General features: G+C 68.9%; 54 protein-coding genes and 1 tRNA gene (1 of these 55 only partly in view). 17 read left to right on the top strand and 38 right to left on the bottom strand.

From position 1 onward, the window contains the following. The 6 genes from NB3_RS28950 to NB3_RS28925 all read right to left on the bottom strand — a co-directional run. Nucleotides 1–1,095, bottom strand: partial view of a cytochrome P450 family protein gene (locus NB3_RS28950; RefSeq protein WP_067809642.1) — the 5' portion only. It extends 135 nt beyond the left edge of the window; only the first 1,095 of its 1,230 coding nucleotides appear in the window; it begins with the start codon at nucleotides 1,093–1,095; its stop codon lies beyond the left edge, outside the window. Between the two features lie 13 nt (nucleotides 1,096–1,108). Beyond that, nucleotides 1,109–2,380 carry a cytochrome P450 gene (locus tag NB3_RS28945; RefSeq protein WP_067809640.1) on the bottom strand — a complete coding sequence of 424 codons (1,272 nt, stop codon included), beginning with the start codon at nucleotides 2,378–2,380 and terminating at the stop codon, nucleotides 1,109–1,111. Beyond that, nucleotides 2,377–2,982, bottom strand: a complete 606-nt coding sequence (locus NB3_RS28940) for a GTP-binding protein (RefSeq protein ID WP_067809639.1) — start codon at nucleotides 2,980–2,982, stop codon at nucleotides 2,377–2,379. The genes NB3_RS28945 and NB3_RS28940 overlap by 4 nt, the downstream gene beginning before the upstream one ends. Further along, on the bottom strand, nucleotides 2,957–3,307 hold the full coding sequence (locus NB3_RS28935; RefSeq protein WP_039805398.1) for a DUF742 domain-containing protein: 351 nt from the start codon (nucleotides 3,305–3,307) through the stop codon (nucleotides 2,957–2,959). The genes NB3_RS28940 and NB3_RS28935 overlap by 26 nt, the downstream gene beginning before the upstream one ends. A 73-nt stretch (nucleotides 3,308–3,380) precedes the next feature. Then, the gene (locus NB3_RS28930) at nucleotides 3,381–3,806 is read right to left on the bottom strand and encodes a roadblock/LC7 domain-containing protein (protein WP_039805396.1); all 426 of its coding nucleotides are present in this window, start codon (nucleotides 3,804–3,806) and stop codon (nucleotides 3,381–3,383) included. After that, nucleotides 3,806–5,158 carry an ATP-binding protein gene (locus NB3_RS28925; RefSeq protein WP_244892130.1) on the bottom strand — a complete coding sequence of 451 codons (1,353 nt, stop codon included), beginning with the start codon at nucleotides 5,156–5,158 and terminating at the stop codon, nucleotides 3,806–3,808. The genes NB3_RS28930 and NB3_RS28925 overlap by 1 nt, the downstream gene beginning before the upstream one ends. A 622-nt stretch (nucleotides 5,159–5,780) precedes the next feature. Between NB3_RS28925 and NB3_RS28920 the strand changes: the two genes are divergently transcribed. Continuing rightward, entirely contained in the window at nucleotides 5,781–6,212 is a 432-nt protein-coding gene (locus NB3_RS28920) for a type II toxin-antitoxin system Rv0910 family toxin (RefSeq protein WP_067809684.1), read from the top strand. A gap of 5 nt (nucleotides 6,213–6,217) precedes the next feature. Here the strand turns inward: NB3_RS28920 and NB3_RS28915 are convergent, their stop codons facing one another. Then, a complete protein-coding gene (locus NB3_RS28915) occupies nucleotides 6,218–6,523 on the bottom strand; it encodes a hypothetical protein (RefSeq protein ID WP_174553257.1) in 306 nt (101 codons plus the stop codon). Between NB3_RS28915 and NB3_RS28910 the strand changes: the two genes are divergently transcribed. After that, complete coding sequence (locus NB3_RS28910) at nucleotides 6,492–7,004, top strand: TetR/AcrR family transcriptional regulator (protein WP_067809636.1); 513 nt, start codon at nucleotides 6,492–6,494, stop codon at nucleotides 7,002–7,004. The two genes, NB3_RS28915 and NB3_RS28910, sit on opposite strands and share 32 nt — an antisense overlap. 19 nt (nucleotides 7,005–7,023) lie before the next feature. Continuing rightward, the gene (locus NB3_RS28905; RefSeq protein WP_067809635.1) at nucleotides 7,024–7,842 is read left to right on the top strand and encodes an alpha/beta fold hydrolase; all 819 of its coding nucleotides are present in this window, start codon (nucleotides 7,024–7,026) and stop codon (nucleotides 7,840–7,842) included. A 76-nt stretch (nucleotides 7,843–7,918) separates the two neighbouring features. Here the strand turns inward: NB3_RS28905 and NB3_RS28900 are convergent, their stop codons facing one another. Continuing rightward, nucleotides 7,919–9,457, bottom strand: a complete 1,539-nt coding sequence (locus NB3_RS28900; RefSeq protein ID WP_067809632.1) for a DHA2 family efflux MFS transporter permease subunit — start codon at nucleotides 9,455–9,457, stop codon at nucleotides 7,919–7,921. After that, nucleotides 9,454–10,389, bottom strand: a complete 936-nt coding sequence (gene dapA, locus NB3_RS28895; protein WP_067809630.1) for a 4-hydroxy-tetrahydrodipicolinate synthase — start codon at nucleotides 10,387–10,389, stop codon at nucleotides 9,454–9,456. The genes NB3_RS28900 and dapA overlap by 4 nt, the downstream gene beginning before the upstream one ends. 71 nt (nucleotides 10,390–10,460) lie before the next feature. Between dapA and NB3_RS28890 the strand changes: the two genes are divergently transcribed. Next, the gene (locus tag NB3_RS28890; RefSeq protein ID WP_067809629.1) at nucleotides 10,461–11,336 is read left to right on the top strand and encodes a LysR family transcriptional regulator; all 876 of its coding nucleotides are present in this window, start codon (nucleotides 10,461–10,463) and stop codon (nucleotides 11,334–11,336) included. A gap of 5 nt (nucleotides 11,337–11,341) precedes the next feature. Here the strand turns inward: NB3_RS28890 and NB3_RS28885 are convergent, their stop codons facing one another. Next, nucleotides 11,342–11,998 carry an EthD domain-containing protein gene (locus NB3_RS28885; protein WP_067809627.1) on the bottom strand — a complete coding sequence of 219 codons (657 nt, stop codon included), beginning with the start codon at nucleotides 11,996–11,998 and terminating at the stop codon, nucleotides 11,342–11,344. A gap of 116 nt (nucleotides 11,999–12,114) precedes the next feature. Between NB3_RS28885 and NB3_RS28880 the strand changes: the two genes are divergently transcribed. Then, nucleotides 12,115–13,590, top strand: a complete 1,476-nt coding sequence (locus NB3_RS28880; RefSeq protein ID WP_067809626.1) for an MFS transporter — start codon at nucleotides 12,115–12,117, stop codon at nucleotides 13,588–13,590. Here the strand turns inward: NB3_RS28880 and NB3_RS28875 are convergent. Both NB3_RS28875 and NB3_RS35350 read right to left on the bottom strand, forming a co-directional pair. Next, nucleotides 13,569–16,328, bottom strand: coding sequence for a type 1 periplasmic-binding domain-containing protein (locus NB3_RS28875; RefSeq protein ID WP_157112069.1), 2,760 nt, complete (start codon nucleotides 16,326–16,328; stop codon nucleotides 13,569–13,571). The genes NB3_RS28880 and NB3_RS28875 overlap by 22 nt on opposite strands. A gap of 480 nt (nucleotides 16,329–16,808) precedes the next feature. Further along, nucleotides 16,809–16,967 (bottom strand): hypothetical protein, encoded by a 159-nt coding sequence (locus NB3_RS35350; protein ID WP_157112068.1) that lies wholly within the window; start codon nucleotides 16,965–16,967, stop codon nucleotides 16,809–16,811. Nucleotides 16,968–17,665: 698 nt separating this feature from the next. Between NB3_RS35350 and NB3_RS28870 the strand changes: the two genes are divergently transcribed. Continuing rightward, entirely contained in the window at nucleotides 17,666–18,742 is a 1,077-nt protein-coding gene (locus tag NB3_RS28870; RefSeq protein WP_067809682.1) for a baeRF2 domain-containing protein, read from the top strand. 23 nt (nucleotides 18,743–18,765) lie between these two features. Here the strand turns inward: NB3_RS28870 and NB3_RS28865 are convergent, their stop codons facing one another. The 6 genes from NB3_RS28865 to NB3_RS28840 form a co-directional block, all read right to left on the bottom strand. After that, nucleotides 18,766–19,452: a PAS and ANTAR domain-containing protein gene (locus NB3_RS28865; RefSeq protein WP_067809624.1), complete on the bottom strand. Its 687-nt coding sequence runs from the start codon at nucleotides 19,450–19,452 to the stop codon at nucleotides 18,766–18,768. Between the two features lie 213 nt (nucleotides 19,453–19,665). Continuing rightward, complete coding sequence (locus NB3_RS28860; RefSeq protein ID WP_067809623.1) at nucleotides 19,666–19,917, bottom strand: S1 RNA-binding domain-containing protein; 252 nt, start codon at nucleotides 19,915–19,917, stop codon at nucleotides 19,666–19,668. A 416-nt stretch (nucleotides 19,918–20,333) separates the two neighbouring features. Further along, complete coding sequence (locus tag NB3_RS28855) at nucleotides 20,334–21,938, bottom strand: carboxylesterase/lipase family protein (protein ID WP_067809622.1); 1,605 nt, start codon at nucleotides 21,936–21,938, stop codon at nucleotides 20,334–20,336. Nucleotides 21,939–22,325: 387 nt separating this feature from the next. Then, nucleotides 22,326–26,597 (bottom strand): type I polyketide synthase, encoded by a 4,272-nt coding sequence (locus NB3_RS28850; RefSeq protein ID WP_067809620.1) that lies wholly within the window; start codon nucleotides 26,595–26,597, stop codon nucleotides 22,326–22,328. Next, nucleotides 26,594–26,860, bottom strand: a complete 267-nt coding sequence (locus tag NB3_RS28845; RefSeq protein ID WP_067809619.1) for an acyl carrier protein — start codon at nucleotides 26,858–26,860, stop codon at nucleotides 26,594–26,596. Before NB3_RS28845 ends, NB3_RS28850 begins: the two co-directional genes overlap by 4 nt. Before the next feature lie 31 nt (nucleotides 26,861–26,891). After that, the gene (locus tag NB3_RS28840; RefSeq protein ID WP_244892129.1) at nucleotides 26,892–28,535 is read right to left on the bottom strand and encodes a fatty acyl-AMP ligase; all 1,644 of its coding nucleotides are present in this window, start codon (nucleotides 28,533–28,535) and stop codon (nucleotides 26,892–26,894) included. Nucleotides 28,536–28,854: 319 nt separating this feature from the next. On the opposite strand from NB3_RS28840, the gene NB3_RS28835 reads away from it, so the two are divergent. Then, the gene (locus tag NB3_RS28835; protein WP_067809616.1) at nucleotides 28,855–29,352 is read left to right on the top strand and encodes a MarR family winged helix-turn-helix transcriptional regulator; all 498 of its coding nucleotides are present in this window, start codon (nucleotides 28,855–28,857) and stop codon (nucleotides 29,350–29,352) included. Continuing rightward, complete coding sequence (locus tag NB3_RS28830; RefSeq protein WP_067809614.1) at nucleotides 29,345–30,970, top strand: MDR family MFS transporter; 1,626 nt, start codon at nucleotides 29,345–29,347, stop codon at nucleotides 30,968–30,970. Before NB3_RS28835 ends, NB3_RS28830 begins: the two co-directional genes overlap by 8 nt. Nucleotides 30,971–31,032: 62 nt before the next feature. On the opposite strand, the gene NB3_RS28825 is transcribed toward NB3_RS28830, so the two are convergent. From NB3_RS28825 to NB3_RS28815, 3 genes are all read right to left on the bottom strand, one after another. Then, entirely contained in the window at nucleotides 31,033–31,383 is a 351-nt protein-coding gene (locus NB3_RS28825; protein ID WP_067809612.1) for a hypothetical protein, read from the bottom strand. 89 nt (nucleotides 31,384–31,472) lie between these two features. Next, nucleotides 31,473–31,877 carry a PIN domain-containing protein gene (locus NB3_RS28820; RefSeq protein ID WP_067809610.1) on the bottom strand — a complete coding sequence of 135 codons (405 nt, stop codon included), beginning with the start codon at nucleotides 31,875–31,877 and terminating at the stop codon, nucleotides 31,473–31,475. A 4-nt stretch (nucleotides 31,878–31,881) separates the two neighbouring features. Next, on the bottom strand, nucleotides 31,882–33,558 hold the full coding sequence (locus tag NB3_RS28815) for a S8 family peptidase (protein WP_067809680.1): 1,677 nt from the start codon (nucleotides 33,556–33,558) through the stop codon (nucleotides 31,882–31,884). A gap of 320 nt (nucleotides 33,559–33,878) precedes the next feature. On the opposite strand from NB3_RS28815, the gene NB3_RS28810 reads away from it, so the two are divergent. Together NB3_RS28810 and NB3_RS28805 are read left to right on the top strand one after the other, a co-directional pair. Beyond that, on the top strand, nucleotides 33,879–35,168 hold the full coding sequence (locus NB3_RS28810; RefSeq protein ID WP_218020655.1) for a cation:proton antiporter: 1,290 nt from the start codon (nucleotides 33,879–33,881) through the stop codon (nucleotides 35,166–35,168). Between the two features lie 297 nt (nucleotides 35,169–35,465). After that, nucleotides 35,466–36,725 carry a KasA/KasB family beta-ketoacyl-ACP synthase gene (locus tag NB3_RS28805; protein WP_067809608.1) on the top strand — a complete coding sequence of 420 codons (1,260 nt, stop codon included), beginning with the start codon at nucleotides 35,466–35,468 and terminating at the stop codon, nucleotides 36,723–36,725. Nucleotides 36,726–36,745: 20 nt separating this feature from the next. On the opposite strand, the gene NB3_RS28800 is transcribed toward NB3_RS28805, so the two are convergent. From NB3_RS28800 to NB3_RS28790, 3 genes are all read right to left on the bottom strand, one after another. Then, entirely contained in the window at nucleotides 36,746–37,147 is a 402-nt protein-coding gene (locus tag NB3_RS28800; RefSeq protein ID WP_067809607.1) for an ArsR/SmtB family transcription factor, read from the bottom strand. Beyond that, nucleotides 37,147–37,803 (bottom strand): SRPBCC family protein, encoded by a 657-nt coding sequence (locus tag NB3_RS28795; RefSeq protein WP_067809605.1) that lies wholly within the window; start codon nucleotides 37,801–37,803, stop codon nucleotides 37,147–37,149. Before NB3_RS28795 ends, NB3_RS28800 begins: the two co-directional genes overlap by 1 nt. Before the next feature lie 78 nt (nucleotides 37,804–37,881). Beyond that, nucleotides 37,882–38,421: a TetR/AcrR family transcriptional regulator gene (locus NB3_RS28790; RefSeq protein ID WP_244892128.1), complete on the bottom strand. Its 540-nt coding sequence runs from the start codon at nucleotides 38,419–38,421 to the stop codon at nucleotides 37,882–37,884. Nucleotides 38,422–38,701: 280 nt separating this feature from the next. Between NB3_RS28790 and NB3_RS28785 the strand changes: the two genes are divergently transcribed. Further along, a complete protein-coding gene (locus tag NB3_RS28785) occupies nucleotides 38,702–39,913 on the top strand; it encodes a lipase family protein (RefSeq protein ID WP_084823766.1) in 1,212 nt (403 codons plus the stop codon). Nucleotides 39,914–40,457: 544 nt separating this feature from the next. Then, nucleotides 40,458–41,705 (top strand): alkane 1-monooxygenase, encoded by a 1,248-nt coding sequence (locus tag NB3_RS28780; RefSeq protein WP_157112067.1) that lies wholly within the window; start codon nucleotides 40,458–40,460, stop codon nucleotides 41,703–41,705. A gap of 25 nt (nucleotides 41,706–41,730) precedes the next feature. Here the strand turns inward: NB3_RS28780 and NB3_RS28775 are convergent, their stop codons facing one another. From NB3_RS28775 to NB3_RS28760, 5 genes are all read right to left on the bottom strand, one after another. After that, the gene (locus NB3_RS28775; protein ID WP_067809600.1) at nucleotides 41,731–42,642 is read right to left on the bottom strand and encodes a class I SAM-dependent methyltransferase; all 912 of its coding nucleotides are present in this window, start codon (nucleotides 42,640–42,642) and stop codon (nucleotides 41,731–41,733) included. Between the two features lie 307 nt (nucleotides 42,643–42,949). After that, nucleotides 42,950–43,084, bottom strand: coding sequence for a hypothetical protein (locus NB3_RS36625; RefSeq protein ID WP_280516609.1), 135 nt, complete (start codon nucleotides 43,082–43,084; stop codon nucleotides 42,950–42,952). Nucleotides 43,085–43,196: 112 nt separating this feature from the next. Then, complete coding sequence (locus tag NB3_RS28770; protein ID WP_067809676.1) at nucleotides 43,197–44,021, bottom strand: MBL fold metallo-hydrolase; 825 nt, start codon at nucleotides 44,019–44,021, stop codon at nucleotides 43,197–43,199. Between the two features lie 147 nt (nucleotides 44,022–44,168). Next, on the bottom strand, nucleotides 44,169–44,957 hold the full coding sequence (locus tag NB3_RS28765; protein ID WP_067809598.1) for an oxidoreductase: 789 nt from the start codon (nucleotides 44,955–44,957) through the stop codon (nucleotides 44,169–44,171). 73 nt (nucleotides 44,958–45,030) lie between these two features. Further along, complete coding sequence (locus NB3_RS28760) at nucleotides 45,031–45,606, bottom strand: TetR/AcrR family transcriptional regulator (RefSeq protein ID WP_067809596.1); 576 nt, start codon at nucleotides 45,604–45,606, stop codon at nucleotides 45,031–45,033. A 320-nt stretch (nucleotides 45,607–45,926) separates the two neighbouring features. On the opposite strand from NB3_RS28760, the gene NB3_RS28755 reads away from it, so the two are divergent. From NB3_RS28755 to NB3_RS28735, 5 genes are all read left to right on the top strand, one after another. Next, entirely contained in the window at nucleotides 45,927–47,393 is a 1,467-nt protein-coding gene (locus NB3_RS28755) for an MFS transporter (protein WP_084823764.1), read from the top strand. Nucleotides 47,394–47,511: 118 nt separating this feature from the next. Then, nucleotides 47,512–48,246, top strand: coding sequence for a GNAT family N-acetyltransferase (locus tag NB3_RS28750; RefSeq protein WP_067809673.1), 735 nt, complete (start codon nucleotides 47,512–47,514; stop codon nucleotides 48,244–48,246). Between the two features lie 412 nt (nucleotides 48,247–48,658). Further along, the gene (locus tag NB3_RS28745) at nucleotides 48,659–49,279 is read left to right on the top strand and encodes a TetR family transcriptional regulator (RefSeq protein WP_067809595.1); all 621 of its coding nucleotides are present in this window, start codon (nucleotides 48,659–48,661) and stop codon (nucleotides 49,277–49,279) included. Beyond that, complete coding sequence (locus NB3_RS28740; RefSeq protein ID WP_067809593.1) at nucleotides 49,276–50,079, top strand: SDR family oxidoreductase; 804 nt, start codon at nucleotides 49,276–49,278, stop codon at nucleotides 50,077–50,079. Before NB3_RS28745 ends, NB3_RS28740 begins: the two co-directional genes overlap by 4 nt. Before the next feature lie 91 nt (nucleotides 50,080–50,170). After that, a tRNA-Pro gene (locus tag NB3_RS28735) sits at nucleotides 50,171–50,244 on the top strand. Between the two features lie 42 nt (nucleotides 50,245–50,286). Here the strand turns inward: NB3_RS28735 and NB3_RS28730 are convergent. From NB3_RS28730 to NB3_RS35855, 9 genes are all read right to left on the bottom strand, one after another. Continuing rightward, the gene (locus NB3_RS28730; RefSeq protein ID WP_244892126.1) at nucleotides 50,287–51,387 is read right to left on the bottom strand and encodes a tyrosine-type recombinase/integrase; all 1,101 of its coding nucleotides are present in this window, start codon (nucleotides 51,385–51,387) and stop codon (nucleotides 50,287–50,289) included. 110 nt (nucleotides 51,388–51,497) lie between these two features. After that, nucleotides 51,498–51,716: a helix-turn-helix transcriptional regulator gene (locus NB3_RS28725; protein WP_067809589.1), complete on the bottom strand. Its 219-nt coding sequence runs from the start codon at nucleotides 51,714–51,716 to the stop codon at nucleotides 51,498–51,500. A 10-nt stretch (nucleotides 51,717–51,726) separates the two neighbouring features. Continuing rightward, nucleotides 51,727–53,424 (bottom strand): replication initiator, encoded by a 1,698-nt coding sequence (locus NB3_RS28720; protein WP_218020654.1) that lies wholly within the window; start codon nucleotides 53,422–53,424, stop codon nucleotides 51,727–51,729. Then, complete coding sequence (locus tag NB3_RS28715) at nucleotides 53,425–54,051, bottom strand: hypothetical protein (protein WP_067809587.1); 627 nt, start codon at nucleotides 54,049–54,051, stop codon at nucleotides 53,425–53,427. Beyond that, nucleotides 54,048–54,233 (bottom strand): hypothetical protein, encoded by a 186-nt coding sequence (locus tag NB3_RS28710; protein WP_084823770.1) that lies wholly within the window; start codon nucleotides 54,231–54,233, stop codon nucleotides 54,048–54,050. Before NB3_RS28710 ends, NB3_RS28715 begins: the two co-directional genes overlap by 4 nt. Beyond that, nucleotides 54,230–54,445 (bottom strand): hypothetical protein, encoded by a 216-nt coding sequence (locus tag NB3_RS28705; RefSeq protein ID WP_067809584.1) that lies wholly within the window; start codon nucleotides 54,443–54,445, stop codon nucleotides 54,230–54,232. The genes NB3_RS28710 and NB3_RS28705 overlap by 4 nt, the downstream gene beginning before the upstream one ends. A 3-nt stretch (nucleotides 54,446–54,448) precedes the next feature. Then, nucleotides 54,449–54,706, bottom strand: coding sequence for a hypothetical protein (locus NB3_RS28700; RefSeq protein ID WP_157112066.1), 258 nt, complete (start codon nucleotides 54,704–54,706; stop codon nucleotides 54,449–54,451). An 11-nt stretch (nucleotides 54,707–54,717) separates the two neighbouring features. After that, nucleotides 54,718–56,040: an FtsK/SpoIIIE domain-containing protein gene (locus tag NB3_RS28695; protein WP_067809581.1), complete on the bottom strand. Its 1,323-nt coding sequence runs from the start codon at nucleotides 56,038–56,040 to the stop codon at nucleotides 54,718–54,720. 303 nt (nucleotides 56,041–56,343) lie between these two features. Further along, nucleotides 56,344–56,844: an excisionase gene (locus tag NB3_RS35855; protein WP_176579817.1), complete on the bottom strand. Its 501-nt coding sequence runs from the start codon at nucleotides 56,842–56,844 to the stop codon at nucleotides 56,344–56,346. Nucleotides 56,845–56,871 lie beyond the last annotated feature (27 nt).

The raw sequence follows: 56,871 nt of genomic DNA, 5'->3' as shown, positions 1-56,871 counted from the left end.
CTCGGCCTCCAGCCGGGCCAGTGGCGCGCCCAGGCAGTGATGCGCCCCGTAACCGAACGCCAGGTGATCCTTGACCGGCCGGCGCGGATCGAACTCGTCGGCGTTCGGACCGTGCACCTTCGGATCGCGGTTGGCCGCCACATAGGAGGCCAGGATCGCTTCCCCCTTGGGGATGCGGACGTCGGCGATGTCGATGTCCTCCACCGCGTAACGCAGCGGCAGGTGCGCGACCGGCGCCTCGAAACGCAGCGATTCCTCCACCACGTCCGACCAGGGAATCCGTCCGGACACCACGTCGGCACGCTGGTCCTGGCGGGTGAGCAACGCGAAGATGGCCTGGTCCAGCAGGTTCACCGTCGTCTCGTGCCCGGCGTTGATGACCAGCATCAGGGTGTCGACGAGTTCCTTCTCGGTCAGCTGCGAACCGTCCTCCTCGTCGCGGCTGGCGATCAGCACGCTGGTGATGTCGTCGCCGGGGGTTTCCCGCCGGTACGCCACGAGTTCGCTGATGAGCCGGTACATCTCCAGGTAGTTGGCCTGGGCCTGCTCCGGCCCGAACGAGGTGTCGAAGAACCCGTCGACACATTTCCGCACGCCGGGACCGAGGTGCTCGGGCACACCCATCAACTCGGTGATGACCTGGATCGGCACCGGATAGGCGTAGCCCTCGCGCAGATCCACGGCGGTTCCGCGCGGGGTCGCGGCGAGCCGGTCGAGCAGCTCGGCGGTGATCGCTTCGATGCGCGGTCGAAGCGCCACCGTGCGACGGTGCGTGAACGCGGGGGCGACCAGCTTGCGCAGCCGCCGATGCTCGGGGCCGTAGGCGGTGAACATGTTGTCGACCGCCACCCACGGAAGCAGCGGCCATTCCTCGGTGACCTCGCCGTTCATGAACGCGGCCCAGTGCTGCCTGGGATCCTTCGACACGCGCGGGTCGGCCAGAAGGCTCTTGAGCACGACGGCATCGGTGATCGACCACGCCGGCACCCCGCCGGGCAGTTCCACCAGGGCCACCGGCCCACGCTCGCGCAGCCGCGCCGCTTCGCCTTGGATATCGGAACCGGTCAGATCCAAGACTATCGGCTCTTGCGACATCGGACGCTTCTCCTTACACCATGTTCAACGGAGGGGACTTGGGGAAAACGACCGGCAGGGCCGCCAACGCCCGGTGGAATGGGCCTGGCCGCCAGACCACTTCGTCCGCGGGCACGGCCAGCTGCATTTCCGGTAGCGCATCGAGGAGTTGGTCGATGGCTTCTTGGACGACCACGGACGCGACGGACTTCGCGGGGCAGGCGTGCGGTCCGACCGCCCACGCCAGATGCGAGCGGTTGCCGGTGCGGTCACCGCCGCGGATCGCCGGGTCGTTGTTGCACGCGGCCAGGCTGACCAGCACCGGCTGGTGCGCGGGCAGCCAGACGTTGTCGATCAGGATGGGCTGGCGCGGGTAGGTGATGCAGAAGTTCGCCATCGGGGGGTCGTTGAACAACACCTCGTCCAGCGCGTCCCGCGTCGACAGGGCGCCACCGAGCATGTCGCCGCCGAAGCGGTCGTCGGTGAGCATCAGCAGCAGGGTGTTGGTGATCAGGTTCTGCTGCGGTTCGATGCCGGCGCCGTAGAGGCTGATCAGGTTGTACAGCAACTCTTCGTCGTTGAGACCGGACGAGTGATGGACCAACCGCGAGGTCACATCGTCGCCCGGCTCCGCGCGGCGCTGCTGGATCAGCTCCATCAACGCCTCGGAGAGCATCTGCATGCCCTTGGCCGCCTCGACGGTGTCGAACAGCATCGCCATGCCGGTGGCGACGCGCTGCCCCAGTTCCGCTGAACAGCCGACGATCCGGTTGAGCACCTCGAACACGAGCGGGAACGCGTATTGGGTGACCAGATCAGCGGACCCGGTCGTGCAGAAGCTGTTGATCAGCGGGATGGCGATCCGCTCGACCATCGAGTGCACCTCGTGCAGGTCGATGGCGTCGATGCTCGCGACGTACGCGCTGCGGTAGCGGGCGTGCGCGGCGCCGCTGTTGCGCAACGCGTTCGGGTACCACTCCATCATGGGGCGGATGGGCGAGTCCTCGGGGATGTTCTTCTGCCAGATGCGCGGATCGGCGGGGAAGTGCTCGGGATCGTTGAGGATCCGCACGGCTTCCTGATAGCCGATCACCAGGGTGGCGGGCACCCCCGGCGACAGTTCGATCGGGACCAGCGAACCGTGGCGTCTGCGCATTTCCCGGTAGATCCCGTGGGGGTCGGCCGCGAATCCGTCGGTGTAGAGCGGGATTCTGGGACCGTCGGTATCGATCGGCGATCCGTGTGCGACCGGGCAGACGCCGCTGGATAGGTGCGCGGGGCTGGTCGAGGACTGTGGCGTGGTCAAATGCGCGACTCCAAACGGTGGAACAAGAATTCGACGAGCGTGATCAGCGAACGCAGGCAGGTGCCGCGGTCCCTGGCATCCAGCGAGGTCAGCGGGGTGCCGGGTTCCAGGTCGAGGGCATCACGCACCTCCTCGAGTGGATAGGGCCTCGCGCCTTCGAACTGGTTGACGGCCACCGAATACGGCACGCCGCGTTCCTCCAGCACCGAGAGCACCTCGTCGGACTTCTCGATGCGGCGGGTGTCCACCAGCACCAGCGCGCCGAGCGCACCGCGGGCCAGCTCCTCCCACAGGGGGACGAAACGCTGCTGGCCCGGAGTGCCGAACAGGTAGAGCGCCAGTTTGGGACTGAGGGTGATGCGGCCGAAGTCCATCGCGACCGTGGTCTGCGATTTGCCCGGCAGCCCCGCCATGTCGTCGACGCCGACGCTGGCTTCGGTGATGGTCTCCTCGGTGCGCAGCGGTTTGATCTCCGAGACGCTGCTCACGAACGTGGTCTTTCCGACACCGAAGTTGCCGGCCACCAGCAGTTTCACCGAGCGGGTCACGGTCTCCGGCACGTAATCGACGGTGCGATCAGACGGCGAGAGCACGGAGCCCATTGAGTACCTCCTCCAGCAGAGCGATCTCCGGCAGGGACTCGGCCGGGGTGGGGGTGACCAGGTGCCCGCCGTCCATGAGATCGGACGCGACGATCTTCACGACGGACGGCGGAAGGTCGAGGTACGCCGCGATCTCCGCGATCGACAGCGCACCCCGACGGCTGCACAGGGCCATGACCCGGCGCGCATCGGGCGACGCGCCGGGGAGTGGATCTTTGGCGGTCAGGACCAAAGTAACCAGGTCCAGCTCGCGAGTGGGGCGCGTACGCCCTCCGGTGCGCACGTAAGCCCGGACCAGGTCCGGATCGCGCCGCGGCTTGCTCATGACGGCACCTCGCTCTCGCTCGGCTCCGTGCTGCCCAGCGGCGCAGTACCTCTGACTCGCTCGCTGCGCTCGATCATGGCATTTCGCTGCCGTCTACGCGCCTGCGCGGCTGACTGCCGAGCTCGCGTCCGACCCGGCCTGCCAGCTCGTTCATCCGGTGGGCGACGAGGCCCACATCGATGTCGTTGGTGGTGGCGACGCCGAGCAGCGCGCCTTCGCCCGCCGCGGTGATGAGGATCATCCCCTGGTCGTACTCGGTCATGTTCTGCCGCACGCCGTTCGTGGCGTCGCCGCAGAACTCGCCGAGCGCCTTGCCGAGCGAACGCAGGCCGGAGGCCGCGGCGGCGAAGCGTTCCGCCTCGTCGCGGGCGATCCCCGTGGAGTGCGCGATCCGCAGGCCGTCGTCGGACAGCAACACCGAGAACCGCACGCCCGTGATGCTGAGATCTTCGAGTAGCCAGCCCAGTTTGTTGCTGCTGTCGGTCACGGGTGTGGCCATCAGGATGTCATCCCTTCCGTGTCATCAGATGCGGCGGCACGGCCGCTCTTGGAGCCGGTATGCCAAGCTGCGGCGACCTCGGGGCGCGCGAGGCCGGGTTCGGTGCGCGGCCCGACCGGGGCGAGCGCGACCGTTCTGCGTCGCCGCTTGGGTAGCCCGCCGCTGGTGATCTCGCTGACCGACAGCGACGGCTCGTTCTCGCCGGGCAGTTCGCTCGGCGCGTCCTGCGCTGGAACCGTGACCGGCTCCGGTTTTGCCTCGGTCACGGGCGCGACCTCCTGGACGTTCTGCGGGGTGACCAGCAGCGACTCCGGGATGTAGACCATCGCGCGCATGCCGCCGTAGACGTTCGGGCCGTCGATGTAGACGGTGAAACCGTAGCGGCGGGCCAGCGCGGCGATGCCCGGGAAGCCGACCTTCGGCGACGGGCCGAGCTGGTGGATGTCGACGGGCCGCTCGTGCGCGAGCACCTGGCGGGCCTCCTCCATCTGCTCGGCGTTCATCCGCACGCCGGCGTCATCGATGATGACGGTGACGCCGTGGTGGCCCTCCTGGAAGTTGACGTCCACATAGGAAGTCGGCGGCGAATACCGCAACGCGTTGTCCAGCAAGGTCGCCAGCGTGTGCACGAGCGGCTCCACCGCACGGCTGATCACGACGCGGTCGAGCTGGTTGGGCCGCACCCGCAGGTATTCCCTGACCCGGCCGATGGCGCCGCCGACCACGTCGGTCAGCGTCTGCGCGGGCCAGCGGCGGCCGGGCAGACCACCGCAGACGATCACGTAGGACTGCGCCTGACGGATCATCTGCTGCACGGTGTGGTCGATGCGGGTGAGGGTTTCGTACACCGCGTCGTCGCGGTGCTCGCGCAGCGCGGCGCTCACCACCTGGCTGACGTCGGCGCCGAGACTGACCACGGAGGTGCCGAAGGAGCGGACCGCGGCGCTGGTCGCCTGGCGCGACGCGGCGGCGACCTCGTTGCGCGCCGCCTCCTCGGCCGCCTTGATCGCCTGCTGCGCTTCGTTGTTGGTCAGGTCCCTGGTCTCCGAGCGCATCAGGCTCAGGTCGTCGGCGTACCGCTCGGAGATCCACCGCAGGATCTGCGCGAGCCGCGAATTCTCCATGCCCGCCTGGACTTCGACCGGAGGCACCTGCGACTCGAACCGGCGGATCGCGTCGGCCACCGCGGGTAACGTGGTGGCGGCGAACCGCTCGAGCGTGTCCTCGGTCGCGCGCTGTTCCCTGGCCAGAGCCTCGACCTTGGCCCGCTGAGCCCTGGCATACTGCACTGCGTACAACGCCCCCGCTACGGCGATCACCAAAGCGGCGGCGAGGATCCATGAAAGCACCACGGCGATATCTTGATTCATCAGTTCTTTCGTCGTTGACTGGTCTCGAGGAATCGGCCCACTGCCATCCTGCTTCGCTCGCCTTCCCTCGCCTGCCGACCATGAACGGACCGGTCGGTGGAGTCCGCGTCGGAGTACCGGAACCCGCGACGGCACCGGCGCTCACCGAGAGCGCCTACCGCACAGTGCCCGCAGGACAGGCGATTACACGTCAATCGCCGACCGCCCGGATCGTATCCGAACGGTAACCAGAACCCGACCATTCGCACATTAGCAGCATTCCAACGAAGTCTCTGCCGATCCCATCGACACATTCCGGATTCCCGGAACTGGGACGATTGGTGCCGCGGATCGCGACATAGCCGCGCAATAATGTTGGGCTGTCGCGCGACCCGTGCGCCATTCGTCCTGGGTACGGGCCCGCGCGCCGGAAGCGGCCGTGGCGGCGTGCCCTCCGGTGACGTCGGCGGCCGGGCCGAACCGGAGGAAGACGCATTCACTGACGCGTCAACAAATGTATTGGCGGGTGTCCGAATTCGAGGTCGCGAAGTCCCGCTCCCGGAGACCGCCGGGCTCGGCCGCCCTCACGACGGGTCCGGCCGCCGGGGCCGGATACCATGCGCCCATGGCAAAGCTGAAGGTCTCGGTCGACGTTCCGATCTCGCCGGAGGAGGCCTGGACGCACACCTCCAACCTGGCCGAACTCGACAAGTGGCTGACCATGCACGAAGCCTGGCGCGGCGAGGTTCCCGCCGAACTGACCGTCGGCACGCAACTGGTCGGCATCGCCTCGGTGAAGGGCCTGCGCAACCGGGTCACCTGGACCGTGCGCGCCGCCGAGCCGCCGCGCCGCCTGCAACTGACCGGCGCGGGCAAAGGCGGGACCAAGCTGGGATTGCAGCTGCTCGTCGCCCCGAAGGGCTCCGGTTCGGAGGTCACCGTCGACATCGAACTCGGCGGCGCACCGCTGTTCGGTCCGATCGGATCCGGTGTGGCCCGTGCCGTCAAGGGCGATATCGAACGCTCCCTGGACCGCTTCATCGCCCTGTACGGCTGAACTCGTCACCCACCGAAGACGTCGAAGATCGCTTCGGCACGGTCGCGGGCGCGGTACATGCCCCACGCGGTCTCGGCCAACTCGTCCGGATCGAGAGTGTGGCCTTCCGTGCCGCCGAAGCGCGCCGGGTCGGCGGAGACCATCGCGTGGATGTCCCCCCGCTCGACCAGACCGCCGATGGTGAGCGTGCCCGCGTAGAGCCCGCGTTCGGCCAGCGCCGCGTTGAGAGTGAGCGCGTAGTTCCGCAGCGCGGCGGCCGCGAGGGCGAGGTGGCCGAGCATGGGCAAGCGCGCGGCGGCCGAGGTGTTCACCGAGCAGGGCCTCGACGGCTCGCTGGAGGAGATCGCGCGGCGTGCAGGCGTCAGCATCGGGACGCTGTACAACCACTTCCCCACCCGCGACACCCTGATCGATGCCCTCCTGCCGCCCCGGCTGGCGGCGGTGGACGAGATCGCCTCCCGCGCGGCGGCCGAACCGGACGCGTGGACGGCGTTCACCGGATTCGTGGCAGATCTGCTCGGCAGGCTCACCGCCGATCGCGGATTGCTCGAGGCGTTCACCGGGGATCATCCGGCGGCAGTCCAACTGGCGGAGGCCTGCCATCGCGGGATGTCGCAGCTGTCGGCGGTGCTGGCGCGCGTCCGGGACGCGGGCGCGCTACGCGCCGACGCGACTGACGAGGATGTCGTCAACTTGGTCTGGGCGCTGTCGTTGCTCGGCGAGACCACCGGGTCGCCGTCGTGGCGGCGCGGACTGGAGATCGTCTTCGACGGGCTTCGCAGCGATCGCTGAACGAAAGGATCACGCACAGGTGCCCTACGCGACCGCGGCCGACGGGGTTCGCCTCGCCTATCAAGTGGCGGGCGTGGGCAGCCCGCTGGTTCTGCTCGCCGGTCAGGCCAACACCCACCACTGGTGGGACGGTATCCGCGCGGACTTCGAGACCGGGCACCGCACCATCACGCTCGACTGGCGCGGCACCGGCTACAGCGACAAACCCGACGAGGTCTACAGCACCGAGGGATTCGCCGACGACGTGGTCGCCGTCCTCGACGACTTGGGCGTACAGCAGGCCGCTGTCTACGGCACATCCATGGGCGGGCGGGTGGCCCAGTGGCTGGCCGTCCGCCATCCGGGTCGAGTCCACACCCTCGTGCTCGGCTGCACCTCCCCGGGCGGGAAGCATGCTTTCGAACGCGGTCCGGAAGTCAGGAGGGCGCTCGCGCAGCGCGACCCGGCGGCCGCACGAGGGGCCCTGCTGGAATTGATGTACACCCCGGCCTGGCTGGCGAGCACGTCCGGCCCCTACAACACCCTCGGTGACCCGGGGATGCCCGCCTATGCGAAGCGCAGACACCTCTACGCGAGCAACAAGCACGACGCGTGGGATGCGCTGCCGGACATCCGCGTTCCGACTCTGGTGATGCACGGCACCGAGGACCGCTTCAATCCCGCCGCGAACGCTCCGCTGCTGGTCGAACGCATCCCCGGCGCGCGACTGCAGCTGATCGATGGCGCGCGGCACGCGTACTTCGACGAGTTCCGCTCGGTGGCGAGCCCGGCCGTGCTGGCGTTCCTCGACGGGGCGCGGCCTCGGCCCGCCGCAGGTTCTGCCCACGGCGAGCAATAGGGGCCGCGGCGGCATCCGCCCGGCCCCTACGGCGGTGAGGTCCCGGGACCGGTAGGCGATCCCGGGACGAGTACCGCTAGGCGTGCACCACCGTCGCCGCGTCGGTCGCCTGCGGGTCCTTCGGCTTCGTGCGCGGCAGGAACGACGCCGGGATCAAGGTGAGCACGATCAGCACCAGCGCCACCACGTAGGTGTGGCTGAACGCTTCGGCGGCCTGCTGCAAACCGGTTTCGACGGCTCCCGGCGGAAGCTGGGCCGCCAGACTCGGATCGAAGTTCGCCGCGATCGCGGGGCGGGCCAGCGGCTGGTTGTTCAGCAGGTTGGTCAGCACCACCGACATCGTCGCCGTGCCGATGGAGCCCGCGGTCTGGTTGACGATGTTCATCAGCGTCGACCCGCGCGCCACCTGCTGGTGGGTCAGGGTCTGGATCGCCGCGGTCATGATCGGCATCATGGTGCAGCCCATGCCGAGGCCCATCACGAACAGGGCGCCGATCATGGGGAGATACGAGCTGTCCGCGTCGAGCTGGACGAAGTAGGCCGTCCCGATCGAGATCAGCGTGATACCGACCATCACGATCTTGCCAGGGCCGATCTTGTCCACCAAGCGGCCCGCGATCGGCATGCTCAGCATCGCGCCGATGCCCTGCGGAGCGATCAGCAGGCCGGCGTGCAGCGCCGACTCACCGCGCACCTGTTGCAGGTAGGTCGGCAGCAGCAGGCCCGCTCCGAAGAACGCCACGGCGAACAGCACCATCGTGAGCACCGCGAAGGTGAGCGCGCGGTTGCGGAACAGGTGCAGATCGATCAGCGGGTGCTCGGTGCGCAGCGCGTGGAACACGAACGCGCCCATCAGCAGCGCGCCGATCGCGGCCGGGATCAGTACCCGCGCCGCGAGCACGGTGCCCTGCTCGGGGATGGAGGAGACGCCGAACAGGAACAGCGCCAAGCCTGGTGAGGCCAGCAGCATGCCGATGAAGTCGAACGACTCCGACGGCTCCGGCTTGTCGCCGGGCAGCACGATGAACGCCAGCGTCAGGGCGATCACGCCGATCGGCAGGTTGATCAGGAAGATCCAGTGCCAGCTGAAGTTCTCGATCAGCCAGCCGCCCAGGATGGGGCCGCCGATCGGGCCGAGCAGCATCGGCACGCCGAGCACCGCCATCACCCGCCCGACCCGCTGCGGACCGGCCGCGTGGGTCATGATCGTCATGCCCAGCGGCATCAGCATGCCGCCGCCGAGGCCCTGGATCACGCGGAAGGCGATCAGCGACTCGATGTTCCACGCCGTGCTGCACAGCAGGGAGCCGAGTACGAAGAAGGTCAGCGCCATGATGTACAGCCGCTTGGTGCCGAAGCGGTCGGCCGCCCATCCGGTCAGCGGGATCACGGTGGCCAGCGCCAGCGTGTACCCGGTCATCGTCCACGCCGCGATGGCGTAGCTCGTGTCGAACTCGCGCTGGAAGGTGGGGATCGCGACGCTGACGACGGTGATGTCGAGAATCGACATGATCGCGCCGAGCACCACGACGCTCGCGACCTTGAAGACGGCCGCGTCGAGTTTGTCGGTCGCCGGGTCGGGCCCAGCCGCCTGGGTATCCGGAGGTTGTGTCACCGCTTAAGCGTGGCACCTTCGCGGCCGCAATACCAGTGATTACGGGTTCCCGATGCCGGAAATTCCGCCAGCGCGGACAACGCGTCCCGCGTCGCGGCGGCGCTCGCGGGCAGCAACGGCAACCGTACCGCAGGACTCGGAATGCGCCCCTGCGCCGCGAGCACCGCTTTGATCACCGCCGGATTGGGTTCGGCGAACAGCGCGGCCGACAATACCGCCAGCCGGTGACCGAGCGACCGCGCCACGCCGACCGGTCCGGAGCGCCACGCCTCGACCATCGCCGCGAACGACGAGGTGCGCACCGCGGCCGAAGCGGCGATCGCCCCGGACGCGCCGAGGGCCAGCAACGGCGCGGCGAACAGGTCGTCACCGGCCAGCACGGCGAAGTCGTCCGGCCGGGCGGCCATCAGCGCGACCGTGGCGTCGTCGACGGCGCCGACAGCATGCTTCAGGCCGATGACGCCGGGCAGATCGGCCAGCGCCAGAAGGGTATCGACGCTCAGGGCGAGTCCGGTCCGGTAGGGGATGTGGTAGACGATCAGCGGCACCGGAGAGGCGGCCGCGAGTGCGCGGAAATGCGCGAGCACGCCCGCCTCGGAAGGCCGCGTGTAGTACGGGACCACCGTCAGCGCCGCGGTGCTGCCCGGATCGAGACCGGCCATGGCCTCGACGGAAGCGGCCGTCGCGTTCGATCCGGCGCCGACGATCAGCGGCGCGTCGCGTTCGCGGCACACACGCGCGCAGACGGCGATCACCTCCGCCCGCTCGGCGGCGGTCAGGGTGGCCGGTTCCCCGGTGGTGCCGAGCGCGACGAGGCCGGTCGCGCCGTCGTCGAGCACCTCGTGCGCGAGCCGCTCGAGCGCGTCGGCGGCGAGCGCGCCGTCGGCGGTGAACGGGCTGACCAAGGGAACGAAGAGACCTGCGAGCGTCATGACGATCAGCCTGGCCGCTCGAATCCATCAGATCCAGTTCACGTTTCTGACGCAGACCATAAGGTCAACTTATGCTCGACGTCCGGAAGCTACGCCTGCTGCGGGAACTGTCGCACCGCGAAACCATCGCCGCGGTCGCCGAGGCCCTCGCCTACACCCCCTCGGCGGTCTCCCAGCAACTCGCCGCGCTGGAGCGGGAAGCGGGCGTGCCCCTGTTGACGCGAACCGGCAGGCGGGTCACGCTGACGCCGGCGGCCGTCGCCCTCGTCGAGCACACCGAACGGATACTCGCGGAGCTCGAGCAGGCCACCGCCGAACTCGCCGCGATCCGCTGCGAACTCACCGGAATCCTGCGCATCGGCGCGTTTCCCACCGCGGTGCGGACCATCCTCTCCCCCGCGCTCGTCGCGCTGAGCAGTGCGCATCCCCGGCTGGAATTGCGGGTGACGGAGCTGGATCCGGCGCTGGCGCCCGACGCGCTGCGCGCCGAGACCCTGGACGTCGCGCTGATCCAGGAATACGACTACGCGCCGGTCCCCGCCGATCCCGCCTTGGACAGCGAGCCGCTGTTCGAGGAGATCGTCCATCTCGCCGCGCGCACGCCGCGACCGCTCGCCGAACACCGCGAAAGCCCTTGGATCGCAAGCACTCCCGGCACGCTGTGCCACACGATGACCGTGCGCGCCTGCGAGGCGGCGGGCTTCACGCCCAGGATCCGGCATCACGCCGACGACTTCGGCACGGTCCTGGCGCTGGTGGCCGCGGGTCAGGGCGTCGCGCTGGTCCCGGAATTCGGAACGCGGGACTGCCCGCCGGGCGTCACGCTCGGTGCGCTGCCGATGCGACGGCGCACCCACCTCGCCTACCGGCGCGGCGCCGGCGAGCATCCCGCGGTGCGCGCCGCACGCCGCGCGCTGCGCGAATCGGCGGGACGCCGCGGCCGCTGAACCGCTCAGCGCAACCGATACCGGCTGGTGGGCACGACGTCCAGGTTCCGGTCGCCGCCGAAGGTCGCGACGCTGCTCATCAGCCGCTCGATGCGGCGGGCCAGTTCCGCCCCGTCACCGCCGCTGCCGTAGAACGCGTGCGGATCGGTGAGCGCCTCGAGGGGAAACAACTCCTCCACGATGCCGACGATGTCGGGCGCACCGGCCGTCGCGGGCCCGGTCACGACGTTCTGTACATAGCCGAAGGTCGCCTGGGTCTCGATGGCGACGGCGGTGTGGTGGGTGCGCCAGCGATCCAGCCACTCGGCGTGCGACAGGTCGTCCGGCTTGCGCAGGAAGGCGATGTTCGACAGGCCGGGAGCACGCTCGAGCGCGGCGGTGACCGGCGGCGGAATCGGCGTCGCCTCCTCGACGTGCCAGCCTTCCACCTTCTCGGCCACGGCGCCGAGCACCCGCGTGGCGACCTCCGCCCGCGGCGCATCCGCCCACCACACGCTGACGACCGCCTGCACGGGCGCGTCGAACGTGGTGATGCGCAGCATCGCGGTCTGGACCGCCGCGTCGGAGATGTTCGCCTGCACCGCGGCGGCCACGGCCGCCAGCGGCGCGAAGTCCGCCGCGAGCAGGTCGCCAACGCCCCACAGCGCGAAAACGCTTTTCATCGGCAGGTCACTTTCTAGAACACGTTTCACTCGAGGTCCGAGCCTAACCCACCGGCACGGTTGGCCGCCGGGGCTCGGGGTATCCGACCGTCAGACTCGGCGAAGGTGGGTGATCCGTGCGGACCATATCGACCGACATCCCGGCCAGGCTGGATCGGCTGCCCTGGTCGCGGTGGCATTGGATGATCGTGATCGGACTGGGGTCCGTCTGGATTCTCGACGGGCTCGAAGTGACCGTCGTCGGCAGCGTGGCCGCCCGGCTGTCGGAACCGGACAGCGGCCTGACCATCACCGCCGCACAGGTTTCCGGTCTCGCGGCGGCGATGTACGTGGCGGGCGCGGGCTCGGGCGCCCTGTTCTTCGGTTGGCTGACCGACAGATTCGGCCGCAAGAAACTCTTCTTGATCACGCTCGCGGTCTACCTCTTCGCGACCGCCATGACGGCGCTGTCGTTCTCGATGTGGTGGTTCGTCCTGTTCCGCTTCCTCACCGGCTTCGGCATCGGCGGCGAATACGCGGCGATCAACTCCGCGATCGACGAGCTGATCCCCAAGCAGTACCGCGGACGCATCGACATCGTCATCAACGGCACCTATTGGCTCGGAGCGGTCGGCGGCGCGCTGCTGTCCATCGTCGCGCTGAACACGGCGCTGTTCCCGCCGAATGTGGGCTGGCGCTTGACCTTCGCGCTCGGCGCCGTGTTCGGCCTGATCATCCTGCTGGTGCGCAGGCACGTGCCGGAGAGCCCGCGATGGCAGTTCATCCACGGTCACGAGGACGACGCCGAACACACGGTCACCGCCATCGAAGCGCGCGTCCGGGACGACACGGGCGCACGGCTCGCCGACGTCTCCGATCAGCGAATCCGGATCCGGCAGCGGCGGACCATCTCGTTCCGGGAGATCGCGGCGGTGCTGGTGCGACGCTATCCGCAGCGCGCCGTGCTCGGGTTGTCGCTGTTCATCGGTCAGGCGTTCCTCTACAACGCCATCACCTTCAACTACGCGCTCATCCTGTCCAGATCGTTCGGCATTCCGGACGACCGGGTCGGCTACTACTTCGCGGTCCTGTGTTTCGGCAACTTCCTCGGACCGCTCCTGCTGGGCAAGCTGTTCGACACGATCGGGCGCAAGCCGATGATCGCGGGCAGCTATCTCGGTTCGGCCGTGCTCCTGCTCGGCACCGCATGGCTTTTCGCTGCGGGCCACCTGACCGCGACCACGCTCACCGCGTGCTGGACCGCGGTGCTGTTCGTGGCGTCGTGCGGCGCCAGCGCGGCGTACCTGACCGTCAGCGAGATCTTCCCGATGGAGACGCGCGCCATGGCCATCGCGTTCTTCTACGCGATCGGGACCGTCGCGGGCGGCGTCGCGGGACCGTTGGTGTTCGCCGGGCTGACCGCGGACGGGGAGCCGGGAAAGACGGCCCTGGCGTTCACCATCGGCGCGCTCGCCATGTTCGCGGCCGGTCTGGTGGAACTGGCCTACGGGGTGCGCGCCGAAGGGCGGTCGCTGGAGGAACTGGCCGAGCCACTGAGCGCGACGCCGGAGCGGGCGCAGGCCGAAGCCGCTCAGCCGCCGCCGAGCGGATAGGGACGGCACCGCGGATCGTCATTGGCGGTGGCCCGGCCGCAGCCGTAGATCATCACGGGCTCGGTGTCGGCCGACGGGTCCCAGATCTGCTCCACACTCAGCAGGCCGACCCACTTCTCGTGCGCCACCCGGCCCACGTGGGCGCCCTCGCTGACCGAGAAGTCCAGCACGCCACTGCTGGATTCGATCACCGGCTGCCTGGGCAGATCGCGCAGTGCCGCCCACACCGCCGCCGCGCTGACCGGGATCGGCTCGGTCCACGCGCCGGAGGCGGCCGGGGCCAGCGTTTGCACGGCGCGCACGAACAATCCGACGGCGTCGTAGGTCAGCGCGACCCGCTCCCCCAGCGGATGCAACTGCACGCGCTCGCCGAGCGGTTTGTCCGTCTCGGCACAGGCATTCCAGCTCGGGATGTCCGGGTCGACGGTCGTGGCGAGGTGGTAGAACTCGACGCGGCTACGCAATCCCTGCCCCTTGTTGCGGCAGGTCACCAGGCTCGCTTTGGCCACGTAGACCAGCGGACGGGCACTGTTGGCCGCCCTGCGCCGATCCACGCTGGCCATGAACCGGTTGACCGAATCGTCGGCGATCAACAGCACCCGCTTGTCGCCGCACGCCTTGTTCAAGCTCTGCAGGAAGTCGGGGAACTCCGAATCGCGTCCGGCGAAGAACAGCACCTCGTCGCACGCGTCGCCGTGGCCCTGCCCGGTGAAGGCCTCGCGCTGATCCCAGGAACCCTCCCAGATCTTCCTCCCGCTCCTGCCCAGGATGCGCAGGTCCTCGGCCATGTTCGTGGTGTAGAGGTCGGTCGGGTCGGGGCGGTGGTAGATCCGCACGCCGCGCCCGGTCAACCCGGGCACGGAGTCCAGGTACTGCTCGATCATGTCGGCGATCGCGTGGTTCGGCGGGGCGATCTGGAAGTACAGCGGCGATGAGCGCACCATCTCGTCGCCCGACAGGCTCGGCGCCACCATCGGAAGGCCGAGGCCGGTCAGCGAGTTGATCATGCTCAGCGTCGCGGTGCGGCTCTGATCGAGGCCGATCGCCCCGACGATGCCGGGTTCGGCGCGGATCAGCGGCGTCAGCAGGTCGACGACCTGCGGCCCGTGCAGGTTGGCCGGACCGGTGTTCGCGAGCAGCAGCCGGATCAGCGGGACCGTGTCGGGCGTGACGGCGTCGCCCGGGGCGACCGATTCGAGCGCGCTGTACTGCGCCAGCGCCAGGCCCTCGATGTCCTCGCTCTGCGCCGGGTAGTCGCCGGGAACGCCGGTGAGCTGACCGAAATAGACCAGCGTGAACAGCGGGCGGGTCGGCTGCCGCGCGGCCAGCTGTTCGGCGAGCAGATTCTGCTTGTACACCCGCCGCTGGACTTCCACCAGGCGACGGCTGCCCGGTTCGTCGCTCGCGAACAGGAACCCACGGCCCCCGGCAGCGGGGTCGTCCGGGTCGTAGGCGCTGAATCCGACGCAATTGCCGTCCACGGCTCGGACCACGCGCACCCAGTGGTCCGCCACGCTCGCGCCGCATGCGGGTGTGCCGGGCCGCCACGGTCGCCAGGTCGCGAATCCGGCGGCCGCGACGGCAAGCACGACCACCAGGCACACCACGGTCGCCGACAACGCCCGTCGCGCCCACCACGGCGGGGCGGGCGGCCGGATACGGCGGAACGGGTCGGGCTCGTCGTCGTTCGAGCCGGTCGCGGGCACCTCGAACCACAGCTGCCAAGCACGCGGCCGTTGCCGCTGCCGCGCCACGGGAAGCTCGTCCACCCAGATTTCGTACGACCGCCGCCCCCGGGAGGCCGGTCGCGCGGTGACGCCGGTCGGGGGCCTCCGCGTGCCCGCCACCACCAGCAGCGGATCGTCCTTGCCGGTTTCGTTGCGGACGTCGTTGATCAGATCCAGCAGCCGCAGGCCGGCCTCGCCGTCGAGCGCGCGCAGGATCACGACCGGGTAGGTGGTGCGCCGTGCCGCGCCGATGCCCCACCAGCGCCGCTGGTAGGCCACCCGCAGGTCTTCGAGGAAAGCGTGCACCAGCAGCTTGGCCAGATGCTCGGCGTGCTCGTGACGGCGGGCGCCCTCGGTGAGGCGGTGGGCGAATCCGACGAACTGACTGGACTGTTCCGGCGCCAGATACTGCTGGCGCATGAACCAGCGGAACTCCCGTCCGACGCCTGGAATGCGGCCGCCGGTGCGCGCCCGGAACACCGCCGTTGGCAGCACGATGCGCAGCAGTCCCAGCACCACGCGCTGCACCACGCCCACCGTGGCCTCGGCTTCGCCGAGCAACTCCTCGCCCCATCGGCCGAAATCCCTGCGCAGCAGCGACGCCAGCTCGTCGAGTTCGTTGTCGGAGTTGAGCTTGCGTGCCATCAACCATTCGGCCAACCGGTAGCGCCGGAACGGCAACGGGCGCAATCGCCCGAAGCGGTCGGCCGACAGACCCTTGCAGAGGTTGTAGAGCAGCCTGCGCAACGCGGTCAGTCCCGCAGTGGTGTCCTCGACCAGGGAACTGCCTTCGGGCAACGGGTCGAGGGCATCGACGTCGACGGCCACGTGCACCGCGCCCGCGAGTGCCGCGCCGAACATGTCCAGGCATGCCTCGACGTTGGTGACATCGCCGCACAGACCCACCATCGGCAGCATCCGCTCGCCGCGCGGCGGCCGTCGCACCAACCAGCGAAGCAGATCTTCGAGTACATCGACTCCCCGAAAGGAGACAGCTCTGGTGCCGGACATGACGCCCCCGTGTCCTCCGCGAATGTGAACACCCATTGAAGCAGACACCAAAAGGCTTGCCCCTCACGGCTCTTGGCCGAGAACGACAACCGGCGCCGCGGCGCGAACGGCACGTCGGTCATGCGAGCGAGCCGGGCCGGCCCCGGAATTAGTGCGGTTCGTGGATAGGGCGAGTCGTCACCCTCCGGGAACTCGGAGCGAGTGTTCGATTGCGCGCACCGCGAAATGCGAATGCCGCGTGCACACACCATTCGGCGAACCCGCTCACCGCGTGTTCACGCCATGGAAGACATTTGTCGTCACCGCGTCCGCGCGGCGTGTTCCAACCGGTAGCGGAAAACGCTTACCGAAGCGGTATTCCGGGCGCGAGTCGTAGCGCAGCTCACCGCCCGCTATTGCGGTGCAGGTGTCAGGACGCCGGCGGCCGGACCGATGGCACGCCTCCACACGTGGCGGCGGATCCGGCGAACCTGTGGCTGGTCAGTTGTGCCGCGGGTCGGCGGCCGAGGCGTGCGGCCGGGTGATCCGGCGATGCGCCATGACTTCGGCCCACCAGCCGCTCAGCGGGCTCGGGTCGGGCCATACGATCCGATCTCGTTCTTCGTCGTCCGCGACGGGCGCTTCGGGTTTCTCGCTCACGATGACGTTCCTCTGCGCTGGTGCACGTTGCCGTACACATGCTTGCGGAGAGCCCTCGTGTTCGTGCGCGCCGGTGGTTTCGCGCAGAGCGCGTCGAATCGGCTGAACATCGAGCAGCGCGGGTTCCTCGCCCCTTTTGTCGGCCGACCGCGCTGTCGGTCCGACTCATCCAACACTTACCACAGCTCAGGTGTAACAAACCGCTCTTTTCGGTTTACGATCCGGACACCAAGCGGTCGCTTGTTTACATTTTTCCGCGTTGAACAGTGGAAATGGCGGGTTCGACCGGGTTTCTTACACGAAACCGAAAAAGCGCCGGGTGGTGAAACACACCTGCCCTACTCGTCGCCGTCCGCGCGGCTGCGGATGCGCTCGCCGTGCCGGCCTGCGCCGCCCGCGCGAGGCGACGCGCAGCGGTTCTGGTCGCTCCGGCCGGAGCCGCGAATGTGCCCCACACCTGCCATGCGGAGGCTTCGTAAATCCTTCGCAACCGGTCCCGGTGACCCAGCGCCGGAGTCGCGTCCGCTGATTCGGCTCCACCCGCCCGGGTACCCGCCGACTGTGGTTCACCGAACCGAAGCCGTCGGCGCCCCCGGCGAAGTCGTCCGGGCGCGCAGGCCGACGGACCGGGAGCGCTCCGAGGAGTGCCCGCGGCCATCGGCGCGGGCACGCACGGCCGGGGAACTCGGGTGAGACCGATGGCCGACCTCCGCCGGATCATCGGTAAGCACGGGCCCTTCGCCTCGGTCTGTTTCGACAGTTCCCACGACACCGAAGACGCGGCGCGCGACACCGAGCTGCACTGGCGCTCGATCGACGCCGAACTGGACCGCAGCGGAGCCCGGCCGCGCATCCGGCGGCTGCTCGCCCAGGCCATCGAACTGCATCCGCCGGCGCTCGGACGGTGCGGCAGGCTGCTCATCGCCGACGAGACCGAGGTGCTCGCCGACGAACGTCTGCCGCGCCCGCCCGAGAGCGAGACCGTCCGGGTGTCTCCCCTGCCCTACCTGTTGCCGCTGATCGAGGCGCAGGCGGAGAAAGTGCCGCATGTCGTCGCCCTCGTCGGCCGGGTGAGCTCGGAGCTGTACGCGCTAGACGGCCACGGCAGCGAGGAGCGGCAGGCCCTGCGCGGCGCGGGTCATCCGGTGGCCGAGCCACGGCGCGACGACTGGTCGCACCGCACGATCCGGCAGCGGATCGAGGACACGACCCGGCGCACCGTCCGCGAGTTCGCGGGCGAACTGACCCGGCTGGCCGACATCGTGCACGCGGAAGTCGTCGTGCTCGCCGGAGAAGCGCTGGCCCGTGCCGAACTGCGGGCGGTGTTCGACGCGAAGGGCCGGGATGTCGTCGACGCCGAATCCGGCACGCTCACACCGGGTTCGGACCCCACGGCGCTGGACGCGGAAGTCCGCCAGATCCTGCACCGGGTGGCGGCGCAGCGCCGTCGCCGGGTCCTCGACCGCTTCGCCGCCGAGATCGAGCGTCCGGACGGCCTGGCCGTGGCCGGGCTCGCGGCGACCACGAGCGCGCTGCGCGCCGCCACCGTGGAGCGGCTACTGCTCGACCGCGCGGCGCTCGGCGACCGCCTGGTGCTGGCCGGATCCCCGCCCAACCCCCTGATCGGCCCGGCCACGAACGGCTCGGCCGGCGAAATGCGCCGCGCCGACGAGGCCCTTCCGGTCGCCGCTGTGGCGATCGGGGCCGACATCGTGCTGGTCGAGGCCGTGGCCGCCCTGCGCGACGGGGTCGGCGCGGTGCTGAGCGGCCGATAGGAGCACAAGCGCGCCGCTCGCCCTCACGACTTCGGAACGCGCTCGTGCAAGGTGAGCAGCATGTGGTCGAAAGCGGTCTGCACGCCCGGCGGGGCCGCGGGCAAGCGGTCGATTTCGGCGATCAACTGGGCGGCCAGGTCGCGCAACTTGACGTTGGTCTCCTGCGAACGCCACTGCAGAACGTGGAACGCCTGGTCGGCGCTGATCCGGTAGACCCGCATCAGCACGCCTTTGGCCTGCTCGATCCGTGCGCGCGCTTCGACCAGGCGCGGCAGCGTGTCGTCGAGCAGGTCCTGACGTTCCTCGGCGATGGTGGCGGTCAGGTCGACGTAGTAGCCCGCGGTGCCGACCACGGTGCCGTTCTTGTCGGTCATGGTGTCGCCGAGCACGAGCACGTGGTGCGTCGTTCCCGCGGTGTCGATGATGCGATGACGGCTGCAGAACGGCTCGGCGTTGCGCACCGACTTCTCGATGGCCTCGGCGACATGCTCCCGGTCCTCGGGGTGTTTGTGCGCGAGCAGCAACTCGGTGGTCGGCGTCACCGTGTCGGGCCCGTAGCCGTGCATCGCGGCGACCTCGTCCGACCACTCCCATCGCTGATCGGCGAACCAGAACCGGAAACTTCCGGTGGCCTGTGGGGTCCCGGCACCGACCACCCGGGCTACCGCGCCTTCGGCCGTGTCCACGATTCGGTCGCCCGATTCGTTCATCGCGTCAGTATGCTCCTACCTGCGGCGTCGCACCGTGGATCCCGGTGATCGAAGCGGATGTCCCGCACGCGGCGACACCCTCATCTTATTCCGCTCGCCACCCGATCCGGCCCGTCCGCCGCCGCTACCCGGCGCGCGGGAGAGCCGTCCCGGGATAGTCTTGGGATCGTGCCGGGGCAGGTGGAGTCTGCCCCGGCACGCCCGTGCCGAGCCTTACTCAGCGTGCGCCAAGGCGACCCGCTGTTTCTCGGTATCGATATCGAGGATGCGCACCGTCAGAGTGGCGCCGACCTGTGGTTCGGTCGACCACTCGGTGCGGTGCAGCAACCCGTGGATTCCCGGAGCGACCTCCAGGAACGCGCCGAACGGCACGATCTGCACGACGGTGGCGTCGAGGACTCCGCCCCGAGCGTGTGCCGCGACGAACTCCGGCCATCCGCGCTGCGGCGATTCCGAATGGGACATGTGTTCTCACCTCCTTCCAGCGTCCCTGTAGTGCATGGGATTCGCGGAGAAGGCGGGCGGGCCCCTGGCCCGCCGGATGATCACAGCGCGGCCGGGTAACCGTTCTGTGTGCGGCGTGTCGCCGACCCGGCAGTCATGGCGAAGACCATAACCCAGCGTGACGCGATGCGGCAAGATCGGGCGCGGAACGACAGCGAAATCCGCAGTGCTCAGCCAGTTTTCGCACTGTCAGCGGACCCTCGCGCATACCGGACCGCGGGATCGGGTGCGGCAGTCGGGCACATGACCTTCGCCGATCTCGTCTTCGGTGACGAGTCGTGTCGTGCCGCCCGATCCATCAGTGCCCGCGCAGCGGGAAACGGTCGCGTGCAGCGCATTCCGGGCCGGTTCCGGTCGGCAGCCGTGTCGCGCCGGGATCAGCGGTCGATGTCCGCCCAGAACGCGCAGTCGTGCCTGGCGGCGAAATCGTCCGTCATGCCGCTGCCGGTCGCCCGCATGAGCAGCGCGGAGCCATCGGGGCCGTGCCCGGTCGACGCCGGCCAGGCCTGCCATTCGGGTGAACCCGGCGCATTCGGGTCACCGGTGTGGGCGAAGGTGGTCCACCAGCGCTGCATCTGCGCGGCGAAAGCGGCGGACGCACCGGTCCATGGAACCGGCACACCCATGAATCTGGTGAACAGGTAGTACAGCTCGGCGGAGTGAAACGCGCCGGGCAGCACCGGATTGGCGTCACCGAGCGGCGCCTGATCGAATTCGTACTGCCACAGCGGATGTCCGGCGTCGCGCGCCGTTCGGCTGGTGGACAGCGTGGGACAGGCGAGCCCGCTGTCGGTGATCACCACGATCTGGGCGGCTGCCGGTGAGGGGAAGCGATCGACCGGGTACCGGGCCAGGACTCGGTCGGCGTCGGCGCCGAAGGATTCGCGCACGAAGCGTTCGTAGCTCGCCGCGTCCGGAATGTGGCCGCGGGCGTAGTCGGTTTCGGCGACCATCAGACCACCCTCCGCGCTCGTCGTCCCCGTGAGAATCGGCGCCTTCCTGGCATCCCCGGTCAAGCCCGCGTCGAGCGTCCGCGTGATGACGACGCCGTCGATGACGGGAAACCAGACGGGATCGTGGCCTTCGGCTCGGGCCATCGGCGAGTCGAGGAGCTTCGCCACGGGCAGTGCGCGCAGGCAGGCCAGCCGGGTTGCCGCGTCGCCGCATCCGACACTGTCCGCGTAGCGCTGCGAGCGCGCGAAAGCGTCGGCGCGATCGCCGGGCGCCAGTGGCGCTTGCGCGCAGGGACCGCTCTGGATGATCGCCTTGGCGAACAGATCGTCGGAGCCGGGTGCGGCGAAATGGGTGCAGACGCTGACGGCGCCTGCCGACTCACCGAAGATCGTGACATTGTCCGGATCGCCGCCGAAGACGTGCGCGTTGTCCCGCAGCCAGCGCAGCGCGGCTTGCTGATCCTGGATGGCGACCGTTCCGACGGCGCCGCCGGATTCGGCCGCCAGTTCCGGGAGCGCCAGGAAGCCGAACGGTCCGAGACGGTAATTGGGGATGGCCACGATGACGTCGCCGTCGGCGGCCATCCGAGTCGGCCCGTCGTATTCGCTGTTGGAGCCGTCGAGATAACCGCCGCCGTGCAGGAAGACCATGATGGGCCGCGGACGGGCGCCGGCGCCGTCCGGCGCGTAGATGTCGATGGTCAGGCAATCCTCGCCGGTGGGCGCGAGCGATGGTATGCCGGGCAGGTATCCCGTCTGCGGACACTGCGGCCCGTGGTCGCGGGCGGGGCGCACGCCGGGCCACGGCGATACGGGGCGCGGCGGCGCGAATCGCGCTTCGCCTCCCGTCGGCGCCGCGAACGGGATGCCGAAGTACTCGACGATGTCATCGACGACGCGGCCGGAGATCGCGCCGCCGGTCACGAACACCTCCGGCGCCGACGCGATCACGGGCGCCGGAGCGCCCGCGAACCACAGACCGGCGGTGACGGTCAGAGCGGTCGCGGTTCGCGCGATCGAGCGAATCATGGCTGTCCACTACCTCCGATGCGGGCGCTACGGTCGGCGGCGAGGCAGGCGGCCTCGTCCTCCGCGGTAGCCGGCATCGATCGGCTCGGCGTCGCGGTGCACTCGCGAATCGGAGTGGACCGGTCGCGCGCGGCAGGAGCCGAATCGCCGCTGGAACCTTCACCTGGTGGTCACACGCCTACGTCACCCGTCGACCCACTCGACGTTCGAATCCCGCATCCGGGGCGGCGGACATCGCGCCCGCCCTCATCGTCCGCCCGGCGCGCCGGAAGTCGCCGGTACCGCCTCGAGCTGGGCAATCGCACCGCGGCTGATGCTACAGCGGTCCGGTGCGCGGAGCGATACACGACGCACTCCTCGCCACCGGCCGAGCGAGCGAGGCGCGCGTCAGCTCTCGGCGAGCAGGGCGAGTTCCTCGGCGAGGATCTTGATCGTGTCGCGGATCTGGTCTTCGGTGTGGCACGCGGTGACGAAGAACCGCAAGCGCGCCAGGTTCTCCGGGACAGCCGGGTACAGGATTGGGTTGACGTTGACCCCGCGGCGCAGCAGCGCGTTCGACAGTTTCAGCGTCTTCAGCGAGTCGCCCACGAGGCACGGGACGATCGGCGTGTCCAGGCTGTCGCCGGTGTCGATCCCCGCTTCCCGGGCCAGTCGCAAGAACAGCCGGGAATTGTGGCGCAGGCGTTCCAGTGGCTCGCCGTCGGAGCGCAGCTGCCGGATCGCCGCGACCGACGCGGCGGCGTTCATCGGCGTCATGCCGACGCTGTAGACGAATCCCGGCGTCGTGTATTTCAGGAATCGGATCAGCTCCGCGCTGCCCGCGACGTATCCGCCGCACCCGGCGAGCGCCTTCGACATCGTCCCCGACCACAATTCGACATCGCCACGATCGACGCCGAAGTGTTCGCCGATCCCGCCGCCGCCCGCGCCGAGCACGCCGACGCTGTGCGCCTCGTCGATCATCAGCAGCGCCTTGTGTTTCTTCTTGACCGCGATGATCGCGGGGAGGTCCGGGATGTCGCCGTCCTGGCTGTAGACGCCTTCGATCAGGATCAGCACCCGCCGGTACCGGTGGCGGATCTCGGTGAGCAGCGCGTCGAGTGCGGCGTGGTCGTTGTGCGGGAACGGACGGCGGGTCGCGCCCGAGAGCTTGCAGCCCTGCACGATGCTGTCGTGCGCGAGGCTGTCGTGGATCACCAGGTCCTCCGGTCCGGCCAGGTGGCCGATGATCGTGACATTCGTGGAGTGGCCGCCGACCAGCGCGATGGCGTCCTCGGTGCCGAGCAGGCCGGCGAGTTCGGCCTCGAGTTCACGGTGCACCGGCTTCTCGCCGGAGAGGATCCGGCTGGCCGAGCACGAGCTGCCGTAGCGCGCCACCGCGTCCTGAACGGCGGCGACGACCGCCGGATGGCCGGACAGCCCGAGGTAGTTGTAGCTGGAGAAGTTGACCACCGGTGCGCCGTCGATGACGGAGGTGTCCCGCGTGACGCCGTCGTTGACCAAGAAATAGGGGTTGGACAGGCCGAGCGCCTCGACGCCCGCGACCCGCTCGGTGATCGCTTTGACCTCGGCGAAATCCGAGATCCGGTACTCCGGCTCGACGACCGTGCGCGGGGGTTCGGCCGGCTCGGCGGCCACGGGAGTCCGCGGCGGCGCCCCCGCCGGTGCCGTCACGTGGGCGATGACGTCACCGAGCGTGGTCGTGGGTGTGAACCGGGCCGGGTCAATGGTCGCCGCAGGGAGTTTGCGCACCAGCGTGGCGATCAGGTCGGTCAGCATGAGCGAGTCGAAACCGAGGTCGTCGCCGATGGTGTGGGCGTCGCGAAGCCGCTCTGCCGGGAAACCGCTGAGTCTGGCGAATTCCGCGCGAACGACTGCCGCGACCGCGTCCGGTGCGACCGGCGGGTTCGGCTCGGCCACCGGGGCCGCGTTCGGTTGCGGCGTGACCGTCCGCTCCGCCACCAACGCGGCGCGCTCGGCGGCCGGAGCGCCGACGAGACTCGCCAACACGGCGTTCTGTTCCCGGAAGTGGGCGATCAATTGCTCCATGGCGGTTTCCTCGGCTTGCGCGGATGGCGTCGGGTTGGTGCGCGGTTCGACCCAGAACCGCTGGTCGGTGCGGAACTCGTAGCCGGGCAGCCTGCGGCGCACCCGCTGCTCGGGTTCGTAGAGGCCGTCCCAGTCGGGGTCGAGTCCATCGCGGTACAGCGCGGCGACGACGCTGGCGAATTCGCCGCCGGTCGCGCCGGGGCCGGGGCTCGGCGTCAGGCAGCGCGGCGCCAGATCCGGACGGACGCGGCTCACCAGGGCAGTCAGAACGCGACGCGGGCCGATCTCGATCACATGGCTCGGCTCGGTGCCGAGCGCGGCCTCGACCGCCTCGCCGAAGCGCACCGTGGCGCGAATGTGTTCGGTCCAGTAGGCGGCGTCCATCGTCTCGTTCGCGTCGAGCAGGCGACCGCGCACGGTCGAGTAGAGCGGCAGGACCGGCTTCCGGTACGCGCATGCGCGGGCGACCGCCGCGAATTGCTCGACCATGGGGTCCATCAGCGGACTGTGGAAGGCGTGCGACACGGTGAGCGGCTTGCTGCCCACCCCGCGCGCCGCGAGTGCCTCCCGCACCCGGGTGATCGCCCGAGCGGCGCCGGACAGCACGATTTCCTTCGGACCGTTGACCGCGGCGATCGCGATGTCCGTCCGTCCGGCGAGCATTCCGGCGACTTCGGCCGCGTCCGCCCGCACGGCGAGCATCGCGCCGCCGTCGGGCAACTGCCGCATCAGCTCGCCTCGCGCGACCACCAGACGGCACGCGTCGTCCAGATCGAACACCCCTGCCACCGCCGCGGCCGCGAACTCGCCGATGCTGTGCCCGATCACCCAGGCCGGACGGACGCCGGCGCGGGCGAGGGCATCGGCCATGGCGTACTCCATCGCGAAGATCGCCGGTTGGGCCAGGTCGGTACGGTCGATGTCGGCGTGCTCGTCGAGCAGCAGCGCGCGCACCGAACGGCCGAGATGCGCCGCCATGACGGCGTCGACCTGTGCCAGCGCGCGCCGGAACAGCGGGCTCGCCGCGTCCAGCGCACGGGCCATGCCCGCGAATTGCGAGCCCTGGCCGGTGCACATCCAGCCGACGCCGGTCGGTCGCGCCACCCCGGTTTCCGCATCGTCGCGCAGTCGCGCGATCGCGGCGTCGCGATCGGCCGCGACGATGGCGAGCCGGGCGCGGCCGGACGACTTGACCCGGTTGCTGGTCCAGCAGACCTGCGCGAAACGGTCCGGCGGGATGGCGGCCAGAGCATCTGCCATGCGATCGGCATTGCGCCGCAAGCCTTCCGCGTCGTTCGCCGACACGGTGAGCACTCCTGCGCCGGGCGCGCCAGGGATGTCTGCGGAAGGGGCACTGCCGAGCACGACATGGGCGTTCGTGCCACCGAGGCCGAAACTGCTGACCCCGCCGTAGCCGGGACCCGCCAGCGGCATCGGGTCGGTGAGCAGACGCAGACCCTGCTGGGACATCCGCAGTCGCGGATTCTCCTGCTCGGCGAACCGCGAGGGCGGGACGACGCCGTGCCACAGGCTGAGCGCGGCCTTGATCAGGCCCGCGACGCCCGCCGCGCCCTCGGTGTGGCCGAGATTGCCCTTGATCGAACCGATTCCGCACGGCCGCGACCGGTTGCGCCCGTGCAACTGTCCCAGCGCCTTGACCTCGATCATGTCGCCGAGCACCGTCCCGGTGCCGTGCGCCTCGAGGAAGTCCACCTGCTCGGGCCGAACTCCGGCGCGTTCGCACGCCTCCCCGATCACCTGCTGCTGCGCCCACCGGTTCGGCGCCGTGATGCCGTTGCTGCGCCCGTCGGAATTGACCGCGCTGCCCTTGATCACCGCGTAGATCGGCAGGCCAGCCGCCTGCGCGTCGTCCAGTCGCCGCAGCACGAGCACCGCGACGCCCTCGCCGCGCACGATCCCGTCGGCGGCGCCGCTGAAGGGCTTGCACCTGGCGTCCGGCGCCGAGAGACCGGCTTGGGTGTAGAAGACGCCGACGGCGGGGGTGAGCACGAGGTTGACGCCACCGGCGACCGCTTGGTCGCACTCGCCGGAAGCCAGTGCGCCACAGGCCAGGTGGATCGCGACCAGCGACGAGGAGCAGGCCGTGTCGACCGCGACACTGGGTCCTTTCAGGTCGAACTGGTAGGAGAGCCGGTTGGCGGTCATGAAGTAGCCGTTGCCGGAGCCGTGTTGCGGCGTGATCGCGGCGTAGTCGCTCATCTGCAGGTTGGCCCATTCGTTGGCCATCACACCGACGAACACTCCGGTCCGCGAACCGGCTTCGCCGCGCGGGTCGAGCGTGGCGTCTTCGAAAGCCCGCCAGGTCGCTTGCAGCAGCAGCCGCTGCTGCGGATCCATCGCCTCGGCTTCGCGCGGGGTGATGCCGAAGAACTCGGCGTCGAACGCGTCGGCGTCGTCGAGGAAGCCGCCGCCGCGGGTGTTGATCGTGCCGGGCGCTCCGGCCGGATCGTGGAAGTCGGCGGCGTTCCAGCGGTTGGCCGGGACCTCGGAGATCGCGTCACGTCCGTCGATCAGCAGCCGCCACAGCGCGGCCGGATCGGGTGCTTGGGGAAATCGGCAGTCGAGGCCGACGATGGCGATGTCGGTCATGCGGCGAGGGTGAATTCGGCCGCGATATAGGCGGCGATGTCGGCGATGGTGGGGTATTCGAAGACCAGCGTCGGGTCGGCCTCGAGCGACCAGCGCTCCTCGATCTCGCCGCACAGGCCGACCGCCGAGACGGAGTCGAGGCCCAGTTCGGCGAGCGGGACGAGGGGATCCACCTCGTGGGGTGCGCGTTCGGTGTAGTCGGCCACGCGCCGCACGAGCCAATCCTGGATCGTGGTGGGACGAGTAATGGTGTCGCTGAACATCTTTGGGCTCCTCGATGCGCGTCAGGGTCGGTCAGACGGTCATGGATCGGCTCAGCGCCGGTTCGAGATCCTCGTGCAGGACGCGCTCGACGCGATGTGCCAGGAACGAATCCCGCATCGCACCGCGCTGAACCTTCCCGCTGGTGGTGCGCGATATGGCGTGCGGCTCGACGAGAACGACATTCGGCGCGGGCACGTCGAAGGCGCTGGCGACCGCGATCTTGATCGCCGAGGCCAGCTCGGCGAATGTCGTGTCGCCTCGCCGCGCCTTCTTGACACCCTGCAGCACGACAAGCCGTTCCCGGCCGCCCGCGTCGACGGATACGGCGACGCCGGCGCTGTCGGCGAATGCCGGATGCAGTTCGCGAACCAGCCCCTCGATGTCCTGGGGGTAGATATTGCGGCCGTTGACGATCAGCAGATCCTTGAGACGGCCCGCGACGAAAAGTTCGTTCGCACGCAGCAGACCGAGATCACCGGTGCGCAGGAAAGGCCCCTCGGCGCCCAAATGAGCGTCGAAGGTCTCGCGCGTCTCGTCCGGGCGGTTCCAATAGCCCGCGGCGACGCTCTCGCCGCGTATCCAGATCTCGCCGACGGTGTTCTCCGGCAGCTGTCGCAACCGATACGGGTCGATGATGCGGATATCGAGACCGCGGGCCGCGGGCCCGCAGCCGACGAGCCGCGTATCGCCTCCGACGTCCAGGTAGACCGGCGCCGACGGAGCCGTTCGGGCGCTGGCGAGCAGGGTGACCTCCGCGAGACCGTATGCGGGCCGGAAAGTCGTCGGCCGCCACCCCGCGGGCGCGAACCGTTCGAGCACCGCCGCCATGGTTCGCTCGCGGACCGGTTCCGCGCCGCTGAGAGCGATCTCGAGGGTACTGAGGTCGAGATCGGCCAGCTGCTCGTCGCTCACCCGCCGCGCGATCAGGTCGTAGGCGAAATTCGGCGCACCGGTGAAGGTCGCCCGGTATTCGTCGATGGCCTGCAACCAGCGCACCGGACGCTTGAGAAACGTCGTCGGCACCATGAACACGAGGTTCGCACCGGCGTAGACCGCCCCGAGCAGGAAGCCGATCAAGCCCATGTCGTGGAAGTGCGGAAGCCAGCTGACGCCGGTCCCGGCATCGTTCATTCCGCCCGCGGCGATGGCAGCCTCGTTGTGCATGAGATTGCCGTGCGTCACCACGACGCCTTTCGGAGTGCCGGTCGATCCCGACGTGTATTGCAGGAACGCGATCGTCCCTGTGTCGATGTCGGGCATGCGCCATGCGTCGGGCTCACCGGCCAGATCGTCGGTCGCGACCACGAGCGCGGGCGTAGCGGCTTCGACGATCGGCTGGAAATGCGCGGTCGTGAGCACCAATCGCGCGCCGGAATCGGCGATCACACTCGCTACTCGCCGGATGCTGCCCGCGTCGTGCGGCACGGGCGCGGGGACGGCCACGACCCCGGCGTACAGACAGCCGAGGAACGCCCGCAGAAATGCCATGCCGTCGAGATAGAGGAGCACGACCGGCTCCGCCGACTCCGGGCGGCCCGCCAGCCAGGCGGCGAACGCTCTGGCGTCGCGGTCGAGTTCACGGTACGTGCGGATCTCCTCGTCGAGGCCGAGCCCGGTTTCACGAAGGTAGGTGTAGGACCTGGTGTCCCCGTATTCGGCAACCTGTCGCCTCATGTGGTGAACGAAAGTCGGCTGCATCTCGTGGTTCCTTCGTAGCGATCGGCATCGGAGTTCGGCTACTACTCTGCGCTGGCCATAACCGCAGAACCAGGGACCTCAGGGAGTGCTCAGCAAACCCAGGGGGTGGCCTCGGCGCACCCCTGGGGTGGTGGTCTTCCGCGCCGCCGTGTAGATAGCCGCCGATGCGCTGGGCGCCCATCCCCCTACTCGCCGAGACTTTGTGAGGCGCACCACCGTCACCCACTAGTTGTTTAGCGCAAGCAATTACTATATAGTTGCATAGCGCAAGCAACTTATCTCGTCTGGAGCGGCCATGGCAGTCTCATCCGATACGGCTCACAGCCTGATCAAAGAGCTCTATCTGATGGGCCGGGCGATCCGCGTCGCGCTGGCACACCCGGAGGAAGGGCACTTGCTTCCGGGCGGCATCGGCGTGCTCGGCACCCTCGAGTCCAAAGGCCCGTGCAGGCAGGTCGACCTCGCCGTGGACCTGTGCATCAGCCCGAGCGCGCTGAGCAGGCACGTCACCGAACTCGTCGGCGCGGGCTATATCAGCAGGCACGCCGACCCCACCGACGGGAGGGCCACCCTCATCCGGGTGACCGACGATGGCCGCGATCTGCTCCACCGCGTCCGCGCTTCGCGGGCGCGTGGCTTGCAGGACGTTCTCACCGACTGGAGTGAGGACGACGCGGAGCGGGCCTGCGCCGCCGTGCAGATGCTCCGGAACGCACTGACCGCACACGCGCAGAGCAGCGCGGTGCACGCGCACCAGCCGGTTTCGAAAGAGAGTCAGGAAGTAGATGTCTAGTTCAGTCGAGTCGGTGACCCGACGCGACCCGTACGCGATGACCCACCGCGAGGTCCTGGAAGCGATGACCGGGTTGCTCGCGGCGTTGTTCACCGCGCTGCTCAGCACGACGATCGTCGCCACCGCGCTGCCGACCATCATCGGCGATCTGGAGGGATCGCAGACCGCCTACGCCTGGGTCATCACCTCGGCGCTGCTGGCCAACGCCGCCTCCACCCCGATCTGGGGCAAGTTCGCCGACCTGTTCAACAAGAAGCTGCTGGTCCAATCCGCCATCATCATCTTCGTCATCGGCTCGGTGATCGCCGGATTCGCCCACAACGTGCCCGTGCTCCTGGCCGCCCGCGTCATCCAAGGCATCGGCATGGGCGGGTTGACCGCGCTGGTCGTCGCGATCATCGGCTCCATCGTCGCGCCACGCGAACGCGGCCGCTACTCCGGCTACATGGGCGCGGTGATGGCGGTCTCGATGTCCGGCGGCCCCATCCTCGGCGGTGTCATCGTCGACAGCCCGCTCGGCTGGCGCTGGTGCTTCTTCGTGTGCGTTCCCATCGCGGTCATCGCCCTGGCGCTCCTGCAACGCACCCTGCGGCTGCCCACCGACCGCAAAGAAGGCGTGTCGATCGACTGGCTCGGCGCCGCGCTCCTGACCGCCGGCGTCTCGGTCCTGCTGATCTGGGTGTCCTTCGCCGGAAAGGCGAACTACTACGCCTGGATCTCCGAAGAGTCGGCGCTCTACGTGGCTTCCGGCGTGCTGCTGCTGATCGCGACCGTGTGGGTCGAGTCCCGCGCCAAGTCGCCCATCATCCCCCTGCCCATCGTCACCGAACGCACCACGGGTCTGGCGATCATCGCCTCCATCGCCGTCGGCGTCGGCATGTTCGGCGCGACCACCTTCCTGGGCCAGTACTTCCAGACCGCACGCGGCTACTCCCCGACCATCGCGGGGGTGCTGACCATCCCGCTGGTCGCGGGCATGCTGATCGCCTCGGTCGGTTCAGGTCAGCTGATCACCCGCCGCGGCAAATGGAAGAGCTTCGTCGTCAGCGGCGCCGCGCTGCTGGTGGCCGGATTCGCGCTGCTGTCCACCATCGACCACGCGACGAGCCTGTGGCTGGTCGGCGCGTACATCACCGTCGTCGGCTTGGGCGTCGGCATGATGATGCAGAACCTGGTCCTCGCGGTGCAGAACACCGTCAGCGTGCACAACATCGGCGCCGCCTCCAGCAGCGTCGCGTTCTTCCGCACCTTCGGCGGCGCCATCGGCGTCTCGGTGCTCGGTTCGGTGCTGGCCACCCGGGTCAGCGAGCTGTCCGCGGAGGGCTTCGCCAAGCTGGGCATCCACCCCAAGTCCTCCGGGGGAAGCAACCTGAACCTGGACGCCCTGCCCGCGCCCATCGCGACCATCGTGCGCACCTCCTACGGCGACGCGACCGGGCGGATCTTCCTCATCGCCGCCGGCGCGACGATCGTCGCGCTCATCGCGGCGGCGCTGCTGCCCAACCGTCCGCTGCGCCGCACGATCGACATCGATCCCGCGCTCGACCCGATGCAAGCCGAGGCCCGCGCGGAGGACAAGGAGGCGAGCGCCGCCAAACAACCGGCCCTGCTCGACTGAGCCGCCGATACGCATAGAGCCCCGAAGCCTTCGGGGCTCTACGCGTATCTTCCGGGTTCCGCTCAGTACGGTGGACGCTCGGCAGAACCCAGATCGACGGTCGTCGCCGAGGTCAGGGCGACGGCCAAGCAGCGCAACTCACCGGGAATCAGGATCGAGCGGATCGCGCCCTGGAAACATTCGAGCACCGCGCCGTCGGACCACCGCACGTCGTAGCGGTACCAGCACCGGCAGGCGCCGCCTGCGCGCTGAACGTCCCGCTCGACCCGGATGGCCAGTTCGGCGAGCGCCGCGCGAACCTGACTCGGCTCGCCGGTGCTGGCGATCTTCCACCACGGCCGATTGAAGTAACCTGGTTCGGAGATCTCGACCAGGTAGAGCAACGGCATCCCCACGACGTCGGAGGCGGTCATACCGCTCAGACTGCAGCAAAACGGACTGGACGGACGGGTGAAACGCCGGGCGTCACCAAGGCGATACCGACTCCACCGCGCTGACCGCGTCAGGAGCCGACGCGGTCGAGCAGCCAGCGCGGACCGACCGTCTCCGCACCGAAAGCCGCCACACGTTCGCGCAGTCCCCCGTCGGCCGTCACCACCGTGATCGGACGGTCGCCGTCCTGCGCGCGAGCCGCGGCCACCACACGGACGATGGCGTCGTCCCCCGAACCGTCCGCCCGCACCACCCGCGGGCCGCCCGTGCCCGGAGCCGCATCGGCTGCGGCCTTCGCCGCTCCCTCGAGCACCACGACCACCTCGGTGCGTTCGGCCAGCCGCTCCGCCAGCCCGGTCATTCGCTCCAGCAGACGCCGAGCGGCGCCCGAGCGGTCGCGCCACCAGCCGTCGGGTCGTGACCCGACGACGTTCGCGGCGTCCACCACGATCAGCCGGGCACCGTCCGCCGTCACCGCCTCAGTCTCCTCCCACGGCGAGCACCGCGCTCGACGCGGACTCGGTTGCCGCGGGCCGCGCCGCCCGCACGGCGGCGAGAGCGTTGATCCTGCCGTATCCGTACTTGTCGCTGTGGCCGTCGGCCCCGTAGCCGCCGCCCTGCGGATCGATCCGGTCGCAGGCGCCCTTCAGCAGGTCCTTCACCTCGCTCCAGGTCAAATCCGGGTTCACCGACAGCATCAGTGCCACCGTCCCCGCGGCCCCGGGGCACGCGCTGGACGTGCCGCCGAAGTCGTTGGTGTAGTCGCCCGCCGCATCGCCCGACGCCGTCGTGCCGGGGTTGTAGCCGGCCGCGCCGTGCCGATCCACGGTCCAGATCCCTGGCGTGAGCGGGTCGGGATGCCCGAAGGGGCGGTGCCCGATGTCGCTGCTGGGGAACGCGCACCAGACCGCTTTGCCGAAATCGCTGTACACACTGCGCTTACCGGTGTCGTTGCAGGCCGCGACCGCGATTGCCTTGCCGAAGCTCGCGTAGCCGTCGTTGTCGACGGACTCGTTGCCGTTGCCCGCCGCGAACAGCACCACACAACCCTTGCCGCCGCGTCCACCGGTGACGGCGTGCTCGATCGCCAATCTGGTGCTCGCGGGCAGCGCCACGACCCGGTTGTGCACCGGATCGCCCGGCTGGAACCAGGCGCCGTCGGCCGGACCCCAACTGCACGAGATGACGTCCGCGCCGTGATCGGCGGCCCACACGAACGCGTCCGCCTCGGCCTGCGAACCGAGCCCCGAGGCGAGCCGGATCGGCATCAGCCTCGCCTCCGGCGCCACCCCGGACGCCCCGGCCGTGCCGTTGGCGCACGCCACGCCCGCGCACGCGGTGCCGTGATTGTCACCGTTGTCGGGTCCGGTGCCGAAGGTGTCCTTCGGGCGCGGATCACCGGTCTTCGCCGTGACATCGCGTGGCGCGACGATCTTTTCCGCGCCTGCGAATTCGGGATGGTCGATGTCGACACCGTCGTCGATGATCGCGATCGTCACCCCGGCTCCGCGGGTGACGGCGTGGGCGGCTTCCACTCCGGCGTGCGCGTCGATCGTGACACCGCCGATGGTGGTCTTCTTCAGGTGCCACTGCTGGGGGAAGATGGTCTTCTTGGCGCGGCTGCGGATCAGTTCGGGATGGCAGTATTCGACGTCGTCGCGGTTCAGCAGCGCGTCGGCGATGTCGAATACCCGCTGGCCGGTGCCTTCGGGCGCCGCCGTGAAATACGCGTTGGTCGCGTACGAAACCTCCTGCTTCACAGTCAGATCAGCCGATTCCAGCACGGCGAGGCAATGCTCCCGATCGACGCGGTCGACGAACTTCACGAAGATGTTCTCCGTGTAGAGCACCGGCTCCCCGGTGCCGGGATCCACCAGGACGTGCCCGGCGAACCGCACCTCCGGCGCGGCCTCGAGCACCGGCTTGCGCTGCTGCACCGGCCTCGACCCCGCGGGCAGCCGGTAGACCTCCACCCCGGCCTCCGGGTAGGCCTGCACCAGCGTCGCGTCGTCGAGTTCGGCGCCGAGCGGCGTGCGCACCGACCCCGATTGCCGCCGGATCCCGCGTCCGCTGTGCGTGCGCACCACGATCAGATCGGGGCTCTGCGCCAGCTCGAAACCAGGATCGTCCTTCGTACCGAAATTCACGGTAGGCATCGAGATCTCCTTCGCCATGGGGACCGGAGCACCAACTATGAACCAAAACTTCTGCCGATCACGGATTTACGGAGCAGCGCTCTCGTGTCGGCCGATCGACATCGGCCATCGGGCGTGGCGATACCCACGAAAAGCACGAACCGCTCGCACCTTTCGCGACGATGCCCCGGACACCGCGAGCATGTCATAGATCACTCCATGTTCGCTCACCGGGCCGGTGCGATATCGTCTCAACGCAGGCAGTCCATGTTTCGGGGGTTCCGCGCTGCGGTCGATGCGGTACGCGAATGCCCCGTGCCCGTGTCGATTCCGCTGCCGCGATGTCCTCGGTGTCGAACGGAGTCGAGACGTTGCCGAGCGACCAGATGATCTTCTTGCTGCTGGATCTCGTCCTCATCGTGGCCGCGGCGCGCCTGCTGGGCTGGCTCGCCGCACGGGTGGGCCAGCCGCCGGTGATCGGCGAGATCGTGGCAGGCATACTCGCGGGCCCCACGGTGCTCGGCGCGCACTTGTCCGAGACCGTCTTCCCGCACGACATCCGTTCGTATCTCACCGCGTTCGCGAACGTGGGCGTGATGATCTTCATGTTCTCCGCGGGCCTGGAGATGGATCTTCGGTCCGTCGCCGGACGGCGGCGATCGGTCACGACGGTCGCGCTCGCGGCCTATCTCACGCCGTTCGCGCTCGGTTCCGCCATCGCGGTGTTGGCGTTGGCCCGGCACGACGGTGGCAACCGGTTGAACTTCGCGCTCTTCATCGGTTGCGCGCTGGCCGTCACGGCGTTTCCGGTGCTCGCGCGCATCCTGCACGACCGCAAGCTGCTCGGTACCCGGCTCGGCCAGTCGGCCATGACGTGCGCCGCGCTGGACGACGTCCTGGCCTGGTGCGTCCTGGCGGTGGTCATCGGCATCGCCCGGCCCGGCCTCGGTCACCACTGGCGGTTGCTGCTGTTCGTTCCGCTGGTCGCGGTGCTGTGGTGGGCGGTGCGTCCCGCCCTGGACCGCCTCGCAGGCCCCCGTTCCGAGAAGAACCCGGCCAATATGGTCTTCCTCGGCGTCTCCGGCGCTCTGCTGCTGGGCGCGGCCACCGAATGGATCGGGCTGCATCTGATCTTCGGCGCGTTCCTGTTCGGGGTCGTCTTCCCCCGGCGGCTGCGCGCGGCCGTCGACAGCGGCGCGCAACTGTTGAGCAGCATCTTCCTGCCCGCGTTCTTCGTGGTGGCCGGTCTGCAGGTGAACCTGGGCGGACTCGACCGCGCCAGTATCGGCGAGTTCGCCGCGATCATGTTCGCCGCGCTCGCGGGAAAGCTCGGCGGCACCTATCTGGCGGCTCGCCTCGGCCGGACCGGACGAACCGAGTCGGCGGCACTCGCGGCGCTGATGAACACCAGAGGGCTGACCGAACTGGTGATCCTGAACGTGGGCCTCACGATCGGCGTCATCGACGAACGGCTGTATTCGCTGCTGGTCCTGATGGCGTTGATCACCACGGCGATGACGGCGCCGCTGCTGAAACTCTTCGGCGTCCCGCGCGCCCTGCCCGACGGCGACCAGGAAACGGGGGAAGGAGGGCCGCGTTCCACCGTTCCGACCGAGGCCGCGACCCCATGACCCACGCCTCGCGGCACGCTCGGAGCACCGGTTCGGGCGGCGGTGTTTCGGAGGACGTGTAGCCGGGCATCACCCCATTCTGCGCGTGACATAAAGCTTCGGCCGGCCACCGTCACGCACGACAACCCTGGAACCGACGTCGACGCCGTCGGCGAGACCGCGCACGCCCCGAGCTGCTAGTCGGGGTGGCATCCGAACACATCCATCGGTATCGCCGCGTCCAGAACCACTACTTCATCGGGAATGGCAACGGTGCTCCCGGAGCATCCGGGCCGACAAGCCGAAAGAAGGAGTTCGATGTCCGATTTCACGAACTTCTCCACCAGTAACGGGAAATTGCGGAGCGTGGTCGTGACCGCTGTCGAGATGTCGACCGCGGTCGGCGCCGACACCGACGCGACATGGAAACGACTGCTGGCCGGGGAGACCGGCATCGCCAAGGTCGAGGACCCCGAGTTCGAGCGCTACCAGGTTCCGGTCGACATCGCCGGACGATTCGAGGTCGATCCGACCGATGAACTCGATCGCCTCCAGAAGCGCCGCATGTCCTACATCCAGCAGGTCGCCTATGTCATGGGCAATCGGATCTGGGATGTCGCGGGCCGCCCTGAGGTCGATCCCGACCGCCTCGGCGTCTGCATCGGCACCGGGCTCGGTGGCGCCGACACGCTCATCGAGTCCAACGATCAGCTGCGGGAGTCGGGCTACCGCAAGGTGTCCCCCTTCGCGGTGCCCATGGTCATGCCGAACGGTCCCGCCGCGGTCGTCGGGTTGGAACTCGGTGCGCGGGCCTGCGTGATCGCGCCCGTCTCGGCATGCGCTTCGGGATGCGAGGCGCTGGTGCACGCATGGCGTTCGATCATCCTGGGCGAAGCCGACATGGTCGTGGCGGGCGGGGTGGAAGGCCGCATCAACCCGCTGGCGGTGGCCGGATTCGCGATGATGCGGGCGTTGAGCACCCGGATCGACGAGCCCGAGCGCGCGTCCCGCCCGTTCGACCGGGACCGCGACGGTTTCGTCTTCGGCGAAGCCGCCGCGCTATTCGTGCTGGAGTCCGAAGAGCACGCGCGGGCGCGCGGCGCGCGACCACTGGCTCGGCTGATGGGCGCCGGGCTGACCGCCGACGGCCATCACATGGTTCTGCCGCACCCCGACGGTGCGGGAAACGTCCGGGCGATGCGCCGCGCACTGGAGACGGCGGGGGTGAGCGGCAAGGACATCGACCACGTCAACGCCCACGCGACCTCCACCTCGTTCGGCGACCTGGCCGAAGCCAGAGGGATCCGGGCGGCGGTGGGCGACCATCCGTCGGTCTACGCGCCCAAATCCGCGTTGGGGCATTCCGTGGGCGCGGTGGGCGCGGTGGAAGCCGCGCTGACCGTGCTCAGCGTGCGCGACGGGGTGGTGCCGCCCACGCTGAACCTCGACAACCAGGATCCCGAGATCGACCTCGACATCGTGCACGGCAGCGCGCGCACCCAGCACATCGAGTACGCGCTGAACAACTCGTACGGATTCGGCGGCCACAACGCGGCCGTCGTGTTCGGTCGCTGCTGAGCATCCCGGTGCGCCCGCCACTACGCGTGGCGCGCGCGCCTGCCGGAGTCCGCGTCGCCGGTTCGACCGGATCCGCGGCGCGCTCGTCTGCCACGGGCGACCTCCGTCGCGAGCGCGTCGAGCGGTTGCGCGAACTGGTGCAGCGGGTCGGCCAACGCGGTCAGCCAGGCCCGCGCGGCCTCGACACCCGCCGGATCGAGAACATAGATCCGCCGCGTGCCCTCGGCGCGAACCCGCACCAGCCCGGCGTCGCGCAGCACTTTCAGGTGCTGGGAGACGCCGGGCTGGGAGATCGGGGTGCGCTGTTGCACGGCGGCGACCAGCGCGCCCGCCTGCCGCTCGTCGACCGCCACCAGTTCGAGGATGAACCGGCGGACCGGGTCGCCGAGCGCTTCGAAGATCTTCGCCGGAGACCGATCCATCAGGCCGGAGAACCGTCCTCCGGGGCGACCGTATAGAAGTCGATGGTCCGCTGCGCCGCCGCGTTCGCCTCGGTCTGGTCGTCGCCGTCACCGACGGACGCCTCCGCCCAGCCGAGAGCCGCCGTCCGGACGAACGTCAGCCCCTCCGGCGTGGTCGGGAAGGCGAGCCCCTCGGCCGGGTCCACCGCTTCTCCGCTCGACACGTGCAGCCCGAGACCCATCAGGGCCAGATCCCAGCCGACGCCGACCGCACCGGGACCGTACTGCGTCCAGAACTCGGGATCGACCGGCGCCTCGTGCCGCAACTCCAGCTCGGTGCCGTCCGTGGTGGGTGTGAGCACCACCGCGAGCCAGGAGATCCGCGGTCCCATCTCCCAGGTCACCGCGAACCGCTCCGGCGCGTCGCACTGTTCGACGACACCGTTGGCGTTGCCCTCGAGCTGATAGCGGCCGCCGACCCGCAGATCGCCGCTGATCGGCAGGAACCAGCGCGGAATCCGCTCGGCATCGGTGAGCGCGTTCCACAGGTCGGCCCGATCGGTCGGGTAGCCCCGGCGGGCGACGGCGATCCGGGTGGGCATCCCGTCGCGCGATCCGGTGCGAACTTCGCGAGTCACGAGTCCGGCGATGGCGGCGGGATCGGTGAGCAGCACCATGACATCCTCCTTGATAAGTTTTGACTTATATTAGCGCGGCGGCGCGGGACCGCAAGCAGGCGCGGCACCGCCGCCCCCTCAGGCGTCCGGGGACAGTCCCGCGATGGCGCGCAGCGCGGAGATCATTCCGGCGATCGGGATGCCGGGGTCGATCGACCGGAACAGGCCCAGCCCGACACCGAGGGCCAGCACGGCGACGGCGGCTTCGGCCTGCGGCATCGGAGTGTCGAGGTCGTCCGTGGCGCGCAGGGCGGCTCCGACCATGCCCACGATGTCGTCGAGCCGACGCGCCAACTCGGCACGCAGGTGCTCGTCGCGCCGCGCGTGCACGCCGAACTCCAATTCCAACCGCGTCCAGTTGGGCTCGCCGACCACCCGCTCGGCCCATTCCGTCATTCGTTTCAGCCGCTGCGCGGCCGTCGGCGCGGCGATGATCGCGGCGACCTCCGCCGCTCGCTCACCGTGAATTTCGTCGAGCACCGCCAGACACAGCTCGTCTTTGGTGCGGAAGTTGGAATACACCGCGCCTTTGGTGAAACCGGCGGCTTTCGCGACCTTGTCCAAGGTCGTGGCCTGATAACCGTCCTCCAGAAATAGCCGCTTGGCGGTCGCGATCAAAACGGCGCGCGTTCGCGCCTGGCTCTGCGCTCGCGTCGGTCGCGAATGCCCCGCCCCCGCCTGCCGCCGACACTCATCGCTATTCCCGGACAATCTCCACCCCTTACGGATACTCTCAGTATCCGATTCTAGATGCCAGGGGTATCCCAATCGCAGGAAGGATCGCATCGTGAGGAGCCGCATACTCAGATTGGCCACAGCTTTGACGGGAACCCTCCTCGTGGTCGGGGGTGGGGCGGTCGCAGCCCCACACGCATGGACGGAACCGGCCGCGGACACCGTGGCCGACGACGCTTTCTACATCCCGCCCCCGGCACCGGCGGGGGCGCCGGGCTCCATCATCCGCACCGAAGGCTCGCGGCTGGCGATCTCGGTCCCAGGGCAGCCGGGGCAGATCCCGGCGACGTCGACGCGCGTCATGTACACCAGCAGCGACACTCACGGTGCGCGCACCGCGGTGACGGGGACCTATCTCGAACCGTCCCAGCCGTGGACCGGCCCCGGCCCACGCCCGCTGATCGCCTACGCGGTCGGCACGAAGGGACAAGGCGATCAGTGCGCGCCGTCGAAACTGCTGGCGCAATTCATCCAATACCAGCCGCCATTCGACGTGATCGTCGAATACGACGTGCTGGCGCTGTACACACTGCTGGCCCGCGGTATGGCGGTGATGGTGACCGATTACCACGGTCTGGGCACACCGGATGTGCACGACTATCTCAACCGTAAATCTCAGGGCTACGCGCTGCTCGACGCTGCGCGCGCGGCGCTGCAATTGCCGGGCACCAGCCTCAGTCCGGGCTCGCCCGTCATGCTGTACGGATACTCCCAGGGCGGTATGGCCTCCGCGGGCGCAGCCGAACTCCAGCCGAGCTACGCCCCCGATCTCAACGTGCGCGGCGCCTACGTCGGCGGCCCGGTGGTGGACGACGAATACTTCATCGCCTTCAACGACGGGCGGGCCGCGCTCGGACCGGCCTTCGCGTGGATCCTCAACGGCATCGCCGCCAACTATCCCGAGACCCAGCCGGTGCTCGACGCCGAGCTCAACGACACCGGCAAGGCGATCCTGCGCGAGTCGCTGGACAAGTGCGCCGTGCCGCTCGGACTCGCCCAGCAGTTCCCGAACACCTCGCAGTGGACCACCAGCGGGGAACCGCTCAACGTGGTGATCGACCGGTCCCCGGTGTTGAAGGCGGCGTTCAACGATCAACGGGTCGGCACGCTCACGCCCGCGGTGCCGGTGCTCATCGCCTCCAACCAGTTCGACGAGGGCGCGCCGTACGTGCCCGTCCACGAGCTGGCCGCCGGATGGTGCGGCGGCGGCGCTCCGGTGATGCTGAACGCGAATGCCGAGCTGCCCAGCGTCATCACCGGGCTGCGGGTCACCCACGTGCTGACGTTCTTCCCGTCACTGGGCGCTTCGCAGCAGTGGATGACCGACCGGCTCGCCGACCAGCCCGCTCCGTCCAACTGCGGTGCGCTGCCCTGATTTGCGCGAACACGATCCACTCGGATACCTTCGGTATCCGACTCGGAGGCCCGGCACAGCGCCTCGCGCGGCGGTTCCGCTCGCAGTGCCGTGAACTCCATGCATGATGGTCGGCCGCGGCTGGGTTTCACGACCGAGCCGCGGCCGACCTGCCTGCCAGGGAAGGCCTCGGCGCCCACGCGGCAGGCGAGTTCCGCCCCACGTTCTCCCCCGCTCGGCTCCCGGCGCCGACACGTGTTCGCGACAGATTCGCTGCTTCACCGTTCCTGTCGAATTCGGTACAGAAAGGTTCGAATGTCGGAGTTGGCGCACCCCCGCCGGCCTGAGCCCCTCAGGTGCGCACAACGGTGATACTTCGACATCCGGCACGAATCGCCCCCTCCCCGGCCCGCCTTCACTCGCGGCAGATTGCCTGTTCAGGCAACGGTTTCCACGGTTTCACAACACCCAGCGAACTTCCAGTTATCCTGGATTGGCGCGCATGGTTCAGGTGTTGTCCGCAGTCGGAACTGTCAGTTGAGTGTCGTCCTCACGGATCGGCGAAATGACTATGACGATCTTCGAGCACACGCGAGCCCGCGATCCCAAGCGCTACCTCTGGATTCTGGGTCTGATCGCCCCTGGTTGCGCCTTACTGCCCTCGACACTGGTCGCCCACACCGGACTGGAAGTGTTCTGGTGGATCGGCCCGATCATCGTGCTGGTGGTCATCCCCCTGTTGGATGTGGTCATCGGCGACGACGGAAGCAATCCTCGCGAGGAAGACTACGAGGCGCTGTCCAACGATCGTTACTACCGGTGGTGCACCTTCCTCTTCCTGCCGATGCAGTTCATCGGCCTGCTCATCGCCGGCTATATGTGGGCCAGCCATGAGCTGAGCCTGGCCGACAAGCTCGGCCTCGCGGTCACCCTCGGCTTCGTCTCCGGCATCGGCATCAACGCCGCGCACGAGCTCGGCCACCGCGCCGAACATCTCGAACGGTGGCTGGCCAAGATCGCGCTCGCGCAGTCGGGGTACGGGCACTTCTTCGTCGAGCACAATCGCGGCCACCACGTGCGCGTTGCCACGCCCGACGACCCGGCCAGCGCACGGTTCGGTGAATCGTTGTGGCAGTTCCTGCCGCGCACCATGATGGGCGGATTCCGCTCGGCGCTGGCACTGGAACGCACGCGCCTGGCCCGTAACGGCAAACGCTGGTTCAGCCCGGGCAACCACTTGTTGCAGGCATGGGCGATGAGCGCGGCGCTGTTCGGCGGCTTGATCGTGGTCTTCGGCCCCGTCATCACGCCCTACCTCGCCCTGCAAGCGCTCATCGGCGCGGGACTGCTGGAAACCGTCAACTACGTCGAACACTACGGTTTGCTGCGCACCCGCCGCCCGGACGGCCGTTACGCCCGGTGCTCGCCCCGCGACAGCTGGAACAGCGACCGCCTGGTCACCAACATCTTCCTGTTCCACCTCCAGCGCCACAGCGACCACCACGCCAACCCCGGCCGTCGCTACCAGACCCTGCGCAGCTGCGATGTGGCGCCCCAGCTGCCCGCCGGCTACGCCACCATGATCGTGCTCGCCGCGATCCCCCCGCTGTGGCGCGCGGTCATGGACCCCCGCGTCCTGGCCCACTACAAGGGCGACATGACGCTGATCAACCTCAAGCCCCGCAGACGCAAGCTGTCGTTGCCCATCCGGCACCCGCGTGATGACGTGCGATGGGCCGTCGACCCCGGCACGCCGGGCATGAGCCCGTCGACCGGCGACGACGACCTGTTCCCCACCGAGGCCAAGCGCTGAAACCGGCCGTCCGGCGCACGAGGATTCAGCGTGGCGGGGACGGATGCCGGGCGTCGGGCTTGAGACAGGTGAACTGCATGACGTCGGTATGCCCGCGCCGGAAGTAGTCGGCGGAGCCGGTCAGATACCGGATGTAGGCGTTGTAGGTGTCGCGCCCGGCGAGTTCGATCGCCCGATCCCGGTTCTCGTGCAGGGCGTCGGCCCAGCAGTCCAGGGTCGTCGTGTAGTGCGGACCCAGCGCCTGGACGTCGGCGACGGTGAATCCGGCGTCCTCGGCGTATTCGGTGACGCCTTTGGGATGGTGACCGGTCGGCAGCGGAAGCTGGCCGCCGGGGAAGATGGTCTCGCGTAAGAACCGGAGGAACGCGAAGTCCTCGCTGGTGATCGGGGTGCCGTGCGCGCGCAGATGGGCGCGACTGTGGCTGACCACGGTCTGCAACAGCAGCACTCCGTCGGAGGGCATGATCCGATAGGCGAAATCGAAGAACTCCCCGTAGCGGTCCACCGGCAGGTGTTCCAGCGCTCCGATGCACACGATCCGGTCGGCGCGCCGGTCGAAATCCTCCCAGCCCTGCACCCGCACCCCGCCGTAGGGATGGCCCCGGATCAAGCGATCGACGAGCATGTCGCGCACGTACCGATACTGGTTGCGGCTGCGGGTCAACCCGATCGTGTTCACCCCGTAGGTGTCCATGGCGCGCAACATGGTGGAGCCCCACCCACAACCCACGTCGAGCAAGGCCATCCCGGGCCGCAGATCGCACTTGGCCAAGGCCAGATCGATCTTGGCGGTCTGGGCTTTCTCCAGGGTGTCGTCGGGGTGGGTCCAGAACGCGCAACTGTAGGTGCGGGTCGGATCGAGGAAGAGCCCGAAGAACTCGTCCGGCAACTCTTCGCGGGAGAGCACCTCGCGGTAAAAGGGGGCGTGAACACTCATGATGGCGGATCTTTCGCACGAACCAGCACTGCTGTTCAGCGGAAGCCGCCGGGCGGCTCCCGGCCGGACACGACCACGATGTGGACGCCCCGACCACGCGCTGCCGACGCAGGCGACCACGCCGTCGACAACGTGGCCGACCTCGGGCCGACACCTTCACGCTACCTCGCCCCACTCGGCCGCGCCTGGCGAACCAGGCATCGCAGCGAAGCCGAAGACGGCCGCCGCTCCCCCGGCCGCCGCTCCTCACCTGCTGGAATGCGCCCGAGAGATCCCCGCCCAGGAACGGGAACGAAGCCGCGCGACGTCACCGGGTCCGCTGGTACCGCGGTTCCACGCGCGACGACGGAACGATGCCCAGCCGCCGTGCCAGCTCGGTGACCACTGCCGCGCCTTGCCCGGGAGCGGCGATGCCGAAGACGAATCGGTCGGGGCGCAGCACGCCCGGCGGACCTGCCCACGCCCGCCGTGCCGGGTGTCGCGCTGAACTCGGCCGTCGGCGCCGGTCGGGCTCGCACCGCTGCCTGGGGTCGGAGCACGCAAGGCGCTCCAGGTCAACCGCGGAGTCGCTCGAACTCCGTGGCGCAATGCGCGGAGAAGACCGTCACCGCGTCGCCGTTGTCGCGCACCAGTTCCCGCAGCCGTCGCTGGTTCTCGATCCGAGCCCGCCGCCGAGTGTCCATGTACCACTGGAAGAGGAGCGTGCCCAACGGCATGGACGGCTTCGCTCGCATCTGCCCGTGATAGGTGTACGCGTCACCGGCGTGCAACAGCCAGCCGTCTCCGGTGTCGACGGCGACACCGACGTGACCGCGGGTGTGGCCCGCCAGCGGAACCATGAGTATTTCCGGGGGCAGCCCCCGCAGTTCGCGCACCGCGCGGAAACCGAACCAGCGCTCCGCGTCGCTGTCGGTCTCGTCGTACACCGCCCACTCGGGGCCGTGCTCGAATTGCACCGGCCGATACCGCAACTTCTCCCGCCGACCGAACGGCCCCGCGACGGCGTCCAGTTCCGCTCGGTGCACATGCACGGTGGCCCGCGGGAAATCGGCGAGACCACCGGCGTGATCGAGGTCGAGGTGCGTGACGACGATGTCCCGGACATCCTCGCGGGCGAAGCCGAGCGCCTCGATCTGCCGCGCGATCGGCCGGTCGAGCACCGGATCCGATTGCCGGATGAGTTGTCGTCCCACCCAGTCATCCGGCCGGACCAGCGCCTGCTCGCCGTAACCCGTGTCGATCAGGGCCAGTCCGGCGGAGTGCTCGATCAACAAACAGTGACACGCTCCGGCGGCCTTACGCCGGAAACCCGGCCTGCCGTCGAACAAACGGCCTCCGAAAGGACGAGTCCCCCCGGCATCCAGATGATGGACACGCACCAATCCGCTCCTATCCGCACAACCCGGGCAGCCACGCTACCCGCAGGCGCCTGCGCACGCGACCGATGCCGATGCGCTTGGGATGCGATGCGCGCGAACGCATTCGGCGCGCGGCGGGAGCGGGCAGCGCTCCCGCCGCGGGCGGCGTCAGGCGATCTTCAAGGTGCCTCCGTCGATGACGTAATCCGCACCGACGATATTGGCGGCTTTCGGTGACGCGAGGAAGGTGACGAGAGCGGCGACCTCCTCGGGTTCGGTGATCCGGCCGGAGGCGATGCCGAACTGCTCGGGCACGGACGCGAGCAACTCCTCCTGCGAAACCCCTTGCGCGGACGCGAACTTCGCGCCGACCCCGTCCGGCCCGCGCCACAGCGGCGTGCCGACCACGCCGGGAGAGACAGTGTTCACCCGCACGCCGCGCGGCCCGAACTCCTCGCTGAGCCGCTTGGTGAGCGCGGTCAACGCGGCCTTGGCCTCGCTGTAGCCGACCGGGCCCGCAGCGGGGAGATGCTTGTTGATCGACGAGATGGTGACGATCGATCCGCGCCGCTGCAACAGACTGGGCAGCGCCGCACGGGTGACCCAGATCGCGCTGAACAGATTCAAGTCGAACAGTTCGCGCCACTGCTCGTCTTCGACGTCGAGGAAGCCGCCCAGCTCCAGTCGCCCGGCGTCCACCGCGCCGACATTGTTGATCAAGATATCGATGCCACCCAGCTCGTCGAGCGCGGCGCCGATCAACCGGGTCGCCCCCTCGGAGGTGGCGAGATCGGCCGAAACGGCCGCGACACTGGCTTTCTCGAGCTCAGGAGTGATGGTGCGCGCGGCGCCGACCACGCGGACGCCTTCAGCGGTCAATGCCTCGGCCACCGCGAGCCCGATGCCACGACCGGCTCCGGTGACGACGGCGGTCTTGCCGGACAGTTCGAGATCCATGCTGGAACCTTTCTTTCTTGAACTACAGGTCAAAAATTGAGGCGGCAAACGGGACGACGACGGGCATCGGAACTCAGAGGCCGGTCAGAGCGGTTTCGACGATGCGATGCAATGTGGGCGCATCGTACGTCTTGGCCATCACCCGCAAGCCGACGATGGTGTTCATCAAGAATTCGGCCGCCGCCCGAGCATCGGTGCCCGCGCGCACGTCACCGTCGCGCCGCCCCTGATCGATGCGGGCCTCCAACGCCGCGATCACACGGTCCTGCATGGCGCGGACCGCGCTGGTGATCTCCGCGTCGTGCCCACCCAGTTCCATGGCGGTGTTCACCGCCAGGCAGCCGCGCCGAACCGGTTGCGCGAGATCGGAATCCACCATGCCGCACAGGAAGGCGGTCACACACTCGCGGGTGGAGCCAGGACGGGACAGGAGGTCGGCGGCCAGCTCGGCGCCCAGCCGGTCGTAGCGGCGCAGAGCCAAGTCGAACAGAGCGCGTTTGCTACCGAAAGTGTGGTACAGGCTGCCTTTCCCGATCCCGGTGGCCTCGGCCAGCTGCGCGGGCGAGGTGTTGGCGTACCCGTGCGTCCAGAACGCCTCCATGGCCCGTTCCACCACCGTGTCGGGGTCGAAATTGCGCGGCCTGCCCATGAGTTGAACCCTAATCGTTCTAGACCTACAGGTCAAGAAAGCGAGTGATCCGCGGTCGGCCTGGGATCGCGGCGATCCTAAGGGTTTCGCGCGATTCGCCGCGGCTCGATACTTCCGGCATGCGTGACCGTGCGAAGGCTCACCCGACAACGGTGCTGGGGTGCGCGACATCCGCGCCGCCCCGGCAGACGCCATCGGGCACCTCGGCGAATACCGCCGCGGACCGTCGGTGCGGCCGACGCCGGTGATCCATCGAGCAGGCTCCTCGCCACGCCGGACAGTGGACCGGAGGCACAGCCATTACCGCTGAGCAGCGGTGCGTGACGGATGCCGAAACGATGCGCTCCCCGCGATCCGCACCGGCCGTCCCGGATCGCGCTGCCGCGCTCTGGTGCTGCCTGGGAGCCGGTTTCGCGACGCTGCTGGACTCCGCCGCGGTCGCCTTCACGGCGCCGGACGTGCAGTCGACGCTCGGTCTGGCGAATTCCGCCGTGCAGTGGTATTTGGCGTCGTACTCGCTCACGTTCGGCCTCGGCCTCGCCCCGGCCGGTCGCCTGGGCGACGCGTTCGGCCGCCGCGCTTTGTTCATCGCCGGACTCGGGCTCTTCCTGGTGGGCGCCGTCATTTCCGCGTTCGCCCCCGGCGCCTGGCCGCTGATCGCGGGCCGCCTGGTCCAAGGCTTCGGCGCGGGCGTGATCAGCGCGCAAGTGCTCGGCGTCATCCAGGACGTCTTCACCGGAGCCGCCCGCTTGCGCGCCCTCGCGGCGTACACCACCGCGGGCGCGCTGGCCGCGATCGCCGGGCCGGTCCTCGCCGGGACGGCGCTCTGGGCGCTGCCGCCGGACCTGGGCTGGCGCGCGGTGCTGGTGCTGCCCGTGCCGTTCACGCTCGCGACGGTCGCGCTCGGCCTGCGCGGGCTTCCCCGCGACGTGCGCGGGCGCCGCTCGATCGATCTGGATCTGCCTGGGATCGCGACGCTGGGTCTGCTCGTGGTCATCGTGACGATCCCGGTCATCGATCCAGGCCTGCCCGCCCCCGCGGTCGCCGCCATCGTCGTCGCGAGCGGACTTCTCGTCGCCGGACTGGTCAGCTGGGAGCGCGCCTACGCCCGCCGCGGTCGCCTGCCACTGTTCGCGCCGCCCCTGATGCGTTCCAGGGGCTATGTCACTGGGAATGTGGTGGCGCTGCTGTGGTTCGGCTCGCTGCTCGCGTTCACCACGGTGAAGACGGTGTACTTCCTCCAGGTGCACAAGATCCCGGCGCTGGTGGTCGCGCTTGCGCTCGTTCCGTCCGCGGTGGCGAGGATTTTCGCGGCGCGATGGGGACAGCGACTCTTCGCCGTCCACGGGTCCGTGGTCGTCGCCTACGGGCTCGTCGTCCAAACCGCCTGCATGGCGGTGACCGCCGCCATGGCGCTGATCCTGGACGGGTGGACGCTGTTCATCGCGCTGGCCGCGATCCAGGTCGTGTGCGGTCTCACCAGTGGTGTCGTGGAGCCGCCACTGCGGGCGGTGACGCTCGCGTTCGCGCCGTCGTCGTTGCACGGGGTGGCCGCGTCCTTCCTGCAGTTGACGCAGCGGTTGTCCGCCACGTTCTGCATCGCTCTCACCACCGGCGTGCTGCTGGCGTTCGACGCGACCGCGTCGTCGGCCGCGCTGGGCTCGGCGGTGCTGCTGTGCTTCGCGGCCTCGGCTTCGGCGGCCGCGGCGGCGTTCGCGCGCGCCTTCCGCACCGGCGCCGACGCCCAGCCGACCGGCGCGCCCGCGGTTCCGACCCGGGCGCGATGACCCAGGCCGCACCGTCGCGCGGGCCGACTCATCCGAATCGCGTTGAGCGCAACCGTGTCCTGCGATCGTGTGCCTCGCTAACGTTCCCTGGTCGGACGCTGTTGTGGAGGAGTGCGCGGTGACCACTGAGTCGATTGTCGACGTCGAAACCTCGCTGCACCCGCTCGACGACCCGGTGCTGGCGTCGCTGCGCGGCGAGCACCGCCGGTTCGCCGGCTGGGTAGGACGGATCGGCCGCTACGACCCGCAGGTCGCCAGGTTCGTCGGCCACCCGCCGGTGCTGGACGAACGAGACTGGGCCGATCTGGCCATACTTCTCGGACCGGGCGGCAGCACCGCGTTGCGCGGCCACGGCCACGTGCCGCCCGACGGCTGGGCGATCCTGCGCGACATGGACTCGGTGCAGATGGACGGCACCGCCCTGCGCGTCGCCCACGACCCGGAACTGGAAGTGCTCACCGCGGCCGACGTGCCCGAGATCCTCGAGCTGATCGCCCGCACCCAGCCGGGCCCATACGCGCCGCGGACCATCGAAATGGGCACCTATCTGGGGTTGCGAGTCGACGGCAAACTGGTGGCGATGGCCGGAGAGCGGCTGCACCCGCCGAGCTGGACCGAGATCAGCGCCGTGTGCACCGACGGCGGATTCCGCGGCCGCGGCTTCGCCACGCGACTGATCCGCGCGGTCGGCGCGGGCATCCGCGCTCGGGGTGAGATCCCCTTCCTGCACGCCGCCGCGGCGAATACGCGAGCGATCCGTTTGTACGAGACGCTGGGATTCACGCTGCGCAAACGGTCGAAATTGACCGTCGTACAGGCACCTGCGCCGTCGCCCCGCAGCGGCATCCTTTGACGCTGGACCTCGGCGACGGCTGACGCACATCTCACGAGCACGCGCCTTCTGGTCCGGGCGGAACGCGGGGCAGCGAGTACGCGGCGGTCGCAGATTGTTCGCGGTGCGGAAGCGAACGCCAAGGCAACCGTTTGCCCTGGCCTGGGCTCGGTCCGCACACTTGCCGCGCCCCGCCGCTCGCCATGGTCATCGCCCGAAAGGCGTTCGACCGGACGCCCCCGGCTGGCGATGTCCGCCGACGCTGAGGTGGCCTTCCACCGTGCACCGGCGACGGTTCCGGCGTCTGCGTCCATGGCTTTCGTTCGACGCCCACGGCGGGCGGATTACCGCCGCACATGCACCCACTGCCTCTGTATTATCCGCACGTCTAAAACAATTAGCCATTTGTAAAATAACGGCATAGTCTGGGCGCGTGGCGACCCACCGCACTCCCGATCCCGCGCACCGCGTCCGCGACGCCGAACGCACCAAACGCTGCCTGCTCGAGGCCGCCTTGGATGAGTTCGCCGCCAAGGGTTACGCCGGTGCCCGGGTGGGCGCCATCGCCGAGCGCGCCGGTGTCAACAAGCAGCTGATCACCTACTACTTCGGCGGCAAGGAAGGCCTCTACCGGGCGCTTCAGGCGAACTGGCTGGAGCGTGAGGCCGCACTGAGCGATCCGGAGCTGCCGTTGACGGAGGTGGCCACGAACTATCTGCGCGACGGGCTGCGCGACCCGCGCGGCGTCCGCCTGCTCATGTGGCGGGGATTGTCCGACGCCGCGCCGAGCGGTGCCCACCCGATCTCGGGGACCGACATCGCCGTGACCAGGCGCCGTCAAGAGCGCGGCGAAGTCGCCGCCGACCTCGACCCGGCCGCGTTCCAGCTCGCCGTAATGGGGATGGTCATCGCCCCGCTGCTGCTCCCGGTCCAGGTGCGCGAACTGTTCGGGGTCGAGGCTCAGACCGCCGAGTTCGAGCAGCGCTACGGCGAGCAATTGCGCCGCATTCTCGCCCATCTCACCGATTCCCGTTCCGAAGGAGAAACTGCATGACCTACCTCGTCACCGGCGTTCGCGGCATCGTCGGCCGCACCGTCGTCGACCAACTGCGCGCGGCCGCAAAACCGGTGCGGGCGGCCAGCTCTCGTCCCGCCGAGACCAGCGTGCCGGACGATGTCGAACTCGTCGGACTCGACCTGACCGACCCGGAGTCGGTCACCGCCGCCCTCACGGGTGTGGACAAGGTCTTCTGCTACGCCGCCGCCGAAGGCATCGGCAACTTCATCGACGCCGCCAAGGCCGCGGGGGTCGCCCACGTCGTGCTGCTGTCCTCCATAGCGGCGGAAAACGACCAGAACCCCATCGGCGCAAGGCATCTCGCGGTGGAGAATCCGCTGCGCGCCTCCGGTCTGCCGCTGACCGTCCTGCGACCCGGCGCGTTCGCCGCCAACGCCCGCACCTGGTTTCCCAGCATCAAAGCCGAGCGCGTCGTCCGCGTCCCCTTCCCCGACCTGCACCTGACCCCCATCCACGAAGCCGATATCGCCGACGCGGCCATCGCCGCGCTCGACGACCCATCCCACGCGGGCAAGACCTACCCCCTCACCGGCCCCGAATCCCTGTCCCACCACCAGCAGGTCGCCGCCATCGCCGCCGCCCTCGGCGAGCCGGTCGAACTGATCGAACTGAGCTACGAGGAAGCGGCCGACGTCTACTACCGCCCCGTCCTCGACATGTGGGCGAAAGCCGGCTCCGAACCGAGCCCGGTCGGCCCCACTTCCGAACCGATCACCGGCACCCCCGCCCGCACATTCGCCCAATGGGCGGTAGACCACGTCGACGACTACCGCTGACCACCCCAACCCAACCCCGCCCTGACCAGGCGATTAGCACCCCTCCAGCCTCGTGCGGTAATCTCTTCGAGCGCCCGCACAGCGGACGCAACGGGCTGTGGCGCAGTTTGGTAGCGCACTTGACTGGGGGTCAAGTGGTCGCAGGTTCAAATCCTGTCAGCCCGACAGACGAGAAAGCCCCTCTGACCAGCGTCGGAGGGGCTTTCTTCATTCGCCGACCACCCGCAGAGCGGGACCAGAACGGGACCGCAGGTGCTCGGAGAGCTTGTCACCGGCCCCGGTGATCTCCCGGCGGTCCGGGTGGAGGTACCGCTCCGTGGTCCGGCTGTCGGCATGTCCGGCGATCTTCTGGAGCACGTGCAAGCTCACCCCGGCATCGGCCATCCACGTCAGTCCGGTGTGCCGCAGATCGTGCCGACGCAGATGCTCGTAGCCGAGGTTGGTCACGACCTCATCCCAATGGGTGGCATCCCGGAGCACGCCGGTAGCGATCCGTCCTCCGCGCGGGCCGCGGAACAGCCGGGCATCGGGGTTTTCGGCGCCGACGATCACGATGCGCTGGGTCACGAGTTGCCGAACTTCTTCGATCAGCGGGACGAAGCGCACCCGATTGCCCTTGGTGCCCTTGTCCTCCATGCCGCCCGGTCCCGGTGTGGTCTGCCGCCGCACCCGCCAGGTCCAGGTATCGGTGTCGATGTCGCCGACGCGGCAGCCGGAGACCTCGCCGATGCGGGATGCTGTGCAGGCAGCGAAGATCACCACATCGCCCCAGCCCTGATACCGATCCGCCGAACGAGCCACCAGGGCATCAGCCAGCGTCACCAGCGCCGACCAATTGGGCAACGCCAGCGACCGCGGATCATCGAGTTCGTCCTCGATCTGCTGATAGAGCTTCTGCCAGCCACGCACCCGCGCCGGGTTCGTCTCCCGAATCTCGTCCCGCACAGCCTGTTCCATCACCCGCACCAGCACGGCCAGGCTGTTCTTCACTGTCGACTTACCGGCGCCGTCGTTGATCCAGCCGACCACCGCGCGATCCACCGCACCATTGGTCAGCATGGCCACCGGGAGATGCCCCAACGTCGGAGCCACACGCTTGCGCCAGCCAGCCATGTACGGGTCGGTCGTCTTCTTCTCCAGACCCCGCAACGCCAACTCCATGTTCGCCTCGCCGTAGTCCGCCAGGCGCATTGTGGCCGTCTTCGGGTCGATCCCCTGGGCTGCCTTCCGCTCCAGACGGGCAATCCACGCCTCAGCCTCTTCCCGAGTCTCGAACGGCTCCGAGACCGAGGGGCGCTTCTTCGTCACCGGATCAGTCCAGCGGACTCGTGCCTTGAACGGACGCCGACCATAGTCCGGCCGCTCTTCGATGTCGGACGACAGCCGCACGCCGACAGGGATATTCGCTCGTTCAGCCATTACGCCGCCGCCTGGGATGGATCAGTACGCCGACCCCGCAACCACACCTCGATATCCTCCGCCGCGTACTTCACCACCCGCGGAGAGACCCGCACGAACGCAGGGCCGCACGGAGGATTCGCGGTACGCCACCGCCGCAGACTCGACGGATCGATGCCGAGCAGCAACGCCAACTCCGCCGTCGAATACCATTTGCCGTCAACCAGCCGTGTATCCATCAACCCCTCCTCAGGCTGCTTGCATGATTGCCGAACTTTGTTGTGCCCCTGGCGGACTAGCTGCGAGTAGCGCTCTGGTGTACTCCGCGCGCCAGGTGATGCGCTGGGAGACCGCCGCCATGATCAGGTGATCGCGCGGCGGGACGTTCTTGTCGCCCGGTTCCACGGGCGTGATGATCAGATGCGAGCGATCGGGTTTCACGATGCCGACCGCGGCGAGGGTTTGCCGAACGAATTCCGCGCGATCGTGCTTGTGGTCGGGGAGGGTCTTGTTCGACCAGCGACGCGACACCAGCACCCGCCGACCCGGCAACCCCAACGTGTCGCGGCGATGCGCCTTGCCCTTGCAGCGGCCCGGCTGCGTCTTGGCGGTGGCGCCCTTGGGGACGATGCCGTACCGCAGCCACACCGCACACCGCGGCGAGCACGGAGTGTGGGTGAGTTCGGCGTGGAGCCGGTCGTAGTGCTCGGCCGCCCGCCGGGACTGAGGTTCGAGGATTTCCGCGACCGACTTGGTGAGGTACTTCGTCAGGTAGCGGACCTTTTCGTCTGCTTGCGGTGTGCCGCCGAGGATGCCCTTGGAATCGACCTGGACCCCGAAGCGGATCACGTGCGCCGGTTGCAGGTCATCGGTGGAATCGATGATGTCCAGCGCGTCGTCCCAGCCGGTCAACGGCTGCCCGGTGTAGGGGTCGGTGAAAGTGCCGGCCGCGTGATCCCACACCGGCATGGTGTCGCCGGAGTACACCTCGTTCTCCGGGTCGAACCGGGGCCACCACACCTGGTGATAGGTCGCCGCAGTCACCGCCCGGAACACCGCGTGCGGGATCGAACCCCGAATCGCCAAATGCAGATGCGGGGCGCCCCGACGCTGAGGCTCCACCGTCGCGAAGTACTGCACATCCCAGCCGACCGCACGCCGCAAGTTCTGAATCCAGCGATCCACCAGCGCCGCGAAATGCACGATGTCGCGCGCCGCGCGGGTGTAGTCGTAGGAGTCCGGGTCCCGCGGGGAACCGTCGCCGCAGACCTCGCCCTTGGAGTTGATCGCGCCGTCTTTGTGCACCAGCCCGTAGGACGGCAGGGTCAGCGTCACGAACGTGGAGGGCCGGTACTTGCCCGCGTACTCGCGGCCGATGGTGGTCTTGGCGACCTTGTGCCGAGGCAGGTCCGGTACATCCTGGCGGCGCCGAGTGGAACGCTGGCGGCGATCCTTGCGCGTGGAATCCAGGTCCGGCAACCGGCCGCGGGAACCTGATTCGCGGAGTTGCTTGTCGATACCGGCCACGTCTTCGGCGGCGTCGTCCATCCGCTGCCGGTCGTCTTCCTCCTTCGCGGCCTGGTAAGCGGCGAACAGATCCGAACGTGTCGCGATCAGGTCTTTCTGCTGCTGGGTGGGTGCACGCTTGTCGATCTCGGGTTCGGCGGTCATGTGCCAGCCCTCGTGGCATTGCGTCATCCGCAGATACCGGGCCTTGGCCGCGCATGCCGGGCAGACGGATTCGATGGTGGACTTGCACGGGGCGCCGACGTAATCCACCCGCAGGGTTCTCGGGTCTTCGGCGCGCATCGGCACCGGGCGACGGCAGACGTGCTGCTCATCAGCCAGCGCGTGCGCGACATCCCGGAAATCCGGCAGGCTACGGCGCTCGGCCGCGGTCTGCCGGATCGGGACCACCGAGTCAGTGTCAGTGGTGTCAGGTTCCATCTACGCCGCCTTCGGCCTGATCCAGTGATCCACCCGCGGCAGGATCACCGTCTCCGCGAGAGAGTCCGAGCGGCGGAACGCCAACTCGACGGTGCCGGGACCGATGATGGTGGCGCGGCAGTCCAGTGCGCCGAAGGCGTGCGCCAGGTGGGTGACCCGGTTTTCGAAGTCCGCCGGGCAGTGGCCATCGAGCATCCGCACCCGAACCCGATCCGTCGCCGGGCCGATCTGGACTCCGAGCAGGCGCGGGATGAACGTGCGGTCACCGCGGTCGATGCTCAAGTGGCAGGCCCGCATCAGCTTGACCCAGCGCCGCCGGTAGCGGTGCCAGATCAGGAACCGGGAACGAGCCCGCGCGGTGACCCAGCGGTCGAACATCTCCGGGCGGGCACGCTGCCACAGCAGCAGTCCGGCGACGGACACCCCAGCAGCCGCCAGACCCACCGGCCACCCCACCAGCACCCACACGGTGACGACCAGGGCGAGGGGGATGGAGATCATCGGGAATAGCACCAGCCACCACAGGCCGATCAGCGCTGCCCACAGCAGGTTCAGCAGCGCCAGCGCGAACCGGTCGGACGCGTCCAGGGGGGTGTCCTTGCGGATGTGCACGGTTTTGGTGGTCATCTGTCGGACTCCGAGGTAGTAGAGGGATCGAACAGGGCCAGTTGGTCGCGGCACTCCCACCGCGGCAGCTCCCGGGCCTTGCTAGTGGTGCGGCGCCGCTTGGACTTCGCCACCTGTTCGGCCGCGGCCGTGACGATCGGGTTCGGCACCCGTCCAACAGTGGTGGGCTCGGTGCCGGTCATGCCGCCCACCCGCCGTCATCGTCGGAGTCCGGCCCCCACGACTCCCACGAGGGCATCTCGCCCGTCGTGGCGCACAGGTGAACGGCGACCTCGACCGGGTCTGCGCCGCGCCGTTCCAGCAGTCCACGACGACGAGCCGCCAGGTCGATCACGTTGTCCCGGTACGGGGCATCAGCGGCAACGGTCATGCGGGTGTTGTTGATGCGCCTCATGATTCAGTCCTTCGAGTAGAGGTCGTTGATCTCGGCGTCAGCGCGTTCGATGGCGCGGCAGGCGTCGCACAGGACGCGGTCGCCGTCGTAGAACCAGCCCAACGGCCCGGAGCGGGCGTTGATGTGGTCCACAGCTTGGGCGATGGAGTCGAAGACAACGCAGATGCCGTCGGCGTCGATGTAGAGCTTCGCGTCGGGAGAGTTCTCGGCGTAGCACTCGCCGCAGACATCGCAGTAGACGGCCACATGGGTTTCGGTCACGAATCCTCTTTTCATGCCGCCACCGGCCCGTTCTCCCCGTCACCGAGGTCATCGGGATCGAAGCCGGAGTAGTCCTCAGCCGGAGCGGCGATCTCGGGAGCAGGCGAGTAGGCGTCCACGATGGCGTCGATGTCGTCATCGGAGACGAAGTACGCGCGCACCCGCACGAACTCGCTGTTGCCGTCCTCACCGACGTAGCCGACACCCGGCGTCTGATCGGAGATCTCGTCGCAGCGTGCGCCACGATCCCGCGCACCCTGACCGTGAACCATCGCGCTCTGAGTGGGCTCGTCCAGGCGCAGGCCGATGCGGACGGGGAACAGTTGCCGGTTGGGCATCGTCTCCTTCGACGGGTCCTGCAACGCCGCGATCACCGACACCGCCGCCGCCCGACCTTGCGAGAGCAGCAGGCCGGTCAGACGCCGAAACTCTTGCTGTTCCTCCCGCGTGGCATACGACGACAGGGAGGCGGCTTCGTCGATGATGATCAGGATCAGCGGCTCATCCGTGGTCGGGACGATCTTGCGCAGACCCGCCGCCCGCATCCGGGCGAGACGTTCGCGCATCAGCTCGACAGCTTCGTTGAGCATGGCGAGGATGGTGGGGTTGTCGGTGGCGAAGCGTACGAACAACCGGTTTTCGCCCTTGCCGAACTCCGCGCCGCCCTTCGGATCGGCCAGATACAGGTCCACCAGCCCGGCTTTGATGGCGGGGCCGAGTGCGGCGATGATCGACCACAGCACCGAGCCCTTACCGGAACCGGTCGCTCCGGCCAGGAGGGTGTGTCCGTAGAGCACCCGTACCCGCCAGGTGTCGAAGTCCTCGGTCACCCCGACCGGAACCGCTTCCAGGTCCACACCCGCTGCGGAGACCGAGCCCGGCAGGACGGCGGTGTCGGCGAGGGTGTCGAACACCCGCAGTTCGAGACGGACCACGCCCGGATGCGGGAACACCACCCGGACCTCCGGCACCCCGAGGACCTGGCACAGGGCGTCGCGGGTGTCGTCCTTGGACCAGTCGTTGCGGGTCTGCCCCGACAACATCAACAGATCCACTTGCAGGCCGTAGTCGGTGTACACCCAGTCCTCCAGCACCGGGAAACCGGTCTCGACCGACCCCAGTTTCAGCGCCAGGAACATGCGCGGACGCTGCTCGGGATCAGCGATCACCAACACCGCCGTCCGCAGCTCCACCGGAGCCGCCGCGACAGCCTCACCGACAGCACCGGTCGGTTGCATCTCCGAGCCGCGCGCGGCCACCGACCGCAGCCACCACCACGCCGACGCGCCCGTGCACATCCCACCGGCGAGCATCACCGTTCCCGCGACACTCATCAGAACCCCCCACCTTCCCGGCCACGCTCCAACTCACAGAACAACCGGCACCCCTCCGGGGCCGGGGAGGCCGGAGCGTTCTCGACCTCACGCCGCCCCAGCGCGGCGTCCTCGCAGAACATCACGCACCGATCCGAAGCCGGAGCCGGGCTCGTGGTCGTAGTCGCCACCACCGAGGACGCAGCCGCCGGGACAACCGGAGCCGGAGTATCCGAAGGCCGATCCGCCAGCACCCCGACCCCGGCCAAGACGGTGACCAGCGCGGACACGCCCGTCGCTACAGCAGGAACAACAGCAGTCATCTCAACCCCCAACAGGAACAGCGATCGGCAGCATCGTTTGCTGCGGTCGCGAAGAACGAACAGGACGAACCGACGCAACAGGCGCCGGACGAAGCTCAGCCACCCGCACCGGCTCAGGCACCGGCAACGGCTCAGGCTCAGGCTCGGGCTCGGGCTCAGGGACCGACACCGGATCCGGCTCACGCTCAGGCTCAGGTGTTGCCTGCTCCGCGGCAGGCTCGACCACCGGAGCGGGAGCCGGTTCGGGTGCCGAATCCCGTTGTGCCGCACGGATCAACAGCGCCAACCCGTGCGTGTCGGCCAGCAGGGAAATCGGGGCGATCGCAGCCACCAGCGCCGAAGCCCACCACGGCAACTCCCGCCCGGCCGCGACCGCGTGCAGCGAATTGCCCGCCACCGACACCACCGAGCCGATGACCAGGACGGTGACGAAGAACCGGCGCTCTGGAGCGTTGGCCAGCACCAGCACTCCGAATGTCGCGAGAAGGATCGTGCCGTCCACGATCAGCGGGAACAGCCACGCATCCGA

This window comes from Nocardia beijingensis NBRC 16342, assembly GCF_001612785.1.
Classification (GTDB): Bacteria; Actinomycetota; Actinomycetes; order Mycobacteriales; family Mycobacteriaceae; genus Nocardia; species Nocardia beijingensis.
Note: the sequence above shows the minus strand (reverse complement) of the source record. Positions and strands in the feature narration are given on the sequence as shown.

Excerpts from the sequence above, each read along its gene's own strand:
- NB3_RS28830 (WP_067809614.1), top strand. The coding sequence starts at position 29,345 with ATGTCTAGTTCAGTCGAGTCGGTGACCCGACGCGACCCGTACGCGATG.
- NB3_RS28775 (WP_067809600.1), bottom strand. The coding sequence starts at position 42,642 with ATGAGTGTTCACGCCCCCTTTTACCGCGAGGTGCTCTCCCGCGAAGAG.
- NB3_RS28930 (WP_039805396.1), bottom strand. The coding sequence starts at position 3,806 with ATGGCCACACCCGTGACCGACAGCAGCAACAAACTGGGCTGGCTACTC.
- NB3_RS28810 (WP_218020655.1), top strand. The coding sequence starts at position 33,879 with ATGTCCTCGGTGTCGAACGGAGTCGAGACGTTGCCGAGCGACCAGATG.
- NB3_RS28840 (WP_244892129.1), bottom strand. The coding sequence starts at position 28,535 with ATGAGGCGACAGGTTGCCGAATACGGGGACACCAGGTCCTACACCTAC.
- NB3_RS28720 (WP_218020654.1), bottom strand. The coding sequence starts at position 53,424 with ATGGAACCTGACACCACTGACACTGACTCGGTGGTCCCGATCCGGCAG.
- NB3_RS28920 (WP_067809684.1), top strand. The coding sequence starts at position 5,781 with ATGGCAAAGCTGAAGGTCTCGGTCGACGTTCCGATCTCGCCGGAGGAG.
- NB3_RS28870 (WP_067809682.1), top strand. The coding sequence starts at position 17,666 with ATGGCCGACCTCCGCCGGATCATCGGTAAGCACGGGCCCTTCGCCTCG.
- NB3_RS28855 (WP_067809622.1), bottom strand. The coding sequence starts at position 21,938 with ATGATTCGCTCGATCGCGCGAACCGCGACCGCTCTGACCGTCACCGCC.
- NB3_RS28935 (WP_039805398.1), bottom strand. The coding sequence starts at position 3,307 with ATGAGCAAGCCGCGGCGCGATCCGGACCTGGTCCGGGCTTACGTGCGC.
- NB3_RS28710 (WP_084823770.1), bottom strand. The coding sequence starts at position 54,233 with ATGACCGGCACCGAGCCCACCACTGTTGGACGGGTGCCGAACCCGATC.
- NB3_RS28705 (WP_067809584.1), bottom strand. The coding sequence starts at position 54,445 with ATGAGGCGCATCAACAACACCCGCATGACCGTTGCCGCTGATGCCCCG.
- NB3_RS28875 (WP_157112069.1), bottom strand. The coding sequence starts at position 16,328 with ATGTCCGGCACCAGAGCTGTCTCCTTTCGGGGAGTCGATGTACTCGAA.
- NB3_RS28845 (WP_067809619.1), bottom strand. The coding sequence starts at position 26,860 with ATGTTCAGCGACACCATTACTCGTCCCACCACGATCCAGGATTGGCTC.
- NB3_RS28850 (WP_067809620.1), bottom strand. The coding sequence starts at position 26,597 with ATGACCGACATCGCCATCGTCGGCCTCGACTGCCGATTTCCCCAAGCA.
- NB3_RS28740 (WP_067809593.1), top strand. The coding sequence starts at position 49,276 with ATGACCTACCTCGTCACCGGCGTTCGCGGCATCGTCGGCCGCACCGTC.
- NB3_RS28695 (WP_067809581.1), bottom strand. The coding sequence starts at position 56,040 with ATGAGTGTCGCGGGAACGGTGATGCTCGCCGGTGGGATGTGCACGGGC.
- NB3_RS28795 (WP_067809605.1), bottom strand. The coding sequence starts at position 37,803 with ATGGTGCTGCTCACCGATCCCGCCGCCATCGCCGGACTCGTGACTCGC.
- NB3_RS28885 (WP_067809627.1), bottom strand. The coding sequence starts at position 11,998 with ATGAAAAGCGTTTTCGCGCTGTGGGGCGTTGGCGACCTGCTCGCGGCG.
- NB3_RS28815 (WP_067809680.1), bottom strand. The coding sequence starts at position 33,558 with ATGCCTACCGTGAATTTCGGTACGAAGGACGATCCTGGTTTCGAGCTG.
- NB3_RS28805 (WP_067809608.1), top strand. The coding sequence starts at position 35,466 with ATGTCCGATTTCACGAACTTCTCCACCAGTAACGGGAAATTGCGGAGC.
- NB3_RS28760 (WP_067809596.1), bottom strand. The coding sequence starts at position 45,606 with ATGGGCAGGCCGCGCAATTTCGACCCCGACACGGTGGTGGAACGGGCC.
- NB3_RS28865 (WP_067809624.1), bottom strand. The coding sequence starts at position 19,452 with ATGAACGAATCGGGCGACCGAATCGTGGACACGGCCGAAGGCGCGGTA.
- NB3_RS28765 (WP_067809598.1), bottom strand. The coding sequence starts at position 44,957 with ATGGATCTCGAACTGTCCGGCAAGACCGCCGTCGTCACCGGAGCCGGT.
- NB3_RS28725 (WP_067809589.1), bottom strand. The coding sequence starts at position 51,716 with ATGGATACACGGCTGGTTGACGGCAAATGGTATTCGACGGCGGAGTTG.
- NB3_RS28860 (WP_067809623.1), bottom strand. The coding sequence starts at position 19,917 with ATGTCCCATTCGGAATCGCCGCAGCGCGGATGGCCGGAGTTCGTCGCG.
- NB3_RS28780 (WP_157112067.1), top strand. The coding sequence starts at position 40,458 with ATGACTATGACGATCTTCGAGCACACGCGAGCCCGCGATCCCAAGCGC.
- NB3_RS28715 (WP_067809587.1), bottom strand. The coding sequence starts at position 54,051 with ATGACCACCAAAACCGTGCACATCCGCAAGGACACCCCCCTGGACGCG.
- dapA (WP_067809630.1), bottom strand. The coding sequence starts at position 10,389 with ATGACGCTCGCAGGTCTCTTCGTTCCCTTGGTCAGCCCGTTCACCGCC.
- NB3_RS28835 (WP_067809616.1), top strand. The coding sequence starts at position 28,855 with ATGGCAGTCTCATCCGATACGGCTCACAGCCTGATCAAAGAGCTCTAT.
- NB3_RS28890 (WP_067809629.1), top strand. The coding sequence starts at position 10,461 with ATGCTCGACGTCCGGAAGCTACGCCTGCTGCGGGAACTGTCGCACCGC.
- NB3_RS28940 (WP_067809639.1), bottom strand. The coding sequence starts at position 2,982 with ATGGGCTCCGTGCTCTCGCCGTCTGATCGCACCGTCGATTACGTGCCG.
- NB3_RS28910 (WP_067809636.1), top strand. The coding sequence starts at position 6,492 with ATGGGCAAGCGCGCGGCGGCCGAGGTGTTCACCGAGCAGGGCCTCGAC.
- NB3_RS28800 (WP_067809607.1), bottom strand. The coding sequence starts at position 37,147 with ATGGATCGGTCTCCGGCGAAGATCTTCGAAGCGCTCGGCGACCCGGTC.
- NB3_RS28825 (WP_067809612.1), bottom strand. The coding sequence starts at position 31,383 with ATGACCGCCTCCGACGTCGTGGGGATGCCGTTGCTCTACCTGGTCGAG.